Origin of the sequence: Pantoea sp. NPDC088449, assembly GCF_044753225.1 — a bacterium.
GTDB lineage: Bacteria > Pseudomonadota > Gammaproteobacteria > Enterobacterales > Enterobacteriaceae > Pantoea > Pantoea floridensis.
The window spans coordinates 172,688-230,358 of record NZ_JBIVMT010000005.1; the positions used below are offsets into that span (position 1 = coordinate 172,688).

A 57,671-nucleotide genomic window follows, 5' to 3' on the forward strand; every position below is an offset into this window, starting at 1 on the left:
GGTTACGCCATAAATTACCGCCATACATTGTTAAAGGCTCCCTTGGGAGCCTTTCTTATTTCACCCTTAATACATGAGGGAAATTAACGGGAGAAATCATTATCCTTAAATCGGCTCTAAAACCATTACGCTATTGCATCAGTCTTTAATTGGTCCTGACTAAGATATAAAGGGTTAAGACAAATTCCTAATTTTTCCAGCATTGTGTGAGTATCATCACATCAGATTAAAATCTGCAGGTTGCAGCGCAGTGGAGTATTTTCAGTAGCTTAGGTTAAAATTGCTCGCGTGATTATTTCTGTTAATCGATATTAATTAATCGCCGTCAATAAATAATTGCACGCTTTTTGCATATCCGATTTTTCAATCATAAAGATAAAACTCTTTTATTGAATGCGGCGCTTTAATAATCAGAATTCTCTCACCGTCTTTTAATGCTTGTGATATATTCGCGGAAAATTCCCTCCCGTTTTTACAGGCTCTGATCATGAAGAATTACGACGATCTGCAGCGTTTTAAAGAAAAAACGCAGACGCTAGACATTGCTTTTAAGGATATGTCCGGCCAGTCGCAGGAAGCCGATCAAAGTCAGTGGGCGTTGCTGCGCCAATTGGCTAGCGATGATGAGTCGGAATTAGGCAGCGGTCAGCGTATCGATCTGCCGCAGCCACAACCGATTAGCGTTGATGAATTTGCCGCACCACCTGCTCAGGCTGAGCCTGCCGCTGTTGCGGCTACGTCGCGCGGATCGATTCTCGAGAGCTTAGGCGCGCCTGTGGCAGCGCCATCGGCGATCGGTTCTTCACTGTTCCCGCCAGCACCTTCCGCGCAACCGGCGCAAACGGGTGCGCCGCTGGCGCCCAAGGCCACGCTGGTTGAACGTCAGGCGACAACATCACTGTTTCCGCCAGCGAAACCTGCTGTCGCGCCTGCTGTTAAGCCTGCAGTCGCTCCGCTGGCCGCAGCGCCTATCGCGCCAGCACCCACCTTTGCCGCACCGGTAGAACCGGCACGTCCGGCAGCGCCCGCACCTTCTCGTTTTGGTGCCCTGTTCCGATCGCGCTCGGCAGAGCCTGCTAATCTTGCAAAAGAAACACCATTAAAACCGCTACTGGAGAAGATTGCGCTATGCCGTTAGTTTGTGTGTGCTCGCCAAAAGGGGGAGTAGGGAAAACCACCATGGCGGCCAACCTTGCATGGAGTCTGGCCCGCGCCGGCAGCAAGGTATTGGCAATCGATTTTGATGTGCAAAACGCCCTGCGCCTGCATTTTGGTGTACCGCTGCATGATGGCCGCGGTTTTGTTGCACGCTCTGCCGATCAGGCCGACTGGAGCCAATCCATTCTGACCACCGGCGGCAATATATTTGTTATGCCCTATGGCGATGTCACCGAAGAACAGCGTGAACGTTTTGAACAAAACCTGGTAAAAGATCCGCACTTTCTGCAGCGCGGCTTGGATACCGTGCTGAATTACCCGGGATTGGTCATTATTGCCGATTTTCCTCCGGGTCCGGGTGCTGCGCTTAAAGCCATGACCGCTCTTGCCGATATGCATGTAGTGGTGATGTTAGCGGATACCGCATCAGTCTCTTTGCTGCCGCAAATAGAAAATGACCGCATGATAGGTCAGCCGCTAAATAATAAACGTGGTCATTATTTTGTCCTTAACCAAAGTGATAACCGCCGCAATATAAGTCGTGAAGTCACAACCTTTATGCAGCAGCGTTTGGGCGATAATTTATTAGGCGTTGTGCATCGTGATGAAAGCGTGGCTGAAGCGAATGCTTCACAACAATCGGTTTATGATTTCAGTCCGGCTTCTGCCGCCGCGTTTGATATCGAATTAGTGGCGAAACGCGTGGCAAATATCCTGGATATCACCGTAGGAAATGGTGAAGTTCAGGCGCCTATCCGCAGCCATTATTAATAATGAGGCCGGTATCGGCCGCATAAAAACAATACAGCTCCTTCAGGGTGAATCATGAGTAAACTCGGGTTTTACCTGCTGCTGCTGGTGCTTGCACCCGTAGCCGCGGTAATCGTCATCACGCCTATGGACAGCCAGAAGCAATATATCTTCGGCTTGATCAGCATCGGGATGATGTTTCTACTGGGCTTCAGTAAAAGCCGCAAAATAACCGTTGTGATGGTTATCCTTTCTGCGCTGATGTCGACCCGATATATCTGGTGGCGCACCACGGAGACGCTGCAGTTTAATTCAGAGATTGAAGCAATCCTTGGGATTGGCTTATATCTGGCCGAACTCTATGTCTGGCTGATTTTAATTCTTGGCTTCCTGCAAACCACCTGGCCATTAAAACGCACCATTGAGCCGCTGCCCGATGATACCAGCCTGTGGCCGACGGTTGACGTTTATGTTCCCACCTATAATGAAAGCCTTGATGTGGTGCGAGATACCGTGCTGGCAGCGCAGTGCATTGATTATCCGCGCGACAAGCTGAAGGTCTATTTACTGGATGATGGCAAACGTAGCGAGTTTGCGGTATTTGCTGCCGACGTCGGCGTAGGCTATATCACCCGCGATGACAACAGCCACGCGAAAGCCGGTAACCTTAACCACGCCATGAAGATCACCAAAGGTGAGCTGATTTGCATCTTCGACTGTGACCACGTTGCCACGCGTACCTTCCTGCAGGCAACGGTAGGGCCGTTCCTCAACGATCCGAAACTGGCGCTACTGCAAACGCCGCACTACTTCTATTCGCCGGACCCGTTCGAACGTAATCTGCGTGCAGCGCGCAGCATTCCTAATGAAGGCTCGCTGTTCTACGGCCCGGTTCAACAGGGTAATGATAACTGGAACGCGACGTTTTTCTGTGGCTCCTGTGCGGTGATCCGCCGTAGCGCGCTGGAAGAGATTGGTGGCTTTGCAGTTGAAACCGTCACCGAAGATGCGCATACCGCATTGAAAATGCAGCGTCTTGGCTGGGGCTCCGCTTTCCTGGCGATCCCGCTGGCGGCTGGCCTGGCGACCGAACGTCTGGGGCTGCATGTGGTGCAGCGTAACCGCTGGGCGCGTGGCATGACGCAGATCTTCCGCGTCGATAACCCTTTGTTCGGCCGTGGTTTAACCTGGCAACAGCGTCTGTGCTACCTCAACGCCATGCTGCACTTCCAGTTTGGCTTGCCGCGCGTCGCGTTTTTGACCGCGCCGCTGGCGTACCTGCTGTTTAACCTGAATATCATTCACTCGTCGGCATCGCTGATCTTCGCCTACGTCTTGCCACATCTGGTGATGTCGCTGTACGTCAACTCGCGCATGAACGGCAAGTTCCGCTATACCTTCTGGGGTGAAATCTACGAAACCGTTATGTGCTTCCACCTCGTTATCCCCACGTTGCTGACCATGCTGGCACCGAAGCGCGGGAAATTTAACGTTACGGATAAAGGCGGCTTGCTCGATCAGGGTTTCTTCGATTTCCACATTGTGCGCCCGCATGTGATTGTTGCCGCGCTGCTTTCAATCGGCATTATTGCTGGCGTAGTGCGTGCCACCGCCCATGACTACTTTGGCGTCGATCCCTACGTTATTGCCCTTAACGTCGGCTGGGCGGTGTTCAGCCTGATCATTCTGATGGCGGCGATTGCCGTGGCACGTGAAACGAAACAGGTGCGTAAAACCATCCGTATTGACGTGCAGATTCCGGCGGTCATTCACTACGCCAGCGGCATCTCTTCACGCACGCAAACCAGCGATCTGTCGATGGGCGGTGCGCAACTCGATGCGCCGGACCATCGTCATGAGCAGGATGACATCGAAGAGATCGATCTGCTGTTGAAATCCGGCACCATCACCATTCCGGTAAGCAAAATTTCCGGCGATGAAGAGAGCATCCGGCTGCGCTTTGGCGATATGCCGCTGGCGCGCCGCCGTGAATTAGTGCGTGTGGTGCTGGCGCGTGCCGATGCGTGGATTCAGCCGGAGTACAAGCAGGACAACCCCCTGGTTTCCCTTGGCACCATTATTCGTACCGTCTTTGAGCTGTTCTGGCTGACGTGGAAAGATCGCCGTGAGAAGCGTAAGCGTGATAACCAGCCTGCGGTAAAAGAGGACAGCGCTGCATGAAGAATTTGACGCAAACGTTGCTGGCAAGCTCGCTGGCAACGGCGCTCGTGCTCGCGCCAGCATGGGCTGAAACTCCGGCGGTGACTCAGGATAGTGCTGCGCTTTCAGCGGTTCCACCGCCACAGGGCATGGAAGGTGCGGCCGACCAGCAGTTACAGCAAGCCGCCGGTGCGGCGCCGTATGCTCCTTCGGAGAGCGCCCCCGCGAATGAAAATGCGGCACCAGCCGCGCCTGCACCCGACATGGTGCTGCCTTCGGTCGAGCCAGGCGTCATAGCTGATAGCGGCACGGCTACGCTCAACCAGCCGATTAGCAGCACGGTTTCCGTAGCGCAGATGGGCCAGCCGCAGGGTATTACGCTCACCGGCGGTCAACTGCAATCCGGTATCGTGTTCACCTTGCCGACGGATGAAGTGATCACCAGCGCACGCCTCAACCTTTCGCTACGCGTCTCTGCGGCACTGGCGGCGCGTAACACTTCGCTGCAGCTGATGCTAAACGGTCAGCCGCTCGGCACCTTACCGCTGGGCTCCAGCGACAGCGATATCAGTGACTACCAGCTGGATATCCCGGCAGCGATGGTGGTATCGAGCAACAATCTGAGCTTCAAGATTAACGATGCCGATAAGCTGCTGTGCGAGAAAGAGAGCGCGCAGCAGTATCAGGTGTCTATTTTGCCTAAAACCACGCTGAGCCTGGAAGGTCAGCAGCTGAACATTGGCACCAGCCTGCGCAACTTCCCGCGTCCGTTTATTGATGCGCAACGCATGACGCCAGCTAGCGTTAGCTTTGGCTTTGCCACCAATGTTGCGCCGGATAGCATCAGCGCGGCTGCGCTGGTGGCATCCTGGATGGGTATTCAGTCGGACTATCGCGGCATTCGTTTCCCGGTGCTGCGCGGCGATTTGCCCGAGCACAACGGTATTCTGGTGGGGCATCCTGGCGACAAAATTGGCACGGTGACGCTACCCGCGAGCAATGGCCCGCTGCTGCAGGTGATCGATAATCCCAACAATCCTGTTTACAAGCTGCTGCTGGTGGTGGGCGCCAATGACGATCAGCTTCGCCAGGCGGCTAACCGTTTAACCACGCAGCCGCTCACTACTGATGGCAACAGCCTGAATGTGCAGCCGCAGCCGATTGGCGTGCGAAAACCTTATGATGCGCCACGCTGGATTAACACCACGCGTCCGGTACGCCTGAGCGAACTGCTGCGTAAGGATCAGAGCCTGACCACCACCGGCATCTGGCACGATGCGCTGAGCGTCAATTTCCGCGCCGCGCCTGACCTGTTCCTGTGGGATGGCGATACCATTCCGGTGGATCTGCACTATCGCTTCCCGTCCGAAAGCTGGATTGATGAGAACAACTCGTTCCTCAACGTGATGATCAACGGCACCTTCCTGCGTAACCTGACGGTGAACAAAGTGGGCTTGCTGGAGAGCGCCTGGCATCGCCTGGGCGGTGACGCGCGGCAGGAGCATTACACGCTGAAGCTCGAACCCTACCTGATTTATGGTGACAACCAGCTGGCGCTCTATTTCAACATCAAGCCGAAAGCAGATGCGCCGTGCGGCGTGCTGCTGAACAACAATATCAAGAGCCGCATTGAAGAGGATTCATGGATCGATCTGAGCCACACGCGGCACTTCACCATGCTGCCGAACCTCTCTTACTTTGTCGGCGCGTCGTTCCCGTTCTCGCGGCTGGCGGATTTCTCGCAGACGACGCTGTTGTTGCCAGAGCAACCCAGCGACGCGGAAATCGCCACGCTGCTGGATATGGCATCACGTGCCGGCAACGCCACCGGCGTTCCGCTGCTGCAGAACCAGGTGCTGTTTGGTCTGCCAAATGGCGGCACCAATCTGACTCGCCTGCAGCACAGCGATGTGTTGGCGGTGAGTACTACGCAGAACAACGACTTCAACCAACGGATGCTGGCCAATACGCCATTTGATACCAGCGGCAACACGCTGGGCGTGAAAGAGCCGACGAGCTGGGAAAAAGTGCGCGGCTGGCTGACCGGCGACTGGTATCGCCAGCAGCTGGATGCCGATCGTTACTTCTCATCGAACGAAGCGTGGCGCGGCTTTGTCAGCTATCGCTCGCCGTGGAACCGCGATCGCCTGGTGGTGATGACGGTGGCCACCAGCGATCAGCAGCTGCTACGCCTGCATGAAGATCTGCAGTCTGCGCGTATTAACGCCGGTATTCGCGGTGATACTGCCATCATCACCGATGAGAACGGCATCCGCAGCTTCCGCGTGGGGCCGCAATTCCCGAGCGGCGAAATGCCGTGGTACATGATGGTGGTGTGGTATGCCAACCAGCACTCGGTGCTGATGGCGCTGGCGGCACTGCTGCTTTCCGCGCTGGTCGGCAGCGGTGCATGGGTGATGCTGAAACGTCATGCGTGGCGTCGTCTCAACCCAAAAGTTGATAGCAAGTCCGGCAAGAAGTAAGGATAAAAATAATGAAAAAACATCTGTTAAGTGCCGGCGTGCGTCATGCTCTGATTCTGGGGGGAGCACTGGCGCTCTCGCAGCCGCTGCTGGCGGCGGAGAGCAGCAATCCCGCGCTGCAGGCGCTGTTCGATCAAGCGGCTTACTGGCATCAGAAAGCGCATGACGATCTGGCGAAAGCCTCGCTGCAGAAAGTGCTGATGGTTGAGCCAAACAATACGCAGGCGCTCTATCTGCTGGCGCTCTATTCCCAGCAAAGCGGCGGCACGGCCGAAGCGGCGCAGTGGCGTGCGCGATTGAGTGCGGCCTCGCCAAACGATGCGCATCTCACCGAGCTGGATAACGCGCGTCAGCTGCAAACCATTCCGCAGGCGCAGCTGCAGCTGGCACGTCAGCAGGCGCGCAGTGGCAACATTGCCGCTTCGTTGCAAACCTGGCGTAATACCTTCAGCGGCAATGAGCCGCCGCCGAGCGTGGCGGCAGAATATTATCTGACCATGGCGGGCGATCGCTCGCTGCTGCCGCAGGCGGTGGAAGCGCTGCGCCAGTTCTCCGCCGATCATCCGCAGGATACCGGTGCAAAACTGGCGCTGGGTAAAGCATTAACCTATCAGGAATCAACCCGCCGTCAGGGTATCGATGTGCTCGCGAGCATGGCGGATGGCAACAAAGAAGCCGATCGATCGCTGCGCCAGGCCCTGCTGTGGCTTGGCCCGCAGGCTTCAGATGCTTCGCTTTATCAAACCTGGCAGCAGCGTCATCCGCAAGACAACGCGGTGCTGGATTACTACCGTAAAAACGTCGGCGGCGCGGAGAAAGGCGCGGGCTTTACTGCGTTAAACAGCGGCGACGTCAGCAATGCGCAAAACAACTTTGAGAAAGTGCTGCAGGCCAACCCACAAGATGCCGATGCCCTGGCCGGCATGGGTTACGTGGCTCAGCGCGCCGGTCGCTATGCGGAAGCAGCGGATTACCTGACGCGCGCCGCGCAGCTGGGTGGCGATCAGAGCGATACGCGGCAGAAACAGGCCGCCGATGCGCGCTTCTATGCGCAATTGGCCACGGCGCAGCAGGCGCTGAAAAATGGCGACAGCGCGCAGGCGCTGGCATTGAGCGAACCCCTGACGCAGGCCGACGGCGAAAAAGGGATATCCGCCAAACTGTTCCGTGCCGATGTTCAGCGCCGCAGCAATCAACTCGATCAGGCGGAGCAAACCTATCGCGCCATCCTGCAAAGCGATGCCAACAACCGTAGCGCTAAAGAAGGCCTGTTCTACGTGCTGCGTCAGCAAAATCGCGGGGCGGAAGCCAATACGCTGCTGGCATCGCTGCCCGACAGCGTGCGCCAGAGCGTCGCGCCGCGCGGCAATAGCACCGATCCAATTCGTGCGCAGGCCAAGCGTGAATTAGCCGCGGGCAACAACAGCGCGGCGATTGCTACGCTAAATAGCGGCATTCAGCGCTATCCCAACGATGGCTGGCTGCGTCTCGATCTGGCGCGCATCTATCGCGCACAGGGCGATAGCATGATGGCAGCGAATATCATGCAGCCGACCCTGCGTACCGGTGCGAGCACCGCTGAACTGTACGCGGGCGCGTTAAACGCCAGTGAAAGCGGTGCCTGGCAGCAGGCGAGTATGCTGCTGTCACGTATTCCCAACGGCAGCAAAAACAGCGATATGCGCGAGCTGGCGCAGCGCGTGAATTTCAACCTGCAGATGACCACCGCCGATCAGTATCTGGCGCAGGGATCGAACGCTGCAGCGGCCAATACCCTGCGCGCGCTGGCGGCAACGCCACCGTCAAATCCGGTTGATGCCGGTAATCTGGCGCAGAAACTGGCAAAAGCAGGTGATATCACCACCGCGGTTTCCGTGGTGCGCAGCAACATGCAGCGCGGAGTGCAAGGCAACGCCGGGGATTACGCCGCACAGGTCGCGGTGCTGAATCAGGCCGGTTTGAATACTGAAGCGCAAAGCTTCCTCAGCAGTCCGGAACTGCAGGCGCGCAGCACGCCGACGCAGCTGGCGGGTATCCGCAATGGTTACGTGATCAACGAGGTCGATCGCCTGCGCGAGCAGAAACAGTACGCCGCTGCTTACGATAAGCTGGTGGGCGCGCTGCAGCACGATCCACAGAATCGCGATCTAATGTTCGCCATGGCGCGACTGTATCAATCCGGCAAGATGAACAAAGAAGCGGGCGTCGTGTATGACTACCTGATGACGCAGGACACCGCGACGCAAGACGCGCGTACTGGCGCCATCAACGTGGCGCTGGCGCAAAACGACCTCAACAAAGCCAACACCTTAACCCGCGGCCTGAATAACGCGCAGTCACCCGATCGCCTGCTGTTGCTTGCGCGCGTTGCCGAAGCTAACGGCGAACACAGCCAGGCAATGAGCTACCTGCGCACCGCGCGCGGTCAGCTGATTGGTCTGCAGGGTGCTGAAACCGGTAGCGTGCCGAGCGTGGGTGGTCTGGCCCTGGCCGATAATCCGTTTATCAATCGCGGCACCTCGCCGGTTGGCCGCTCGCCATCCAGCTATGGTGCGGTAATGCCGTGGCAGTCGGCGCCCGACGCCACCAGCAGCGCGGAAGGGGTGACGCTGGCGAGCAACACGCCAGCCATTCAGCAGAGTCAGACGCTGCGCCAAATCGACAACATGATGGACGATTTGCAGGAGAAAACCGGTACCTGGGTGCAGGGCGCGGTGCAGGTGCGCGGACGCGACGGTGAATCTGGGTTGAGTAAGTTGACCGAAGCCAAAGCGCCACTGACCTTCTCTACCGTGCCGTTTGGCGAGTCGCGTTTCGATTTCACGATGACGCCGGTTTCACTCTCAGCCGGCAGCGCCGGCGGTGATGCCTGGCGTCGCTTCGGCACCAACTCGCTGGTGCAGGGCAACGTGGTGGCGACGGGAGGAGCGAAAATTGATGACGTGCCTAACTCTTCTACTGATTCGCAATCAGCGACCGGCGTTGAGCTGAACATGGCGCTGAAGGGCGACAGCTACAAGATTGATCTCGGCAGCACGCCGCTCGGACAAGATTTGAGCACGTTGGTGGGTGGCGTGCAGTGGTCGCCGAAGCTGACGGATTTCCTGACGCTGATCCTCACCGGTGAACGCCGCGCGATGACCGACAGCCTGTTGTCGTATGTGGGTGTGGAAGACAAAACCAGCGGTAAACGTTGGGGCCGCGTAACGAAAAACGGCGGTAACGCCTTGCTGAGTTACGACAACGGTGATGCCGGCTTCTACGCTGGTGCTGGCGCGTACAGCTACCTGGGTGAAAACGTGGCGAGCAACAATAGCGTGCAGGCTACGGCCGGAGCTTATGTGCGTCCGTATCACTTCGACGATCGCGAGCTGAAAGTCGGCATGAGCCTATCGTGGATGGATTACTCGAAAAACCTTAGCTACTTCAGCTACGGTCAGGGCGGTTACTTCAGTCCGCAAAACTATGCATCCGTATCGTTCCCTGTTGAATTCAGCCGCAAGTTTGACGATCTGAAAGTGAACGTGGGCGGCTCGGTGGGTTATCAATCCTATAGCCAGGATAAAAGCGCCTACTTCCCGAACAACCCGTCTCTGCAATCACAGTTGCAGAGTTTGGCTGACCAGGGCTACGTGAAGGACGCGTTCTACAGCGGCGATAGCAAAAACGGTATTGGCTACAACCTGCATGCCGGTGCGGATTACAAGATCAACAAAGATGTCACCGTAGGCGGTCAGTTAGGCTACGACACCTTTGGTGATTACAACGAAAGTACCGCCAATCTGTACTTCCGTTACCTGTTCGGAGATTACTAATGAGTGAGCAAATCGCAGCACGCGCCAGCCATCCACACCAGCCGGGCTGGTTTGATTTGGTGAGCGTGATGATTGAAAGCATGCTGGATAATGCTGGCGAGGAAGCGGAAGGCTTCCTGCAGGGTGTCGGCGCATCGCTGGCAACACGCTATCCTTTAGCAGAAGCGCGCACCGTGCAGGATCTGGAGCGTGAGATGAATCTGCAGCTGGCCCGATTTAACTGGGGTTTTGTGCAGTTGCAGCCGCAGGAAAACGCCATTCTGCTGCAGCACCACGCGCTGCCGCAGGGTGACATTCACGTAGCAGCAGAACGCTGGCAGCTGGCGTTGAGTGCGGTACTGGCTGGCCTGTATGCGCAGTGGCTGCAAGCACAAGGCGGCAGCGCGGCAGTGCCGGTAACCCTCGAGAAGAACGACGGCGGCACGCTGCACTATCGATATCAATAGGATGCTGTGATGAAAGTGATGCGGTTCTGGCGTCAATGGATGCTGTGTTTCATGGTGATGTTTTTTAGCGCCCAGGCGGCCGCAGATGGCTGGAGTACCTACAAAAGCCGGTTTATGAGCAGCGACGGCCGCATCAGCGATACGGCAAACAATAATGTGAGCCATACCGAAGGCCAGGGCTACGGCATGCTGCTGGCGGTGGCGCACGACGATCGTGCCACGTTTGATCTGCTGTGGCAGTGGACGCGCAGCCATCTGAGCAATCCACAGAACGATCTGTTCTATTGGCGTTATACGCCAGGTGCTGCCGATCCGGTTGCGGACAAAAATAATGCGTCCGACGGTGATGTGCTGATTGCGTGGGCCCTGCAACGCGCCGCACAGAAGTGGGGCGGCGATTATCAGCAGGCGTCCGATCGCATCCAACGTGCGGTGATTAAGCTTAATGTCATCGATTATGGCGGACATAACGTGATGTTGCCGGGCGCGCAGGGGTTTAATAAAACCAGCTATGTGGTCCTCAACCCCTCTTATTTTCTGTTCGCGGCCTGGCGTGAGTTTGCCGATCATAGCCATCTGCGCATCTGGAATGAGCTGATTGATGACGGCATGGCGCTGTTAGGCGATATGCACTTTGGCAAAACCGGCCTGCCGCTCGATTGGGTAGCTTTGAACGCCGATGGTTCAGTGGCGCCGACGCTGGGTTATTCCAACCGCTTCAGCTATGACGCGATTCGTATTCCCCTAAATATCTGGTGGTACGATCCGCAAAGCCTGCGTCTGGTGCCGTTCCAGCGCGTCTGGCAAGGCTCGCCACGCCTGACCACGCCCGCCTGGTATGATGTGCTGGGAAACACACCTGCACCGTACAATATGGAAGGCGGCCTGGTTGCCGTGCGCGATCTGACGTTGAACCAAACGCGCTATCTCAATGACCGTTTGGCGCCCGATCAAAACTACTTCTCCGCCAGCCTGCAACTGCTTACCTGGATGGCGTACCAGGAGAAGCGCTAAGTCTTATTTTCCACCGGGTCGCCATCAATGGCGTAATGCTCGTCAGCTAAGCGTGAATCGGTCACCATGAATGGCGACCCTACGTGGATATAGCCGGGTTTTCGTAGGGTGCGCATTTATGCGCACCTGCATCATTCCGAATCACCGCGAAAATTCTTCTGCATGGCCATTTTTCAACTTTATCCCGGCGAAATGCGACCCTGACCTGGGATATACTCGCTGCGCATTTCATCTAATTACATGGCCAAACTGGCCCGGAGAGGTTTTGTTGCGCGTCAGTCGTTCTTTAACGATAAAGCAGATGGCGACGGTTTCCGCCGTAGCGATTGTGACCATCAGCATTTTTATTGTCGTCCAGCTGTTTCATTTTGTGCAGCAGCGCAGGATTGACTACGCCCAACAAATGGAAAATGTGGCGCATACCGTGCGTCAGCCGCTCTCCGAGGCAGTGCTAAAAGCCGACATCCCGCAAGCTGAACATATCCTTAATACTCTGAAACCGGCCGGTATTTTGTCGCGCGCTGATGTGGTGCTGCCGAATGCGTTTCAGGCGCTGCATGCCGATTTCGCGCCGGAAAAACCGGTGCCGCGCTGGGTGGCGCGCCTGTTTGAGCTGCCGGTACAAATCACGCTGCCGCTCTATTCGGTGGAGCGGTCTGGCTTGCCAAAGCCGATTGCCTATCTGGTGCTACAGGCTGACTCCTCGCGCGTTTATCAGTTCCTGCTCAGCACGTTATCGACCATGATCACCACCTATCTACTGCTGGCGCTGATTCTCTCTGTCGCCATCAGCTGGTGTATCAATCGTTTAATTGTGCATCCGCTGCGCGATATTTCGCGTGATTTGCAGGAGCTGCCGCCGCAGGCGATTTTGACGCACAAGCTGGCGCTGCCCAACAATCACCGTGATGATGAAATTGGCATGCTGATCCGCAGCTACAACCGTAATCAGCAGGTATTAGAGTCGATTCACGATGAAATGAGCCGCATGACCACCCATTTCGCCGTGACGGATCTGCCCAATCGCGCGCTGTTCCTCGCGCTGCTCGAACAGCATATGAACCAGCAACGTAACCGCCAGGCGTGGGGACTGATGGTGATTCGTATCGAGACGCTACAGGAAGCCAACGGCGTATTGAGCGATGAACAGCGTGATACGTTAATGCTGACGCTGGTGGAGAAGATTCGCAGCACCGTGGACGATCACGTCTTACTGGCGCAAACCGGCCCCAGCGACTTCGCGCTGTTAATGAAGCGCGCGCACAACCCGTTTCGCGCCATGCGTCTGGCGCGCAACCTGATGATTCGCCTCAATCAGCCGGTGAATCTGCAAAATCTTCAGCTGCGGCCAAATGCCAGCATTGGGTTAGCGCTTTATGAAGAGAGCACCATTTCGGCCAGCGAACAGCTCGATCGCGCGACATCGGCAATGATGTCGGCGCGTCACCAGGGTAAAAATCAGATCCTGTTCTTCGATCCCGCCCTCACCGAACGGGCGCAAAAGCGTTTAACTCAGGAACATGACATCCTGCAAGGTTTGCAGGAGGATCAGTTTTCCCTCTATTTGCAGCCGCAGATCAATATGGAAACCGGTGAACTGGCCGGCGCCGAAGCGCTGCTGCGTATGCGCATGCCGGATGGCAGCTACGGGTTATCGGAAGAGTTCATTGCCAGCGCCGAGGAGATTGGGGTGATTTCGGCGATTGGGCGTTGGGTATTTGAAGAGGCCTGCCGTATTCTCGCCGCCTGGCAGAAGCAGGGGATCAATATACCGCTCAGCGTCAATATCTCGGCGGTACAGCTGCGCGATGCCAGCATGGTGAGCCATTTGCAGGGATTGCTGGAGCGCCATCGTATTGCGCCCGGTAACTTCGTGTTGGAGATCACGGAAACCGCGCAGATTGGCGATGCTGAACAGGCGATTGCGCTACTGCGCTTGCTGCAAAAAACCGGCGTGGCGGTCGCGCTCGATGACTTCGGCATGGGCTACTCCAACCTGAATTATCTGCATCAGTTCAAAGCGCTGCCGGTGAACAAACTGAAAATGGATCGCAGTTTCGTCGCCGCGTTACCGGTTGATGACACCATGGTGCGCATTGTGGCGGCCATTGCCGACATCATTCACCTCGACGTGATTGCTGAAGGTGTGGAAACCGCCGAGCAGCGTGACTGGCTGCTGGCGCGCGGAATTACTATCGGGCAAGGCTACTTATATGCTGAAGCACTGCCTCTCGACGTCTTTAATCAACGCTGGCTCAATCCCTCCCAAACCCTTGAATAATCACCTTGGTTATTGATTTTCCTTACAAAATTAAAGCGAAGCGCCAAGCTGAAGCGTTTCAGTTCATAGTTAGAGTTTTGTAACTTTTGTAAGGAATGTTAGGGGATATTAATCTTGTTAACAGGGTGTTATTTTCCTCGCCATCGGTAAGGTTTTACGCTTCTGGCGGCTTGCCGCATGCGTTACTCCACAACAATGGCGGTGAAAACCGTCTTACTGGACACCTGTTATGAAAATCTTAAAAAGCCTCTATTTTCAGGTACTGGTTGCCATCGGCATCGGCGTCCTGTTGGGCCACTTCTATCCTGAGTTAGGCGCGCAAATGAAGCCGCTCGGCGATGGGTTCGTTAAGCTGATCAAGATGATCATCGCCCCCGTTATTTTCTGTACGGTGGTGACCGGTATTGCCGGCATGGAGAGCATGAAAGCCGTTGGACGTACCGGCGCGGTTGCGCTGCTGTACTTTGAAGTGGTCAGCACCATCGCGCTGATCATTGGTTTGGTGGTGGTCAATGTGGTGCAGCCTGGTGCGGGCATGAACGTTGATCCGGCCACGCTGGATGCCAAAGCGGTTGCGGTTTACGCCCAGCAGGCGGAGCAGCAAGGTGTGGTTGCCTTCCTGCTGGATGTGATCCCGAATAGCGTCATCGGTGCTTTCGCCAGCGGCAACATCCTGCAAGTACTGCTGTTCGCTATTCTGTTCGGCTTTGCGCTGCATCGCCTTGGCAGCGCAGGTACGGTGATGTTCAACGTCATTGAAAGCTTCTCGAAAGTGATCTTCGGCGTTATCAACATGATCATGCGTCTCGCGCCTATCGGTGCCTTCGGGGCCATGGCCTTTACCATCGGCAAATATGGCGTGGGATCGCTGGTGCAGCTCGGTCAGCTGATTATCTGCTTCTATATCACCTGCGTGCTGTTTGTGGTGGTGGTGCTGGGGCTGATTGCGCGCTTTGCTGGCTTCAACATCTTCAAGTTTGTTGCTTACATCAAAGAAGAACTGCTGATTGTGCTGGGGACCTCTTCATCTGAGTCTGCGCTGCCGCGCATGCTGGATAAGATGGAGAAGCTCGGCTGTAAGAAATCGGTGGTGGGATTAGTGATCCCAACGGGGTATTCGTTCAACCTTGATGGCACCTCGATTTATCTCACCATGGCGGCGGTGTTTATCGCGCAGGCAACCAACGCACACATGGATGTCTTCCACCAAATCACGCTGTTAGTGGTGCTGTTGCTCTCTTCTAAAGGTGCAGCAGGTGTTACCGGCAGCGGCTTTATCGTGCTGGCGGCCACGTTGTCCGCTGTGGGCCATCTGCCGGTGGCAGGTTTGGCGTTGATTCTCGGTATTGATCGCTTTATGTCCGAAGCCCGTGCGCTGACGAATCTGGTTGGTAACGGCGTGGCGACTATTGTGGTGGCGAAGTGGGTGGGTCAGCTGGACGAGAAACAGCTGAACGCGACGCTTTCTTCAGGGAAAAAGGTGAATAACGCACCAGAAACCGCCGCGTAAAAGCGCTATTTGCGTTAATTTGCCCAGAAATGCCCGCTGTCGCTTGCCCTGACAGCGGGCATTTGCATAATAAACCCCATTGATTTTTTTCCCGATTTTTTGCCTCGTTGCGCGACATCCTGACCTTCTCGTGGTCAAAGAGTCTGTTATTAAATAAACGTGGCGGCAAAATGCCGCACCGGTCACCCAGATGTGGCCGAATATGCCGCGCTAACGAGCGTTGATCTGTTTGAGTAGGGGTTCACATGCAGGGCACCAGAATTCGGCTTTTGGTTGGCGGATTGCTACTGGCAGCATCCGGTTTTGGCGTGCAAGCCGAAACGCTCCAACCCGATCCCGCCTGGCAGGAAGGCAAACTGGACAATGGTTTTAGTTGGCAGCTTCTGACCACACCACAGCGTCCAAGCGATCGTATTGAACTGCGCCTGATTGTTAACACCGGTTCACTGGTGGAGAGCGCACAACAAACTGGCTACAGCCATCTTTTACCGCGTTTAGCGATGGTGCATAACGCCGCGCTGGACACCAATCAGCAACGTGCACTGTGGCAGCAGGCCATGGATCCACAGCGTCCGCTGCCGCCCGCTATTTCGTCGTACGATTACACCCAATACAATCTAAGTTTGCCCAATAACCGTCCAGACTTGCTGAAAGAAGCGCTCAGCTGGCTGGCGGCAACCGCCGGTAAAATGACCATCAACGAGCAGGTGGTTTCCACCGCGCTGACGGCAACCGATCCCATCGCTACCTGGCCTGCCAATACGCAGGATGTGTGGTGGCGCTATCGCCTGAAAGGTTCGGCGATGCTGGCGCACGATCCGGGTGAGCAACCGCGCGCACCGGTGGATATTGCCCAGCTCAATAGTTTCTATCAGCAATGGTATACGCCCGATGGCATGACGCTGTATGTGGTCGGCAATGTTGATAGCCGCAGCATGGCGGAGCAGATCAATAAAGCCTTCTCGCCGCTGAAAGGCAAGCGCGTGGCACCTGCTGCGTTACCGACGCTCTCGCCGTTGCCGCATCAGCCGGTGAATCTGGTGAATGGCGGGATGAATCAGGATCGCCTGTCGCTGGTATGGGATACGGCATGGCAGCCGATTCGCGATTCGCAAAATCTCCAGCGTTATTGGCAGAGCGATCTGGCGCGTGAAGCGCTGTTCTGGCATGTGCAGCGCGCCCTGGCGGACAGCAAAGCGCAAAGCGTGCAGGTTGGCTTTGACTGCCGTGTGCTGTATCAGCGTGCGCAGTGTTCCATCAACATGGATAGCCCGAATGCCTCGTTGCCGCAGAACATGAATCAGGTAGCGAAGGAGCTGGCCGCAGTCCGCGATAAGGGTTTGCCGCAGGATGAGTTCGACGCGCTGATGGCGCAAAAGCTGCTGGAACTCAACAAACTGTTCGCCACTTACGCCCGCACCGACACCGATATTCTGATGGGCCAGCGTCTGCGTTCGCAGCAAAATGCGGTAGTGGACATTGCGCCAGAGCAGTATCAGAAGCTGCGCCAGACATTCCTCAGCGAAATGACGCGCGACCAGTTGAATCAGGAACTGCGCCAGCAGCTGTCGCAGGAGCTGACCATGGTGCTGATTCAGCCGCAGGGTGAGGCCGAGACTAACGTGAAGATGCTGCAGGAAAGCTGGGATAAGGTGATGAAGTTACCAGACGCACCTGCTGCGCCTGCCGCTTCGGATGAAGTCAAACCGGATAACAGCGCTGGCGCGGGGGAACAGACCGCGCCATCATCCTGATTATCAGGTCTTAGCTCTAAGCCATTCCGTTACGAGCATTGGCCAGCTGGCGAGGGGAAGATCCGCCACGCCACGGATACCAAATCCGTGGCCGCCTTTCTGGTAGAAGTGAATCTCCACCGGCACCTTGTGCTCCCGCAGCGCGCTGAAAAACACCATGCTGTTATTCACCGAAACCGACTCATCATCGGACGCGTGAATCAGCAGCGTGGGCGGCGTTTGCGCATGTACGCGCGTCTCCAGTGAATACGCCTCAATCATCTTTTGATCCGGCCAGGCGCCCAATAAGCGGGTGCGCGCGCCTTCATGCGCCAGACCTTCACGCATACTGATTACCGGATAGAGCAGTACCATCGCATCCGGGCGCGGCGAGAAGCTGTCTGCCTGATCCTGCACCGGATAAAGTTTTTCACCGAAGCGCGTACCGAGGCTGGCGGCAACGTGTCCACCCGCCGAAAAGCCCATCATCACAATGTATTTACCGTTGATGCCGCGTTGTGCTCGTTCACGCAGCACGCGCACCGCACGCTGCGCATCGGCCAGTGGCGCGTCCGGACCTTCGTGGTGACCATCATAGGGCAGGCGATAAGTCATTACCGCCAATGTGTAGCCCATCGAAGTGAAGAAAGTGGCAAGCGCGCTGCCTTCCCGATCGATCAATACCCGCTGATAACCGCCGCCCGGCGCCACCAACAGCGTAATACCGTTCGAGGTTTCCGGATGCCAGAGGGCAATTTCCGGGCAGCGCACGCCGGTGGCCGCACGGTCATAAGGTTCGTACTCTTTGGCGAGATCGACGATCTGCGGCTGAGCGCGCGAATCGCTCGCGCCTGGCGCATCACCGTTTGGCCAGATATTGATAATTTCTGTGTGCATAAGTCAGTCCTGAGCGAGTCATATTGTCATTATTCTGTTCGCGGCCGGAGTAACAGCATCCTGCTGTTATTGATTAAAACATGGTCTCTTTTGCGGCTGGCGTCCAGCCGAAAACCGCCGATTTCGCCAGTTTCGGACTATGCCTGGCGGGCGTGTTTTCGTGACATAACACATTGAATTTAAATCACTCTGATAAGCAGGGTTAAAGCGGTGCAGCGGGTAATGTTACAGAAGTGGACGAGCTAAGTGATTAGTGGAAATTGGCAGAGAAAAATACTGCGTTAAGGCAAACGTTGAGCGCGAGGTGGTTAGCAATATTGATGAATTTGGTCGTCATCAATGACGACCTTACAATATGCGTAGGGTGCGCATTCATGCGTACCCGGATTAACGCGGCATTGCGCTGAGCGGAATAATCGCACCGCGATGCTGAATTACCGTGCTGGCGGTGAGGTGACCACGCGCTGCCGCCTCTTCGGCGCTGCCCCCGGCTAAACGCAGTGCCAGATACCCGGCGCTAAAGGAGTCACCTGCGGCGGTGGTATCAATCACTTTCTCTTTCGCCAGCTTGATCGCGGCAACATCCCGCAGCGGTTCGTCGCCAACCGCCACCAGGCAGGAATCCGCACCGCGCTTAATCGCGATCTCCTGCACGCCTGCGGCACGCGTCCGGGCAATCACTGCATCCAGCGGCTGCTCGCCCCACAGCAGATCCTCATCATCAAGGGTGAGAAACGCCATATCGGTATGACGCAGCATCTCGGCGTACGCCTGCTGCGCGCTGGCTTTATCGGCCCACAGACGCGGACGATAGTTGTTGTCGAAAATTACCTTGCCGCCGTTCTGACGACAGGCGCTGAGCAGCGCCATGAGTTTGTTGCGGCTGGCGGCCGGCAAAATGGCCAGGCTGATGCCACTCAAATAGAGATAATCGTAGTGCGCCAGTTGCTGACAGATATCATCCGCCTGTGCGCTATCCAGCCAGAAGCGCGCGGCGGCGTCGTTGCGCCAGTACCAGAACGTGCGTTCACCGTGATCGTCGGTTTCGATGAAGTACAGGCCCGGCATTTTATTGTCGAGGCGCTGAATCAGATCGGTGTGAATCTGCTCCTGCTGCCAGGCGGCGATCATCTGATCGCTGAAGCTATCGGTGCCAAGTGCGGTGACGTAATCGACACGCAGTTGCTGAGGATCAGACTGGCGTGCCAGATAAACCGCCGTGTTCAGCGTATCCCCGCCAAAACCGCGTTTGATGTTCTCACCTTTCTCGGACAGCTCAATCATGCATTCGCCGATGATGGCGATGTTCTTCTGCGTCATGGTCTTCAGCCTATAGTGAATTTCGCATTAGTCTCGCGTCTGGTATGGCAGTCGTCAATGCTTTTTAAAACGATGTTTTGATTTAGCTTAAGGCGGTAAACTCATCCTGCTGCGGTGATTTAACGGTCAAAGCGCGTTTTGTTTTGCCGATTAAGCGCGAAGCACGCTGCTACACTCAACGATTCTTGGGACTAATGAGATTGATAAAGTTATCCCTGCGATCGCCGATACTTGCCGCTGAGATGCTATTTGCAGGCACTCGACACCAACCAGGAAAAAACCATGGTGATGAAGAATTTGAGTCATCGGCTGCCTGTTTCAAATGAACTGGAGCAACAACAGGAAACGCGTTTCTTCTGGCAGCAGTGCCAACGATTCTATACTTTCCAGCCGATTTATCAGGTCTCAGGCCGCTTGCTGGCCATTGAATTACTGACGGCGGTGACCCATCCCTCCGCGCCAGAAAAAAGGTTATCGCCCGAAGACTATTTCGAAGCCCTGACTATCTCGCAGCGGCTGGGTGTCGTCCAGGAGCAGCTGGAGCTCCTGGTAAAATGGTCACACTTTTTCAGTCAGCGTCAGCTGGTGGCGTCGGTGAATATCGACGGCCCAACGTTGATGGAAATTGAGCAGCATGAATTGATTCGTACCTTAATCGCGCAGTTACCATGGGTACGTTTTGAACTGACGGAGCACCACGCGCTGCCGCAGGAAGAGATGGTGGCGAAGATGCCGGAACTCGGTCCGCTATGGCTGGATGACTTTGGCTCTGGGATGGCGAACTTCTCTGCACTAACCGAACTGCGCTACGACTACATCAAATTATCGCGCGAACTGTTTATGCTGCTGCGCGCCAGTGACGAAGGCCGTTCAATGTTCTCCATGCTGCTGGCGTTAATTAACCGTTACTGCAACGGCGTTATTGTGGAAGGCGTGGAAACCGAAGAAGAGTGGCAGCAGGTGCGCAGCTCCCCCGCGATGGCGGCGCAGGGCTATTTTTTCTCGCGTCCGGTGCCGTTTAGCGAGCTGGAACACATGGCACTTGAGCTTCCCTGATCCCCTTCTCCAAGGTCTCGACTATCCTTAGTGAGACGTGGAAGGGCATGGAGGAAGCAATATGTCACGTACTCGAAAGATCCTGAGCTGGGTGGTCGGGATTTTTTTGTTATTGGTAGTGTTGATTGTGGTGATCATCGCCACCTTTGACTGGAATCGTCTCAAACCAACGATTAATCAAAAAGTTTCAGCCGAACTGAATCGTCCTTTCGCCATTCGCGGCGATCTTGGCGTGGCTTGGGTGCGCAACCGTGAAGAGCCTGGCTGGCGCAGCTGGGTGCCATGGCCGCAGGTGCATGCTGATGATGTGATGCTCGGTAATCCGCCGACCGTTCCGGATGTCACCATGGTGCACTTACAGCGGGTAGAAGCGACTATTGCGCCGCTGGCGCTGCTGCATAAGCAGATCTATCTGCCGTGGATTAAGATGCAGCAGCCGGACGCACGTCTGGTGCAGACCGCCGACAAAAAGAACAACTGGACCTTCGATCTTGCCAGCAGCGGAAACAGCGATGCAAATGCAGCGCCTTCTGCCTGGTCATTCCGCCTCGATAACATCTTGTTTGATCAGGGGCAGGTGCAGTATCGCGACGCCATCAATAAAGCCGATGTTACGGTGACGATCAATCCGCTGGGGAAACCGGTCCCCTACGCGCAGGTTGCGGGCGGTAACGACCAGCAAAAAGGGGCGGGTGATTTTGTCTTCGGCTGGAAGGCGAGCGGCACCTACAACAACCAAAAACTGGATGGCGACGGTAAAATTGGCGGCATGTTATCGCTGCGCAGTAAAACCACGCCGTTCCCGCTGCAGGTGGATGTCCGCAACGGCAGCACGCGGGTGCGCCTTGATGGCACCTTGCAGGATCCGCTCAATCTCGGGGGGCTGGATGTGCGCCTGCGCTTCTCCGGCGACACGCTGGCGAATCTGTATGGCCTCACGGGCGTGCTGTTGCCGGATACGCCGCCGTATGAAACCGATGGTCATTTGATTGCGCGCTTCAACGAGGATAAAGGGCCGCTGTTCCGCTATGAGAAGTTCAATGGTCATATTGGTGACAGTGATATTCACGGCTCGCTCATTTATCGTCAGGGCAAACCGCGTCCAACGCTTACCGGTGAACTCACCTCGAACCAGCTGCGCATGGCCGATTTGGGGCCGTTGATTGGCGTCGATTCGGGTAAAGGCAGCGACAAAACGCAGCAGGCGAAAGCGCAGCGCGGTGAGGCCTCGACGCAGCCCGCCGATCGCGTATTGCCGCATGATAAGTTCGATACCAAAAGCTGGGACGTGATGGACGCTGACGTGAAGTTCAGTGGTAAACGCATTGAACACAGCAGCAAGCTGCCACTCAGCGATCTTTATACCCATGTGCAGCTGAAGAACGGCGATCTGCTGCTCGATCCGCTGCGCTTCGGTATGGCGGGCGGCAGTATCAACTCCACCATTCATCTGGAAGGCGATCGCAGCCCAATGCGCGGACGCGCCGATCTGCATGCGCGCAAGCTGCGCCTGCGTCAGCTGTTCCCGAATGTCACTGCAATGCAAAACAGTTTGGGCCAACTTAACGGCGATGCGACCCTGAGCGGTACCGGTAATTCGGTGGCCGATTTGTTGGGCACCAGCGATGGTGAACTAAAGCTGCTGATGAATGATGGTCTGATTAGCCGAAGCCTGATGGAGATTGCTGGGCTGAACGTCGGTAACTATGTGGTGGGTAAACTGTTCGGTGATGATGAGGTGAAAATCAACTGTGCGGCTACCGATCTGAATATTCGTCAGGGCCTGGCGACGCCGAAGCTGTTCTTGCTGGATACCGAGAATGCGGTCATCAACGTCACCGGCAACGTCAACTTCGCTAACGAACGCATGGATTTGTCGATCAATCCGGAGAGTAAAGGGATTCGCATCATCACGCTGCGTTCACCGCTCTATGTGCGCGGTACCTTTAAAAATCCGGATGCCGGTGTGAAAGCCGGGCCGCTCATCGCTCGCGGTGCTGCAGCGGTCGCTCTTGGTGCGGTGGTTGCGCCAGCCGCAGCGCTTTTGGCGCTGGTTTCACCCAGCGATAATGAAGAGAACCAGTGTAGCAACGTGCTGCAGCAGATGAAGAATCAGAAGTAATCAGTTACGCCACAGTACTTTGATGATGTGGTAACCAAAGGCGGTTTTCACCGGTCCGTAGGGCTGCAACAGCGGACAGGAGAAGACCGCCTTATCAAAGGCCGGTACCATCTGCCCTTTACGAAACTCACCCAAATCGCCGCCGTTACGACCTGATGGACAGGTAGAGTGCTTTTTAGCCAGCTGCTGGAAGTTTGCGCCTTTTTCAAGCTGCGCCAGCAGAGATTTAGCCTGCGCTTCCTCTTTCACGAGGATATGTAAAGCCGCCGCGGTTTTCGCCATGATGTCATCCTAATGTGTATAATCCGGCCATTATACCCTCCTTTCTTTTGATCCAACTGAGCGAATTCCGTTATGCGTTTAAATCCCGGCCAACAACGAGCTGTCGAATTTGTCACCGGTCCTTGCCTGGTGCTGGCCGGTGCGGGCTCAGGTAAAACGCGCGTTATTACCAATAAAATTGCTCATCTGATCCGCGAATGCGGCTATCAGGCGCGCCATATTGCCGCGGTGACCTTTACCAATAAAGCCTCACGCGAGATGAAAGAGCGTGTGGCGCAAACGCTGGGGCGCAAAGAGGCGCGCGGCCTGATGATTTCAACCTTCCACACGCTGGGGCTTGAGATCATCAAGCGTGAATACAAAGCGCTGGGGATGAAAGCGAGCTTTTCGCTGTTTGACGATCAGGATCAGCTGGCGCTGTTGAAAGACCTGACCAAACAGTGGCTGGAAGAAGATAAAACGCTGTTACAGCAGCTGATTTCCACTATTTCCAACTGGAAGAACGATCTGGTTGATCCGCAGGGCGCAGCGGGTTTGGCCAAATCGCAGCGCGACCAGATTTTCGCCCACTGTTATCAGCTGTATGACCAACATCTGAAATCCTGCAACGTGCTGGATTTCGACGATTTAATCGCGCTGCCGACGCTGCTGTTGCAGCGCAATCAGGAAGTGCGTGAACGCTGGCAGCAGCGCATTCGCTATCTGCTGGTGGATGAATATCAGGACACCAACACCAGCCAATACGAGCTGGTGAAGCTGCTGGTGGGCGCACGAGCGCGCTTTACCGTGGTGGGCGATGACGATCAGTCAATTTACTCATGGCGCGGTGCGCGGCCGCAAAACCTGGTGCTGCTGCAACAGGATTTCCCGGCGCTGGAAGTGGTGAAGCTGGAGCAAAATTACCGCTCGACGCAGCGCATCCTGAAATCCGCCAACATCCTTATCGCTAACAATCCGCACGTGTTTGAGAAGCGCCTGTTCTCCGAATTGGGGCAGGGCAGCGAGCTGAAGGTGCTGAGCGCCAATAACGAAGACCACGAAGCGGAACGCGTGGCGGGCGAACTGATCGCGCATCACTTTATCAATAAAACCGCTTACAAAGATTACGCCATTCTCTACCGCGGCAACCATCAGTCGCGCGTGTTTGAAAAGCAGCTGATGCAGAACCGTATTCCCTATCGCATCTCTGGCGGCACGTCGTTCTTCTCGCGTCCAGAAATCAAAGATTTACTGGCTTACCTGCGCGTGCTGACCAATCAGGAAGATGACAGCGCGTTTCTGCGCATTGTGAATACACCGCGCCGGGAGATTGGCCCGGCAACGCTGCAGAAGCTGGGCGAATGGGCCAACCTGCGCAATAAGAGCCTGTATTACGCCAGCTTCGATATGGGGCTGGAGCAAACTTTGAGCGGACGTGGGCTGGAGCATTTGCAGCGCTTCACACACTGGCTGAACGACATCATTCAACTGACAGAACGTGAACCGGTCAACGCAGTGCGTGACCTGATACGCGGCATTGATTACGAAAGCTGGCTGTTTGAGACCTCGCCCAGCCCGAAAGCGGCCGAGATGCGCATGAAAAACGTTAATCTGCTGTTCCAGTGGATGACCGAAATGCTGGAAGGCGATGAGCTGAACGAGCCGATGACACTGGCGCAGGTGGTTACGCGCTTTACGCTGCGCGACATGATGGAGCGCGGTGAGAGCGACGAGGAGCTCGATCAGGTACAGCTGATGACGCTGCACGCGTCGAAAGGGCTGGAGTTCCCTTATGTCTATCTGGTTGGCATGGAAGAGGGATTATTACCGCACCAGAGCAGCATTGATGAGAACAATATCGAAGAAGAGCGGCGTCTGGCCTATGTGGGCATTACGCGCGCGCAGAAAGAGCTGACCTTTACGCTATGCCGCGAGCGCCGGCAGTATGGCGAGCTGATGCGCCCGGAACCCAGCCGTTTCCTGCTGGAGCTGCCGCAGGATGATGTGGTATGGGAGCGCGAGAAAAAAGTGGTGAGCGCAGAAGAGCGGGCGAAAACCGGACAGACGCGCGTTGCTGGGTTAAGAGCGATGCTGGAGAACGCGAAGAAGGGTTGAAGAAGGGGCGCCATGAATGGCGACCCTACGTCGATTGTAGGGGCGGCATTGATGCCGCCTGACCATCAGGAAATCGTCAGCAGCCAGTGCACGTAAGATTGATAGTGGCTTTCCTGCTCCAGCAGCTCAGAACGCAGCGGGTGCGCTTCACGCCAACCGGCTGGCAGCGTTAGATGCAACGCATCATCATCCGCCTGCAAACGCACGGCGGGCAGGGTGTCATCGCGTCGACGGCTCGAGAAGATTATCGCTAAACGCAGCAAACGGCTTAAACGCTCCGCCATGCGCGGCGGGACGGCGTTCTGCTGCGTCAGCAAGGCCAAATCAATGCTGCCGCTTTGATTCTGTAGCAGACAGGCCAGCATTTTTTTCTGTGCGGGAGTGAAGCCGGGAAGATCAAGATGACGAATCAGGTAAGCGGCGTGCTGCGGTGCCTGACGGAAATCGACGCTCAGGCCAATTTCATGAATTGAACAGGCGCTGAGAAGCAGATCGCGACATCGGTTATCCAGCTTCCAGCTGCTGCTCACCTGACGAAAGAAACTCTCTGCTAGCTGACGCACCCGACCAGCCTGCTCAATATCAATGGCAAAACGGCGTTGCACATTTTGCAGCGTGCGGCTGCGGATATCGCGATCCACTGGCAGATGCAGCATGCCGTACACCAAACCTTCCCGCAGTGCGCCGCCAGCCAACGTCATGCCTTCAATACCCAGCTCCTGGAAGATAGCGATGAGGATCGACAGGCCGCTGGGGAACACCAGCGCGCGTTCCAGCGTTAATCCTTCAATTTCCAACTCTTCCAGCTTGCCGCATTGAATGGCGCGTTGCTTCAGCTGTTGCAGCTTGCTCAGGGTGATGCGTTCATCCATGCCCTGTGCCACCATGATTTCCTGCAACGCCTGCACGGTGCCGGATGCACCCACGCAGATTTGCCAGCCTTTCTCACGCAGCGCCGCAGCCACTGGACGAATCATCTCGCGTGCGGCCAGTTCGGCCTGCTCGAAATTCTCTTTTGCCAGATGACGATCGCTGAAGTAGCGTTCAAGCCAGGTGACGCAGCCCATCGACAAGCTAAATAGCGTGGTGGCATGCGAGCCTTCGCCGGTCACCAGTTCGGTGCTGCCGCCGCCGATATCCACCACTAAACGCTGATCGGAACCGCCGGTGGTGTGCGCCACGCCTTGATAGATCAGGCGCGCTTCTTCTTCGCCGCTGATGACATTCACCGGACAGCCAAGAATTTGTTCGGCGGTAATGAGGAAATCCTGCGCATTTTCTGCAATGCGCAGCGTGGCAGTTGCTACCACGCGGATTTGCTCTGGGGGAATATCCTGAAGCTGTTCAGAGAACAACTTCAGACACTGCCAGCCACGTTGCATCGCCTCTGCAGAGAGATGATTGGCTTTGTCGAGGCCCGCGGCCAGACGCACTTTGCGTTTTATCCGCGCGACGGTCTGAATACTGCCAGACACTTCGCGCACCACCAACATATGAAAGCTGTTAGAACCTAAATCAATCGCTGCATAGAGTGACGATGCGCTTAGCATGGTGTGCTTAACCCGAACGTTTACGGTTGCTATTGCGCGGTGCGCCACTACGACGGTTGCTGTTGTTCCCGCCACGGCGTGGACCGTTACCTGAGCGACTGCGCTGCAGGCGCTTCGGCGGTGGCAGCTCGTTCAGCAACGCGTCGCTGTTGTACTTGCTCACCGGAATACCGTGACCAATGTACTCTTCAATCGCTGGCAGGTTCAGCGCGTACTCTTCACACGCGAGGCTGATTGAGTGACCGCTGGCACCGGCGCGGCCCGTACGGCCAATGCGGTGAACGTAGTCTTCGCGATCGTCAGGCAGATCGTAGTTGAACACATGCGTGACCGCAGGAATATGCAAACCACGTGCGGCCACATCGGTGGCAACCAGGATATCCACATCACCTTTGGTGAAATCGTCGAGGATACGCAGACGTTTTTTCTGTGCCACGTCGCCAGTCAGCAGACCAACGCGGTGACCGTCGGCAGCCAGATGGCCCCAAATGTCTTCACAACGATGCTTGGTGTTAGCGAAAATAATCGCGCGATCGGGCCACTCTTCCTCAACCAGCGTCTGTAGCAAGCGCATTTTCTCTTCATTAGAAGGATAGAAAAGCTCTTCTTTGATGCGATGGCCGGTTTTCTGCTCCGGTTCCACTTCCACGTATTCGGCGTTGTTCATGTGCTCAAACGCCAGTTCACGTACGCGGTAAGATAAGGTGGCAGAGAACAACATACTCAGGCGTTGGGTGGCCGGCGGCATGCGGCGGAACAGCCAACGGATATCTTTAATAAAGCCGAGATCGAACATGCGATCGGCTTCATCCAGCACAACAACCTGAATGGCGCCCAGGTTGACATGGTTCTGCTTGGCATAGTCGATCAAACGTCCGGTGGTGCCCACCAGAATGTCGACGCCATCTGCCAATACTTTCAACTGTTTATCGTAGCCGTCGCCACCATAAGCCAGGCCCAGCTTTAAGCCAGTGACCTTCGCTAACGGCTCTGCATCAGCATGAATTTGTACGGCGAGCTCACGCGTTGGGGCCATGATCAGCGCACGTGGCTGATTAATCTGGCGACCTTCTGCGGCAGGATGAGAAAGAAGATAATGAAACGTTGACGTCAGGAACGCCATCGTTTTGCCGGTACCGGTTTGCGCCTGACCCGCAACATCACGCCCTGTAAGCGTAAGAGGCAACGCGAGCGCCTGTATAGGCGTGCAGTGGCTAAAGCCTTTAGTATCAAGGGCTTCTATCACCTGAGGGTGCAGGGCGAAGTCGGAAAACTTCTGTTCAGTTAAGTGTGTTTTGCTCATAGTGTGGTAGAATATCAGCTTACTAGCGCTTTACGAAAGCGTATCCGATGAAATAAAGTCAACCTACGTTGGTATAATTTCCGCCGATTCGCCAGGCACAATCTTTTGGAGTTAAACATGAGCAGCGATAAGATCGTTCACTTGACCGATGACAGTTTCGACACAGACGTACTGAAAGCAGACGGTGTCACTCTGGTAGATTTCTGGGCTGAATGGTGTGGTCCTTGCAAAATGATCGCCCCAATCCTCGACGAAGTCGCCGAAGAGTACGAAGGTAAGCTTACCATCGCGAAATTGAACATTGATGACAACCCGGGTACAGCGCCTAAATATGGCATCCGCGGTATTCCAACTCTGCTGCTGTTCAAGAACGGCGAAGTGGCGGCAACCAAGGTTGGTGCACTGTCTAAAGGGCAGTTGAAAGAGTTTCTGAACGCTAACCTGGCCTAAGCCCGGCGCGGTGTTTGTTCCGCAGTGGTGAATTTTTTCGCCACTGCTGGACGTCTCACTTTAAGCGTGTTAAGTTGAGTTCACTGCATTACGCTCTTACCTTGTAGTTTGCATCTAAGTTTTCCCTTGTCAGACCCTACTCGCAATGAACGTTATCGTGGTTTGGCAATCTGATGACTAGCACATTCGGCATCATCTTTCGACCGTCTCCTCGTTTCCTATCGCCACATCTGACGATAATCGTCGAGCTGAGTTGAAAAAGAGCCATTAACAGGCATGGAATTTTTGCCATACCACTCACGACAATCATTTCGAGAATTACCCCGAGTTTAAGAACCCATCACTATGAATCTTACCGAATTAAAGAATACGCCGGTTTCTGAGCTGATTACCCTCGGCGAAAATATGGGGCTGGAAAACCAGGCGCGTATGCGCAAGCAGGATATTATTTTCTCTATCCTGAAACAGCACGCAAAAAGCGGCGAAGACATCTTTGGTGATGGTGTGCTGGAGATACTGCAGGACGGATTTGGTTTCCTCCGTTCTGGAGACAGCTCCTACCTCGCCGGTCCCGATGATATCTACGTTTCTCCCAGCCAAATCCGCCGCTTCAACCTCCGCACTGGTGACACCATTTCTGGCAAGATTCGCCCGCCAAAAGAAGGTGAACGCTATTTTGCGCTGTTGAAAGTTAACGAAGTTAACTACGACAAGCCGGAAAACGCGCGCAACAAGATTCTGTTCGAAAACCTCACGCCATTGCATGCCAGCAAGCGTATGCGTATGGAGCGCGGTAACGGCTCGACTGAAGACCTGACAGCACGCGTGCTGGACCTGGCTTCCCCAATTGGTCGTGGCCAGCGCGGTCTGATCGTGGCACCGCCGAAAGCCGGTAAAACCATGCTGCTGCAGAACATCGCGCAGAGCATTGCCTACAACTATCCAGATTGCCTGTTGATGGTGCTGCTGATTGACGAACGTCCGGAAGAAGTGACCGAGATGCAGCGTCTGGTTAAAGGTGAAGTCATCGCTTCTACCTTTGATGAGCCAGCTTCACGCCACGTACAGGTTGCTGAGATGGTGATCGAGAAGGCTAAGCGCCTGGTTGAGCACAAAAAAGATGTGATCATCCTGCTCGATTCCATCACCCGTCTGGCGCGTGCCTACAACACCGTGGTTCCCGCATCAGGTAAAGTCCTGACCGGTGGTGTGGATGCGAACGCCCTGCATCGTCCGAAGCGTTTCTTCGGTGCGGCACGTAACGTGGAAGAGGGCGGCAGCCTGACCATCATCGCTACCGCGCTGGTTGATACCGGTTCGAAGATGGACGAAGTGATTTACGAAGAGTTTAAAGGTACAGGTAACATGGAACTGCACCTCTCGCGTAAAATCGCCGAGAAACGCGTATTCCCAGCTATCGATTACAATCGTTCTGGTACGCGTAAAGAAGAGCTGCTCACCACGCAGGAAGAGCTGCAGAAGATGTGGATCCTGCGCAAAATCATTCATCCAATGGGTGAAATCGATGCGATGGAATTCCTCATCAATAAACTGGCAATGACCAAAACCAACGACGAATTCTTCGATATGATGAAGCGTTCCTAAGTCGCAGGTGGCGACCCGCTAAGCCAAGCGGTGATTCGCACAATTTGCCAGGAATTATTGCTAACGCCACGTCTTAACGTGGCGTTTTTTATTTATGGGCATTAGGATGAGCCCAGTCAGGAAGCATTTATTTTGACTGTGGCAGATATTTGCTTGTTTTTTCAGCAATCAGACTTTTCTGCAGCAGAATTCGGAATAGGGATATACGGCAATAGCGGGTGTTTTGCCTATTGTTGACCACGATTTTAGCTGAGAGCATGAACGTGAATTTACTCACTATGAGTACTGAGCTTGGTTTAGTTTTTCTTTTTACTTTAGTGTTCCTGTTTTTTGCTCGCAAAGCAGCTAAAAAAATTGGGCTAGTGGACACTCCAAACTCCAGAAAAAGACACCATGGTGCCATTCCGTTAGTGGGTGGTATTTCTGTGTACGCGGGTATCTGCTTCGCTTTTGCCATCTCAAATTATTATTTACCGCACGCGATGCTCTATCTGAGCTGTGCGGGCGTGTTGGTATTGGTAGGAGCTCTTGACGATCGTTTTGATATCAGCGTCAAAATTCGTGCGCTGGTGCAGGCGGTGGTCGCCATTGTGATGATGGTGGGTGCCAAACTCTATTTGCTCAGCCTCGGATTTATTATCGGCCCGGTAGAGTTAATCGTTGGCCCCTTTGGCTATGTATTAACGCTGTTCGCCGTGTGGGCCGCGATCAATGCGTTTAATATGGTGGATGGAATTGATGGCCTGCTCGGCGGCCTCTCCAGCGTTACCTTCGCCGCGATAGGTATTATTCTCTACTTCGATGGCCAAACCAGCCTCGCCATGTGGTGTTTTGCGATGATCGCCGCCACCATTCCTTATATTCTGCTCAATCTCGGTTTGATTGGCCGCCGCTATAAAGTGTTTATGGGCGATGCCGGTAGCACCATGATCGGTTTCACTATCATCTGGATCTTGCTGGAAACCACCCAGGGTTTAAGCCATCCGATCACGCCGGTTACTGCGCTGTGGCTGATTGCCATTCCGCTGATGGATATGGTGGCGATTATGTATCGGCGTTTGCGGAAAGGCATGAGCCCGTTTTCTGCCGATCGCCAACACATTCATCATTTGATCATGCGCGCCGGCTTCACTTCACGTCAGGCATTTTTGCTGATTACCGTGGCCGCAGCGATCCTGGCCGGTATTGGCGTGCTCGGTGAATATCTGGCCTTTATCCCGGAATGGGTGATGCTGGTGCTGTTCCTGATGGCGTTTCTCCTTTACGGCTATTGCCTGAAGCACGCATGGCGTGTAGCGCGCAAAATCCGTCGCATAAAACGTCGCTGGCAAAGCAGCAGCGAAGATAAAAAATAAATTACCCAGAAAGTACCCTGATAAGGATTTTTGTTATGACCTCTGTGGTTGTAGAAAACGAACTGGATGTGCGAGGCCTCGGCTGTACGCTGTGGCGTGGCAAGCGCTGGATTGTTGGCCTGGCGCTGCTGTTTGCGCTGTTTGCGTGGCTGGCCTCGATGTTGATGAAGCAGGCGTGGAGCACCACGGCAGTCACCGATCGTCCTACGGTGAATATGTTGGGTGATTTCTTTGTGCAGCAGCAATTTCTCAATAATCTGGATGTCCGCACCAATACGCTCAATCTCAGTTCGCCAGCCCCAACCGTTATGGATGAGGTTTATCAAGAGTTCACAATGCAGCTGGCATCATGGGATACGCGTCGTGATTTCTGGCAGCAGACCGATTACTACAAAAGTCGTAAAAGCGGCAACGCGCACAATGATGCGGCGCTGCTCGATGACTTAATCACCAACATCCAGTTCACGGCGGCCGATCCGGCGCGCAATGTCTTAGATAACATCAAGCTGGTCGCCGAAACTGCCGGTGATGCCAATAATTTGCTACGCCAATATATTGCCTATGCCAGCGAACGTGCGGCACGCCATTTGAATGCGGAGCTAAAAGGCGCCTGGCAGGCGCGCAACATACAGCTGCAGGCGCAGGTCACGCGTCAGGAAGAAGTGGCGCAGGCGGTGTTTGAACGTCAACGTCAGCGTATTGTGCAGGCGCTGAAGGTGGCCGATGAACAGGGCATTAAAGAGAATCGGGCGCCAGCTACGGGTGAGGCGCTGCCAGACAGCGATCGCTTCTTGCTTGGCCAGCAAATGTTGCAGGCGCAGCTCGACACGTTACAGGCCAGCGGACCTGCTTATGATTTAAGCTATGATCAAAACAAGGCGATGCTGAGTACGCTGCAGGCGGGGCCGCGTCTGGACAAACAGTTCCAGACCTATCGTTATTTGCGCACGCCGGAAGAGCCGGTTTCGCGTGATAGTCCGCGTCGTCTGTTTATGATGATCATGTGGGGCGCCATTGGCGCGCTGGTCGGTGCGGGAGTGGCGCTGGTGCGACGTCCGCGTTCAACGTTACCATCGAGCCATTAAGAGAAGCCACGTGAAAGTTCTGACCGTATTTGGCACGCGTCCTGAAGCGATCAAAATGGCTCCGCTGGTGCAGGCGCTGGCGCAGGATGCTGTGTTCGAGTCACGCTTATGCGTTACTGCACAGCATCGAGAAATGCTCGATCAGGTACTGCGTCTGTTTCAGCTGCAACCTGATTATGACCTGAACATCATGCGTCCGGAGCAAGGGCTGACGGAGATTACCAGCCGCATTTTGCAGGGCATGAAAACCGTGCTGGCCGACTTTCAGCCGGATGTGGTGTTGGTGCATGGCGATACCACCACCACTTTTGCCGCCAGCCTGGCGGCGTTTTACCACCAGATTCCCGTGGGTCACGTGGAAGCCGGGCTGCGTACCGGCAACCTGATGTCGCCGTGGCCAGAAGAGGCCAACCGCACATTGACTGGCCACCTGGCGAGCTACCACTTCACCCCGACGGAAAACTCGCGGCAAAATCTGCTGCGTGAGAACCTGCCGGATGCGCGCATTTTCGTTACTGGCAATACGGTGATTGATGCGCTGCTGTGGGTACGCGATCGCGTATTGGATGATGCGGATCTCAATGCCCGCCTGGCCGCGCGCTATCCGTTCCTCGACGCCGATAAAAAGCTGATTCTGGTTACGGGCCATCGTCGCGAAAGTTTTGGCGACGGCTTCGAACGCATCTGCAGCGCGCTAGCGCAAATTGCACGCCAGCATCCGCAGGTGCAAATCGTCTATCCGGTGCACCTCAATCCCAATGTCAGCGAGCCGGTAAACCGCATTCTCAGCGGTATCGAAAATATCATTCTGATTGAGCCGCAGGAGTATTTGCCGTTTGTCTGGCTGATGAACCGTTCATGGCTGATTCTGACCGATTCCGGCGGCATTCAGGAAGAAGCGCCGTCGCTCGGCAAGCCGGTGCTGGTGATGCGCGATACCACCGAGCGGCCGGAAGCCGTGGACGCAGGCACGGTGAAACTGGTGGGCACCGATATCAGTAAGATTGTCGCGGAAGTCAGCCTGCTGTTGCAGGACGATGAAGCCTGGCAGGCAATGAGCCGTGCGCACAACCCTTATGGCGATGGCCATGCCTGCGCGCGCATCTTGCAGGCCCTAAAACAACACAGAGTATAACCATGCGTTTTGAAACCATTTCCGTTATCGGACTGGGCTATATTGGGCTGCCAACGGCGGCCGTTTTTGCCTCACGGGGAAAAAAAGTCGTTGGCGTGGATATTAATAGCCGCGCTGTCGAAACCATTAATCGCGGCGATATCCACATCGTTGAACCCGAACTGGGTGAGGTGGTGCGCGACGCGGTGCGAGACGGATACCTGCGCGCCACCACGCAGGCCGAAGCCGCCGATGCTTTTCTGATTGCCGTACCCACGCCGTTTATCGGCGATCATCAGCCCGATCTCAGCTACGTGCAGGCCGCCGCGTTGTCCATTGCGCCCGTATTAAAGGCGGGCGATCTGGTGATTCTCGAATCGACGTCGCCAGTCGGCGCAACCGAGCAGATGGCGCAATGGCTCGCGGATGCGCGTCCCGATCTGCGTTTCCCGCAGCACGGCGATGCGTGCGATGTGTTTATCGCGTACTGCCCGGAACGGGTATTGCCCGGCAAAGTGATGGTCGAACTGCTGGAAAACGATCGCGTGATTGGCGGCATGACGCCAGCCTGTTCTGCGCGCGCCAGCGAGCTGTATCGCATTTTCCTGCGTGGTGCATGCGTGGAAACCCATGCGCGTACCGCCGAGATGTGCAAACTGACGGAAAATAGCTTCCGCGATGTGAATATCGCTTTTGCTAATGAGCTGTCGCTGATCTGTGCAGAGCAAGGCATCAACGTGTGGGAACTGATTGCGCTGGCGAATCGCCATCCGCGCGTCAATATTCTGCAGCCTGGGCCGGGCGTTGGCGGGCACTGCATTGCCGTCGATCCCTGGTTTATCGTGGCGCAAAATCCAGAACAGGCGCGGCTGATTCGCACCGCGCGTGAAGTGAATGATGCCAAACCGGGCTGGGTGCTGGACCAGGTAAAACAGGCTTTGGCCGAATGCCTCACCGCCAGCGGTAAACGTGCCAGCGATATCACCATTGCCTGCTTTGGTCTGGCCTTCAAACCGAATATTGATGATTTACGCGAAAGTCCGGCGATGAGCGTTGCCCATCTGATTGCCGAATGGCACAGCGGACAAACCTGGGTGGTTGAGCCGCACGTAACGGCCATTCCGCAGCGTCTGGCGCACGAAGCCACGCTGGTCACCACCGAAGATGCGCTGCAACAGGCGGATATTCTGGTGATGCTGGTTGACCATGCACAGTTCCGCGCGGTTGAGGCTGCACAGATTACCCAGCCGTGGATTGTTGATACCAAAGGCGTCTGGCGATGAAACAGTTTTTGGTGACCGGCGGCGCAGGATTTATCGGCTCGGCGTTGGTGCGTTTTCTGCTTGAAAACACTGAGCATCGCGTGGTGGTGGTCGATAAGCTGAGTTACGCTGGCAATCTGGCCTCGCTGGCGCCGGTGCAGCAGAACACGCGTTTCGCCTTCGAGCAGGTGGATATTTGCGATCGCGCCGAGCTGGATCGCGTGATGACGCAGTACCAGCCAGATTGCATCATGCATCTGGCGGCGGAAAGTCACGTCGATCGTTCGATTGATGGTCCGATTGCCTTCATCGAAACCAATATCGTCGGCACCTATCAACTGCTGGAAGCGGCGCGGCATTACTGGAATAACATGGTGGATGAGCGCAAAAAGGGCTTCATTCTCCATCACATCTCTACCGATGAAGTGTTTGGCGACCTGCACGGCAGCGACGATTTCTTTACCGAAACCACGCCGTATGCGCCCAGCAGCCCGTATTCGGCGACCAAGGCCAGCAGCGATCATCTGGTGCGCGCCTGGCTGCGTACCTATGGTTTGCCGGTGATCGTTACCAACTGTTCCAACAATTACGGCCCATATCATTTTCCTGAGAAGCTGATCCCGCTCACCATCATTAATGCGCTGGCAGGTAAACCACTGCCGGTATACGGCAACGGCAGCCAGATTCGTGACTGGCTCTATGTGGAAGACCACGCGCGGGCGCTTTATTGCGTGGTCAGCAGCGGCAAAGTGGGTGAAACCTATAATATCGGCGGTCATAACGAGCGACGGAATCTTGAGGTGGTGGAAACCCTGTGTGATTTGCTGGATGAACTGGCCCCACAGCAGCGTGCACCACAGCTGTCGTGCTATCGGGACTTGATTACCTTTGTGAGCGATCGTCCCGGCCACGACCAGCGTTACGCCATTGACGCCAGCAAAATTGCGCGCGAGCTGGGCTGGACGCCGCAGGAAACCTTTGAGAGCGGTATCCGCAAAACCGTGCAGTGGTACCTGGCGAACCCACAATGGTGGCAGGCGATTCTTAATGGCAGCTATCGCGGCGAGCGTCTGGGCCTGGCCACGCCGCGCTAAAACCCAATTCAGAAGGAGCAGCGATGAAAGGCATCATTTTAGCCGGAGGTTCGGGCACGCGTTTGCATCCGATTACCCGTGCCATCTCAAAGCAGCTGTTGCCGGTGTATGACAAGCCGATGATTTACTATCCACTTTCGGTGCTGATGTTGGCCGGGATCCGTGAAATCCTGATCATTACCACGCCGGAAGATCGCGCCCACTTTGAACGATTGCTGGGCGATGGCAGCGAGTTTGGCATACAGCTAGCCTATGCCGAACAACCGACCCCCGATGGCTTGGCGCAGGCGTTTATCATTGGTGAATCCTTTATCGGTGATGATCACTGTTGTCTGGTGCTGGGCGACAATCTTTATTTCGGTCAGGGCTTCAGTCCAAAACTGAAGAAAGTGGCGGCGCGCAGCAGCGGCGCCACCGTTTTCGCCTATCAGGTAATGGATCCCGAGCGTTTTGGCGTGGTGGAATTTGATGACGACTTCAACGCGCTTTCAATTGAGGAAAAACCGCAGCAGCCGAAATCACGCTGGGCGGTAACCGGCCTCTATTTCTACGACAATCGCGTGGTGGAGTTTGCTAAACAGGTTAAGCCTTCCGCCCGGGGTGAGTTAGAAATTACCGCGATTAACCAAATGTATCTCGATCAGGGCGAACTCTCCGTAGAGCTGCTGGGTCGTGGTTTTGCCTGGCTGGATACCGGCACGCACGATAGCCTGATTGAGGCGAGTATGTTTGTGCAGACGGTGGAAAAGCGTCAGGGTTTTAAAATCGCCTGCCTGGAAGAGATCGCATGGCGCAATGGCTGGCTAAGCGATGCCCAGCTGCTGGCTGCAGCCCAGGCGCTGACTAAAACCGGCTACGGCCAGTATTTGCTGGATGTTCACCATGCCCGTCCGCGTCAATATTAATCCCCTTCACTGGGAAAACGATTTCTTCGGCCAGAACAGCGCCCGCCTGGAGCTGGAGGGCGATTTGCCGCTGTCTGAAGCGTTAACCCAGCCCTATACGCTTTGGCAAGTTAAAGTGCCCGCAGATCGTGTTGAGGCGATCGATGCCTTGAGCGAGCAGGGCTTTCAGCTGGTTGAAGGCGAAGCCGATCTGACGATCGCTCTCAAAAATACTGAGCGGCAACCCGGCGTGCGGATCGCGCGTGAAGCACAAATCCCGGCACTGCGTGATGCGGCTGCGCAGGCATTTAGCCAGAGTCGCTTCCGTGCGCCGTGGTTTGAGCCTGCAGACAGCGGGCGTTTCTATGCGCAGTGGATTGAAAATGCCGTGCGCGGTACCTTCGACCATCAATGCCTGGTCGCTTGCGATGAACAGGGCGCATTGCAAGGTTTCGTCTCCATGCGGGAAGTGGACGGTGATATGCGTATCGGTCTGCTGGCGGTACTGCCTGGTGCGCAAGGATGTGGCGTGGGCCAGCGTTTACTGCTCGCTGCCGCTGACTGGGGCCGCGTGCGCCAGCTGGCGCATTTGCGTGTTGCTACCCAACTCAGCAATCTTACGGCGATGCGCCTTTATTTACGCAGCGGTGCGCGGCTGGAAAGCACCGCTTACTGGTTCTACAGGAAGGTCCCATGATCCCCTTTAATGCGCCGCCGATTGTCGGCAGTGAAGTTGAATATATGCAGTCGGCCATGGCCAGCGGCAAACTGTGCGGCGACGGCGGTTTTACCCGACGCTGTCAGCAGTGGATGGAGCAGCATTTTGGCAGCAACAAAGTGCTGCTGACGCCATCCTGCACCGCGTCGCTGGAGATGGCGGCGCTGCTGATTGATATCCAGCCCGGCGACGAAGTGATCATGCCGAGCTACACCTTTGTCTCCACCGCTAACGCTTTTGTGCTGCGCGGCGCGGTCATTGTGTTTGTTGATGTACGTCCCGATACGCTCAATATCGATGAAACGTTAATTGAAGCAGCGATCACGCCGAAAACCCGCGCTATCGTGCCGGTGCATTACGCCGGTGTCGCCTGCGAGATGGATACCATCATGGCGCTGGCGGCGAAGCATAAACTGTACGTAATTGAAGATGCCGCGCAGGGCGTGATGTCGCAATACAAAGGGCGCGCGCTGGGCACTATTGGTCATATTGGTTGCTTCAGCTTCCACGAAACCAAAAATTACACCGCAGGCGGCGAAGGCGGCGCAACGCTGATCAATGAGGCGAGGCTGGTAGAGCGTGCCGAGATCATTCGTGAAAAAGGCACTAACCGCAGCCAGTTTTTCCGCGGGCAGGTGGATAAGTATACCTGGCGCGATATTGGCTCCAGCTATCTGATGGCAGATCTGCAAGCCGCTTATCTGTGGGCGCAGCTGGAAGCGGCGGAGCAGATCAATCAGCAGCGTCTGCACCTGTGGCAGTGCTACTACGATGCGTTACAACCGCTGGCAGCAGCGGGCCGCATCGAACTGCCGGTGGTGCCAAAAGATTGCCGCCACAACGCGCACATGTTCTATATCAAGCTGCGCGACAGCGACGATCGTCAGGCGCTAATCAACTGGATGAAAGAGGCGGAAATCCTCACGGTATTCCACTACATCCCGCTGCATTCAGCACCGGCGGGCGAGCGCTTTGGCCGTTTCAACGGTGCGGATGTGTTTACCACGCGTGAAAGTGAACGCCTGTTGCGCCTGCCGCTGTTCTACAACCTGTCGGATAACAACCAGCGCACAGTGATCAGTTCGCTGCTGAGTTTCTTTGCCTGATGTCGTTAGCCAAAGCCTCAGTCTGGACCGCTTCATCCACGCTGGTAAAAATCGTGGCTGGCTTGCTGGTGGTGAAATTGCTGGCGGTGAGCTTTGGGCCGGAAGGTATTGGGCAGGCCGGTAACTTCCGCCAGCTCATTACCGTACTTGGTGTGCTGGCAGGTGCAGGTATCTTCAACGGCATTACCACGCTGGTGGCGCAGCATCAGCAACAGCCGCAGATGTTGCGTGCCGTAACGGGTACGGCATCTTCGATTGTTCTCGGCTTTTCAACACTGCTGGCACTGGTGTTTTTACTGGCGGCGCAGCCGATCAGCACAGCACTGTTTGGCCATGCTGAATACGAGAACGTGGTGCGGATTGTCGCTTTTCTGCAGCTGGGTATTGCCTGGGCTAATTTGACGTTAGCGCTGTTGAAAGGTTTTCGTGATGCACGCGGTAATGCGCTGGCGCTGATCGCGGGAAGCCTGATAGGCGTGATCGGCTATGTCATGTGCTGGTGGCTGGGCGGTTATGCCGGTGCGCTGGTGGGGTTGGCGCTGGTGCCGGCGCTGGTTGTGTTTCCTGCCCTGATCATGCTGCGTCGCCATCGCGACGTATTGCCGTTGAGCTGGCTTAAGCCAACGTGGCAGCCGGATTTGGCACGCAATCTGGCAAAGTTTACGCTAATGGCGTTGATGACTTCGCTCACCTTGCCGGTGGCGTGGGTGATGATGCGAAATCTATTGGCAGAACAGCAAGGTTGGGCGCAGGTCGGTTTATGGCAGGGTGTCACCAGCATTTCCGATGCTTATCTGCAATTTATCACTGCCACCTTTAGCGTTTGGCTGCTGCCGACGCTGGCACGGCTGGAGCAGAAACCGCAAATCGCCCGGGAGATTGGCCGCGCGCTGCGCTTTGTCATGCCTGCCGTGGCCGTAGCAAGCTTCTGCGTATGGCTGCTGCGCGATGTCGCTATCTGGCTACTGTTCTCAGCGCAGTTCACCGCCATGCGTGACCTTTTTGTCTGGCAGTTGTGCGGGGACGTCTTTAAAGTAGGCGCCTATGTTTTCGGATACCTGGTGATCGCCAAAGCGTCGCTGCGCTTTTATATTCTGACCGAACTGAGTCAGTTCGCGCTGTTAACCGGTTTCTCCCGCTGGCTAATTCCGCTGCACGGTAGTGCCGGAGCCGCACAGGCCTATATGGCCACCTACATACTCTATTTCGCCCTTTGCTGTGGTGCCTTCATAATTTATTGCCGGAAAAAATGACGCTATTTCACGTATTGGGATCGGATATCCCGCACCACAATCATACGGTGCTGCGCTTCTTTAATGATGTGATAAGCACGGAGATGCCTGCAGATGCGCCGCGTCAATTTATGGTGGTGACCCGCGCGCCAGAAACACTGCAAGCCTATTCAGCATTGCACATCGAAACTTTTGCCAACAAGCGTGCGCTGGCGCAGGCCGTTATCGCGCGCGCCGCTAATCGCGCGCAGCGCTTCTTCTTCCACGGCCAGTTCAATCCCAGCATTTGGCTAGCATTACTGAGCGGCAGGCTGCGTCGCCGGCAGGCATTCTGGCACGTATGGGGCGCAGATCTTTACGAAGAGGGGCGAGGCCTTAAGTATCAGCTTTTTTATCTGCTACGCCGATGGGCGCAGAGCCGCGTGTCGCAGGTATTTGCTACGCGCGGTGATTTACACCATTTCCAGCAGCGCCATCCGCGCGTACCGACCTCACTGCTCTATTTTCCAACGCGCATGCCGGACGCTGCGGTACCCGCAGCGATGGAATCCGCTGCGTTCACCATTCTGCTCGGTAATTCAGGCGATCGCAGCAATCGTCATATCGCAGGCTTAGAGGCGATTCGCGCGCAGTTTGGTGAGCAGGTCAAGGTGGTGGTACCGCTCGGTTATCCCGAGAACAATCATCGTTATATTGATGAGATTGCCGCCGCCGCACAGCGCCTGTTCCCTGCGGGGCAGGTCACCTTGCTGCGTGACAAGATCGACTTTGACGTCTATCTGGGATTGCTTAGCCGCTGTCAGCTCGGCTATTTTATGTTCGAACGTCAGCAGGGGATCGGCACGCTTTGCCTGCTGATTAAGGCCAATATTCCCTTCGTGCTGAACCGTAAAAATCCGTTCTGGCGCGATTTGAGTGAACAAGGTTTGCCGGTGCTGTTTAGCGAAGATGCGCTGGATGCTGCCAGCGTAGCCGAAGCGCAACGACAACTGGCGCAATGTGATAAATCATCGATTGCCTTTTTTGCTCCGGGCTATCTGGCAGGCTGGCGCCATGCGCTGAGCTTGAGTGAAGGGGAGAGAACATGAGCCTGATGCAGTTTTGCGGTCTGCTGGTGGTTTATCTGTTTTCGCTGGGGTTCATCCTGACCCTGACCTGGCGAGAGTTTAAACGGGTGCGCTTCAACTTCCACCTGTTCTTCACCATTCTGTTTTTGCTGACATTTTATTTCGGTTTTCCGCTAACCAGCGTGCTGGTGTTCCGCTTTAACGTTGCGGTGGTGCCGCCAGAATATCTGTTGCAGGCGCTGCTGGCTGCGACCAGTTTTTATGCCATCTATTACGTCAGCTACAAAGTGCGGCTGCGGCCAGCCAATGCACCGGTGCGGAAACCCTGGCTACAGATGAATCGGGTTGAAACCAATCTGACGTGTCTGCTGCTGGCGCTGGTAGCGATAGGTACCGTGACGGTTTTCTTTTTGCACAACGGTCTGCTGCTGTTCCGGCTCTCCGCGTACAACCAGATTTTCTCCAGTGAAGTCTCTGGCGTGGCGCTCAAACGCTTCTTCTACTTCTTTATTCCGGCGATGTTGATTCGCTACTTCCTAAAACCTACCCAGCGCCAGTGGCTGTGGTTTTTGCTGGTGTCGGTGGCATTTGGTCTGCTGACTTACGCGCTGGTGGGTGGCACGCGCGCCAATATCATTATCGCCTTCGCGTTATTCCTGTTCATCGGCATTACGCGTGGCTGGATCACCTTGTGGATGCTGGTGGGTGCGGGCGTGATGGCGATTGGCGGCATGTTCTGGCTGGCATTGCGTCGCTACAACCTTGACGTGGTCGGCGATGAGGCGTTTTACACCTTCCTCTATCTGACGCGCGATACTTTCTCTCCGTGGGAAAACCTGGCGCTATTACTGCAAAACTACGACAAAATCGATTTTCAGGGATTGGCACCCATTTGGCGTGATTTCTATGTGTTCATCCCCAGTTGGATGTGGCCTGGACGCCCATCAATGATTCTGAACAGCGCCAACTACTTTACCTGGGAAGTGCTGAATAACCATTCAGGTTTAGCGATTTCACCCACGCTGCTTGGATCGCTGCTGGTGATGGGTGGCGTGTGGTTTATCCCGTTTGGCGCCGTTGCGGTTGGTTTGCTAATGAAAGGGTTTGATAACCTGTATCGCTATGGGCGCGATGCCAGCAACCGTTACAGTGGCGCGATTTTGCAGAGTTTTTGCTTTGGCGCGGTATTTAATATGATCGTGTTGGCGCGCGAAGGGCTGGATGCCTTCGGCTCACGCGTGGTGTTCTTTTGTCTGATTTTTGCTGCCTGTATGTGGGTGGCTAAATTGCTTTACTGGCTGTTGGCGCGCGCGGGGCTGATTCGTCCGCGCAGCGAGCCGGTTTTACACAGTCCCTCTTAACGTCTGGGCACAACGGGAAAATTCATACCATGGAAACCGATAAACCGCGCTATCGCTTGCGCGGCGTCGATCTTCACGCCTTCAATGATATGGCGAGCTTTCTGCAATTTTTGCTGCCAGATGGCACACCGCGCAGCGGCACGCTGATTGCGATGAATGCCGAAAAGATGCTCACTCTGGAAGAGGATGCGCAATTGCGCACGCTGATTGCGGAGGCTGAATTCAAATATCCTGATGGCATCAGCGTTGTCCGCTCGCTGCGTAAGAAATATCCTCAACTACAGGTCAATCGCATCGCAGGTGCGGATCTCTGGGAAGCATTGATGGAGCAAGCGGGCCGCAACGACATTCCGGTGTTTCTGATTGGTGGCCGTCAGACGGTGCTAGAGGAAACCTGCGAGAAGCTGCGTCGGCAGTGGAATGTGAACATCGTCGGCAGCCAGAATGGTTATTTTGCGCCAGAAGATCGTGAGTCGCTGTTTGCGCGTATTGCCGCTAGCGGCGCGCAGATTGTCACGGTGGCGCAGGGTTCGCCGCGTCAGGAGCTGCTCATGCGCGATTGCCGTGCACATTGGCCACACGCGCTCTATATGGGCGTGGGCGGCACGTATGATGTATTCACCGGGCACGTCAAACGCGCTCCCGTTTGGTGGCAAAAATCAGGCCTGGAATGGCTTTATCGTTTAATCCGTCAGCCTTCACGTTTACGCCGCCAGTTAAAGTTGCTGAAATATCTACGCTACCATTGGCGTGGCGATCTCTGATATTGCTGGTTTTTCCAGCAAAAAGGAGAGGGTAAGCAACTAAAAGTGCAGTAATTATCGATGGAATGCACAAAGCGTAATCAAACGCGTTTTTTTTATAAAAAAGGGCTGGACAGTGTGAGGTCAAGCCCGTAGTATGCCCATCCGCAACGGCGCTACGCGCCCGTAGCTCAGCTGGATAGAGCGCTGCCCTCCGGAGGCAGAGGTCTCAGGTTCGAATCCTGTCGGGCGCGCCATTTAATTTGTGCGCAAGAGCTTCGGTGGTTGGTTAACCGCGTTATGCAGTGAATTTACGTAAGCGTAACACGCTTACGCACCAGAATTATGGTGGCTATAGCTCAGTTGGTAGAGCCCTGGATTGTGATTCCAGTTGTCGTGGGTTCGAGTCCCATTAGCCACCCCAGATTTTGCTCGGACACGCGATGGTGGCGGAATTGGTAGACGCGCTAGCTTCAGGTGTTAGTGTTCTTACGGACGTGAGGGTTCAAGTCCCTCCCTTCGCACCAGGCAAAATTACGCAGTAGCGTTAAGAAGTAAAAAATCGGCGAGTAGCGCAGCTTGGTAGCGCAACTGGTTTGGGACCAGTGGGTCGGAGGTTCGAATCCTCTCTCGCCGACCATATTCGAAAAGCCTGCTTGAAAAAGCAGGCTTTTTTCGTTTTATACATTTGCCCTTTCACTCTTCTTCCTCAACCTTGTCCGTGCGCCTATTTCTGCACATTGTCGCTATTAGGCTACATTTAACCCTCTGTTTTTATTGGATATGACATTTGCTTGCATAGCTTGTCGCTTTGCAGAGACATCTTTCGGGTTGGATGTAGTGAATTCCCGACAGTGATATCAGACAGCGTCAAACCCTTATTTTTATCTTATTGAAATAAAATAACTTATTCTGGAACCTGCAACTTTGGCACGCCATGTGCAATAATATTGCTGTAGATGCTCATTCCACCTCTTATGTTTGCTAATGCTACATAAACCTGGGAATGATGCAGAGCCCCTTACGGCATCCGTTGTCCAGCCTGGCAGTCATTGCGCACGCTTTACTGCAGTAAGAAGGACATTACGTTGAGTCGGATGCCATCAGTTGTCTGAACGACCTGATCTTACACCTGCTTATGGCAGGTGTTTTTTTATCTGCAATTTGCAGCAGGCAAAAAAAAGCCGGGACAAGCCCGGCGTGCACAAAAGTAACAAACGTAAAAATCAGGCGCTGGGATTAGTCTTCAGCGTAAGTAACAGACCTTCGCGACGCATTTTGGCAGCGTCTTCCGGGCGGTGCAGACGATCGTAAACATCGGCCAGCCAGGCATAATCAAAGGCATCTGGACGCTGTGCCAGCGCCTGCTGGAAGGCTTCTGCCGCCTGCTGCCATTCACCATGACGCATCAGCATCTGGCCAAGCGTGCTGTGCAGCAGCGGTGTAGCGCCGTGCTGTTTAATCTGCTGACGCAGCGCTTTTTCCAGAGCTTGCGGATCGCCGCTTTTAATACGCGGCATTAGCAGCACCAGACGATCGTCATATTGACGCTTCAGACCTTCCAGCACGATGTTTTGCGCAGTATCGGGGTCGTCACATTCAATCAGATGTTCTGCCATTGCCACCTGCAAAGCGGTTTCCTGACGCGTTTTGCGGCTCTGGTTTTGCCACCATTTCTTCAAGCCGTCGCTGCCCTGATCGGCCATCGCCTGATTCATCAGGCCCAGCCAGGCTTGCTGCTGAAGGGCCTCGCGCTGTGCTTCATCATTGATCTGCACTTTTTGCATCGAAGGCAGAATATCGAGCAGCGCGCTCCACGCGCCGGTGCGAATATAAGCTTGCTCTGCCAGGCGTAATACTTCCGGATGGCGCGGTGCCACTTCCAGCAGACGATCTACACCATGACGCGCAGCGTGATCTTCGTTGCGCGCCAGTTGCAGGCGTACGCGGGTAATTTCGACGGGAATCGTATCGTTCTCCGATAACTCTGCGGCACGTTCCAGATGCTGATTGGCGCGTACCTCATCACCACGTTGCTGTGCGGCTTCGGCAGCGAGTAAATAGTTAGCCACCGGCTGAACGGCGTGATCGGCGTTCTTCGATAACAACTTTTCGGCCTGCTTATAATCGCCTTCAGCCAGTTTCATCAGTGCACTTTGCGTGTGGCGCTGCGCGCTGCGACGTTTACGACCGGTGAACCAACCGCGTGTGCGTGCGCCGGTGCGTAGCAGGCGACGCAAAATCCATTCGACCAGCAAAATCACCAGTAGGCTGAGGATTAAAATAATCGCCAGCCCGGTTACGCTGGTTTCGATATTCCAGTTGTCGGTTTGAATCAGCACGTAGCCCTGATGGCCTGCCACCATCGGTCCAACCACGATGCCCGCCATTAGCAGCAGGAAAAGCACCAATACTTTCAGCATGCTTAGCCTCCCTGTTGATCAGCGGCAGCCGATGGTTGGGCCAGCAAATTACGCACGCGAGTTTGCATCAGTTTTTCCAACAGCGGCTGACTTTCCAGCGTATCCGGTACATCCATCGAAATGCTCTGCTGGCTCAGTTCATCCAGTTGCGTAAGGAAAGCTTTGGTCGCGGCATCATTGGTGTCATACCAGGCTCGAACCCAGGTCGATACCGCATCGATAGACTGCTTGTAAATTTCATCCTGATGACGCGGCACGGCTTGCGCTGCAATGAGCAGGCGCGAACGGATGTTTTCACGCAGATAAACGTCCTGATTCGGCGCCAGCAGCGGCTGTGCAGTGTTATCACGGCGACGGATGGTGATGAAATCATCCATAAAATTATGCCAGCTTTTCACCAGGTTCTGGCGCCACTCGAGCAGTGAACTGGAGAGCTCACCGCCGTCGGCATCCATGGGTGAATCATCGCTGTCATTGTCGGCCAATCGCAGATTATCCACGCCGTTCGACAGCTGATTAAGCTTGAGGATGGTGCCGTCATAGTCAATCTGACTCACGGCAGAGAGTGAGCTGATATCCTGCGTCAGCGCGCGGCGCACGTTCATGACGCTGGGATCGTTCATGTCTGCCAGGCTGGTATCTGCACTTTTCAGCAATGCCGCCGCGGTGGTGACATCCTGATCGCTCCACAACTTACGGCCGGCCAGCTTGACGAGGTAATCTGCCTGAGCCAGTAGCCAGGTGCGCGTGTCATTGCCGGAAATAGTGGCGACTTTATCACGCAGGGTTTCCAGCTCTTTGGCGCTGTTGTCCTGCTGGGTACGTGTTTCCTGCAGGGCACTGTTGGCGCTATCCAGCTGTTGCGTTAGCTGCTGTTTATCGCTGCCCAGTTGCTGCTGCAAGGCGCTCAGCTGCTCACTCAGATTCTGGTTAGTTTGAGCCTGTAAATCGGCCTGGTGTTTCCCATTGAGGTAAAGTCCCGCCCCAATCGCCAGCGCAATGACAATCGCCACCGCACTCAGCACTTTGCCATCGCTTTTTTTATCGCGAGGTGGCTGAGTAGCTGGAGAGGGAGAATTGTCCGCTGGGGTGGTTTCTTCAACCATGGCGGAGGAGGCTTTTTGTTCCGTCATTATGGCTCATCCCATTGTTAAGTTCAGCGTAACGCGCGCAGCAGCGCATCGTTATCGGCACCATCGGCTACATCTATGTCCTGCCAGCCTAATTCAGCGGCTTGCGTAGCCAAACGTTCACTGACGACAACAAGCCGACAGTGCAGTAACCATTCCCGCCGGTCAATCGGCGAAAACAGCGAAAACAGTTGTTGTAACATTTCGCCGCTGGTTACCACCAGCGTTGTAATGCCTCGATCGCGCCAGCGTCGGCCTTCAGTCGCGCCGTTATAGTGCTTTTCACAGCGCTGATAACACTCGCAATATTGTACTTCCGCGCCGCGTTCAATCAGCGTTTCTGCCAGTAATTCGCGGCCCGGGCTGCCGCGCAGTATTAGCGCGCGTTTGCCTGTTACCTGCTGCAGACGATTCAGGCGCACCAGCTCCTCACTGGTCTCCCGCGCATGAGGATAGTCTACTTTCAGATTACTGACGGTATGCAAAGCCAAAGCCGTGCTGCGTCCGATAGCATAATAGCTGAGCGCAGAAGGCCATGTTGTCGCGCTATGTTGTAAAGCTGGCTGGGCGAAGGTCACCACCTGCTGCGACAGCAGAAACACCAGATCGCCCGCTTGCAGTGCGGCAAGTTGTTGCGGTAAATGAACAAGATCGCGACCCGGCGTGAATTCAATCAGCGGTAGGCTCCACGCCAGTTTCCCCAGGTTTCGCAAACGCGAGACCAGTTCACTGGCAGCCGGTTCCGGACGGGTCACAAGGATGGTCATGCGGGAGGATGTCCCTGATAGACTTCGCGCAGAATGTCGCGGGCGCCGCCATCCAATAACTCCTCGGCCAGGGAAATGCCCATTTTTTCCGCTTGATCACGCGGTCCACGACGCTCGCCCACCACCATTTGCTTGCCATCGGGCGATCCAACTAAACCGCGCAGCCAGAGCGCGTCGTCTTCCAGCACCGCGAAGCTGCCGATAGGCACCTGACAACCACCTTCCAGCCTCGTGTTCATGGCACGTTCAGCACGCACACACACTGAGGTCTCGTCATGATTCAACGCCTGCAGTAGCGTAATCAATTGCTCATCATCAATACGGCATTCGATGCCGACCGCGCCCTGGCCAACGGCTGGCAGAGAAATCTCTGCCGGCATGGCCTGGCGAATGCGATCTTCCAGACCCAAACGTTTCAATCCTGCGGCGGCCAGGATGATGGCATCATATTCACCGGCATCAAGTTTTCCGAGACGCGTACCCACATTGCCACGCAGCGAGCGAATGACTAAATCGGGACGACGCGCGCTGAGTTGGCACTGGCGACGCAGGCTGGATGTGCCCACCACCGCGCCCTGAGGCAGTTCATCAACGCTGTTATAACGATTGGAGACGAAAGCATCACGCGGATCTTCGCGCTCGCAAATGGTCACCAGACCCAAGCCTTGCGGAAAATCGACCGGCACATCCTTCATTGAATGCACGGCAAGATCGGCACGTCCGTCCAGCATTGCCAACTCCAGCTCTTTGACAAACAGGCCTTTGCCACCCACTTTTGCCAGCGGCGTATCAAGAATGACATCACCTTTCGTGACCATCGGCAGTAGCTCAACTTGCAACCCCGGATGGGCGGCCATCAGGCGCTGTTGGACATATTGTGCCTGCCATAAAGCAAGAGGACTTTGTCTGGTAGCAATTCTGAAAATTTTGTTTAACATGCTGTTAACCATTTTGATCGTTCATCGAATATCCTATCATTGATAGGGGAATGCTGTCAGTTTCAACGGTCTTGTAAAGGACGCGATGTCAATTGTGGCCGTATTTACGCGGTTTGAAATTGAGGTTGGAGTCTGAAAAAAGCCGGGCTAGAGTCGGAACATGCTAAACTGTTAAGTAGCGCAACTTTCTTTACGGTCAATCCTCCAGGTGTTAGATTGATCACGTTTCCAGCAATAATTTGCCCAATATCTTTATTATTAAGCGGCAGGCGTTGGAAACAGGGTGCTTAACACTGGGACAATCAGGCGAAACGTCTTGTACCTCTACATTGAGACACTGAAACAGAGACTGGATGCTATTAACCAGCTGCGCGTTGATCGTGCACTGGCTGCCATGGGACCTGCTTTCCAGCAAGTCTACAGTCTGCTGCCAACATTATTGCACTACCATCATCCGCTGATGCCGGGCTACCTCGAAGGTAGCGTTCCGCATGGCGTTTGCTTCTACACGCCCGATGAAAATCAGCAGCAGCTGCTGCAAAATTTAGCGAGCGGCCAGCCGCTTGACCTCAGCAGCAGCGTGAAAGGCGAACGTCCGATCACCGGCATTTACTCCATGGGCAGTACCTCGTCCGTGGGGCAAAACAGCATCTCCGATCTCGACATCTGGGTATGCCATCAATCCTGGCTGGATAATGAAGAGCGCCTCAATCTGCAGCGCAAGTGTACGCTGTTGCAGAAATGGTGTGTGTCAATGGGTGTGGAAGTGAGCTTCTTCCTGATTGATGAGAACCGTTTCCGCCATAATGAAAGCGGCAGCCTTGGCGGTGAAGACTGCGGTTCCACCCAACATATTTTGCTGCTGGATGAGTTCTATCGCACCGCGGTGCGGATGGCCGGTAAACGCATCCTGTGGAACATGGTGCCGGGCGAAGAAGAACACCATTACGACGATTACGTCATGTCACTCTATTCTCAGGGCGTGCTCACGCCGAATGAGTGGCTGGATCTCGGCGGCCTTGGCACGCTGTCGGCGGAAGAGTACTTCGGTGCCAGTTTGTGGCAGCTGTATAAAAGTATCGATTCGCCGTATAAAGCGGTGCTGAAAACCCTACTGCTGGAAGCCTACAGTTGGGAATATCCCAACACGCAATTGCTTTCGATGGATATCAAACAGCGCCTGCACGATGGCGAAATTGTCTGCTTCGGTCTTGATCCCTATTGCATGATGCTGGAGCGCGTAACGCGCTACCTCACCAGCGTTGATGACATGGCGCGCCTCGATTTAGTGCGTCGATGTTTCTACTTAAAAGTGTGTGAAAAGCTCTCCAGCGAAGATCATCATCATCAGCGCACGGGCTGGCGTCGCGAGATCCTTTCGCAGCTGGTGAAAGAGTGGGGCTGGGATGAAGAGAAGTTAGCGGTACTGGATAACCGCGCAGAGTGGAAAATCGAACGGGTACGCGAAGCGCACAATGAGTTGCTGGATGCGATGATGCAAAGTTATCGCAACCTGATCCGCTTTGCGCGCCGTAACAATTTAAGCGTCAGTGCCAGCCCGCAGGATATCGGCGTGCTGACGCGTAAACTGTATGCCGCATTTGAGGCGTTGCCGGGTAAGGTGACGCTGGTGAACCCCCAGATCTCGCCGGATCTCTCGGAAGAAAATCTCACCTTTATTCATGTCCCGGCGGGCCGCGCGAATCGTGCTGGATGGTATCTGTATAACCAGGCCCCCGACATGAGTTCCATCATCAGCCATCAGCCGCTGGAATATAACCGCTACCTGAACAAGCTGGTGGCGTGGGCGTGGTTCAACGGTTTACTCACCAGCAAAACGCGCCTGCATATGAAAGGCAACGATCTGTGCGATTTGCCACGTCTGCAGGAGCTGGTCAATGACGTGTCGAGCCACTTCCCGCTGCGCGTGCCGGCACCCACGCCGAAAGCACTCTATAGCCCGTGTGAAATCCGTCACCTGGCGATTATCGTCAATCTGGAACACGATCCCACCTCGGCATTCCGCAATCAGGTGGTGCATTTTGATTTCCGTAAGCTGGACGTATTCAGCTTTGGTCAGCAGCAGCAATGCCTGATTGGCAGTATCGATCTGCTGTATCGCAACTCGTGGAATGAAGTGCGCACGCTGCACTTCAGCGGCGAGCAGGCGATGATTGAAGCGCTGAAAACCATCCTCGGTAAAATGCATCAGGATGCGGCACCGCCGGATACGGTAGAAGTGTTCTGCTACAGCCAGCATCTGCGCGGCTTAATCCGCACTCGCGTGCAGCAGCTGGTTTCAGAATGTATTGAGCTGCGTTTATCCAGCACGCGTCAGGAACCTGGCCGCTTCAAAGCGTTACGCATGGCGGGGCAAACCTGGGGCTTATTCTTTGAACGGATGAGCGTCTCCGTGCAGAAGCTGGAAAACGCCGTTGAATTCTATGGTGCGATTTCCAATAACAAGCTGCACGGTTTGTCGATCAAAGTGGAATCGAATCAGACGCCGCTGCCGCCGGTGGTAAACGGCTATGCCAGCGAGGGCATCATTCAGTTCTTCTTTGAAGACACCACAGACGATCGCGGCTTCAATATCTATATCCTCGACGAAACCAATCGCGTTGAGGTTTATCATCACTGCGAAGGCAGTAAAGAAGAGCTGGTGCGTGACGTGAGCCGTTTCTACTCCTCATCTCACGATCGCTTTACCTACGGCTCAAGCTTTATCAACTTTAACTTGCCGCAGTTCTACCAAATTGTGAACACGGGTGAGCGATTCCAGGTGATTCCGTTCCGCAGCCAAACGCTAACGCAGCTCTGCGCTACGCAGCCTGATAACGATAACGGCGATTTCCAGCCGCGTTACCAAATGCATTGATCCCGCCCGCGTTCGCGCGGTGGGATACGCTCTAACTCTGACCTGCTGCTGGAATTGCGGCTATTTCCTGTTGCTTTTACAACGTCAACTGCGATGATAAGCAACCATGGCGTAAGGACAGAAGAGCAGACAGAATGATACGAGCGATAAGTCAGCTGGGTATGGCGCTGGCACTGGTTAGCCTGGTAGGCTGTGGCCTGAAAGGACCGTTGTATTTCCCGCCAAAAGATCAACCCAACAAGCCTCATCAGCAGGTCACCGAGCAGCAGCAGAAAGCTTCTCAGGATGCTGATGTGGGTGGCCTGGTCACCAGCAAGCCTGGTTCGCAGGCAAACTAAACTCTATGAGTAATCCGGCGGAGCAGAAAATGCAGTTCTCAAAAATGCACGGTCTCGGCAACGACTTTATGGTTGTGGATGCCGTGACGCAAAACGTCTTTTTTTCGCCGGAACTGATTCGCCGCCTGGCGGACAGACATCTGGGGATCGGTTTCGATCAGCTGCTGATCGTCGAGCCACCTTACGATCCGGATCTCGATTTCCACTACCGCATTTTCAACGCCGATGGCAGCGAAGTCGCGCAGTGTGGCAACGGCGCGCGCTGTTTTGCCCGCTTTGTGCGCCTGAAAGGATTGACCAACAAAAGCGACATCCGCGTCAGTACGCAAACCGGTCGCATGGTGCTTAGCGTTACCAACGATGAGCTGGTGCGTGTGAATATGGGGCAACCTAATTTCGAACCGCAAAGCGTGCCGTTACGTGCAAATAAAGCTGAGAACCTTTATTTACAACGCGTTGCCGAACAAACCGTGATGTTTGGTGCGGTGTCGATGGGCAATCCACACTGTGTGATTCAGGTGGAAAGCGTGAAAACCGCGCAGGTGGAAACGCTGGGCCCGGAGCTGGAAAGCCATGAGCGTTTTCCCGAACGCGTTAATGTCGGCTTTATGGAAGTGATTCATCGCGAGCACATCCGTCTGCGGGTGTATGAACGCGGCGCGGGTGAGACGCAGGCGTGCGGTAGCGGCGCCTGTGCGGCGGTTGCCTGCGGCATTCAGCAAGGTATTTTGGCCGAGAATGTGCGCGTCGATCTGCCTGGCGGAACGCTGCATATCGCCTGGAAAGGGGAAGGGCAGCCGCTGTTTATGACCGGTCCCGCCACACACGTCTACGATGGGTTTATTCATCTATGAAAAATGTCGAAGAGCAGACCGAAAGCGAGGTTTTGCTGGACGATCAATCGGTAAGCGCATTTCTGCGTCACAACCCCGATTTCTTTATTCGCAATGCACGCCAGGTCGAACAGATGATGGTGCCGCATCCGGTACGCGGCAGCGTTTCGCTGGTGGAGTGGCATATGGCGCGACAGCGCAACCACATCCAGCAGTTGGAAGAGGAGATCACGCTGCTGATGGAGCAGGCCACGGCCAACCATCAGCTGTTTGATCGTCTGCTGACGCTGCAAGGCCATCTTGCCGCGGCAGACAGCCTGCAAGAGATGCTGACGCGTTTGCATCGCTGGGCACGCGAGCTGGGCCTGGCGGGCGCACATGTACGCGTGTTCAACGACAAGTGGCACATTGGCGCCCCCTCAGATTTCACCCAACTCGGGTTGTCCCGTCAGGCGTTTGAGCCGCTGCGTATTCAGCGCTTTGGCGACGATCAGCACTATCTCGGCAGTCTGAATGGTCCGGAGCTATTACTGCTGTTGCCGCAGGCCAAAGCGATTGGTTCGGTGGCGATGTCGCTGATGGGTGAGCACGGCGAGCTCGGCGTGCTGATGTTTACCAGCCGTGATAACCAGCATTATCAGGCGGGCATGGGCACGCTGCTGCTACAGCATCTGGCGCAAATGCTGCCGGATCTGCTGTCGCGCTGGATTGAACGCGCATGAGTAGCGTCAGTCCGCTGCTGCCAGCCGTGGATGACTTTCTGCGTTATCTGAAAGTTGAACGCCAGCTCAGTCCGCTGACGCAAAAGAATTACCAACGGCAGTTGCAGGCCATTATCGACATGGCCGATGACATGAAGTTGACCAGTTGGGCGCAGCTCGAACCCGCGCAGGTGCGCACCCTGGCGGCGCGCAGCCGTCGCGGCGGTTTGGGGCCTAGCAGTCTGGCATTGCGCATGTCGGCGCTGCGCAGCTTTCTCGACTGGCAAGTTCATCAGGGCATGTTGACCGCCAATCCCGCCAAAGGGATTTCCACGCCGCGTAATGCGCGCCATCTTCCGAAGAACATGGACGTTGATGAAGTAAACCAGCTGCTGGAGATCGACCTTAACGATCCGCTGGCGGTGCGCGACCGCGCGATGCTGGAAACCATGTACGGCGGCGGGTTGCGTTTGTCAGAGCTGGTGAATATTGACTGTCGCCATATGGATTTGGAAGCCGGCGAAGTGCGGGTGCTGGGTAAAGGCAGCAAAGAGCGCCGGGTGCCGATTGGTGGCACGGCGGTGACGTGGATTCAGCACTGGCTGCCGCTGCGCGCGAGTTTTGCGCCGCAGGATGATGCGCTGTTTGTCTCCAGTCGCGGCAGCCGGATCTCGACGCGCAACGTGCAAAAGCGCTTTGCCGAATGGGGCATTAAGCAGGGCGTTGCCAGCCATATTCATCCGCATAAACTGCGCCACTCTTTTGCCACGCACCTGCTGGAATCGAGCGGCGATCTGCGCGCGGTGCAGGAGCTGCTTGGCCACGCCAATCTGGCGACCACGCAAATCTATACCCATCTGGATTTCCAGCATCTGGCGACGGTTTACGATGCGGCCCATCCGCGTGCCAAACGAGGAAAGTCTTAATGAAGTTTTATCGTCCGCTCGGCCCGATCAAAGCGATCACCTTTGATCTCGACGACACGCTGTACGACAACCATCCCGTGATCCGCAAAACCACGGCCGAATCGCACGCCGCCTTGCAGGCCTACCATCCGGCGCTGCGCGAGTTTACCCAAGCGGATTATCAGGCGCTGCGTAATGAGTTGCTGGCGCGCGAGCCGGAGATTTATCACGACGTGTCTGAATGGCGTCGCCGCTCGGTGGAGCTGGCGCTGCTCAATGTGGGTTTATCTGCAACGGAAGCAACCACCGGTGCCAGCGAAGTGATGAGCGTATTCCATCACTGGCGCAGCGAAGTCGCTATGCCTGACGAGACGCATCAAACGTTGACGTGGCTGGGCGAGCGCGTACCGCTGGTGGCGATCACTAACGGCAATGCCTGTCCGGAAAAGCTCGGCATCGATCACTACTTCCAGTTCGCGCTGCGAGCCGGTCCGCACGGCCGCGCTAAGCCGTGGCAGGACATGTATCACCTCGCGGCGCAGCGTTTGAACATCGCGCCTGAGCACATTCTGCATGTGGGAGACGATCTCACCACCGATGTCGCCGGTTCGCTGCGTGCCGGCATGCAAGCCTGCTGGATTAACCTGCGCGCAGGCAATCTGATGAAAATTGATGATGCGCGTTTGCTGCCGCACGTTGAAATTGATCGGTTGGCATCTTTAACCTCGCTGCTATAATAGCTGTAAATTTATCCAGTCATATCCATCATCATTCGACTTGCCGCCTTGCGGCAAGCCGAATGATTTTGGATATGTATCTCAATTCTTAAAACGGTGCTTATGGACGTTTCTGAACTGCTTGACGGCTTGAATGACAAACAGCGCGAGGCGGTCGCCGCACCGCGTAGCAACCTGCTGGTGCTGGCCGGAGCAGGCAGTGGCAAAACCCGTGTGCTGGTACATCGCATCGCCTGGCTGCTGTCGGTAGAGAATTGCTCACCGTATTCGATTATGGCGGTGACCTTCACCAACAAAGCGGCAGCGGAGATGCGGCATCGTATCGATCAGCTGATCGGCACCAGCCAGGGCGGCATGTGGATTGGTACCTTCCACGGCCTGGCGCACCGTTTACTGCGCGCGCATCATCTTGATGCCGGTCTGCCGCAGGATTTCCAGATTCTCGACAGCGACGATCAGCTGCGCCTGCTCAAACGCTTGATCAAAGCCATGAACCTTGATGAGAAACAGTGGCCTGCGCGTCAGGGCATGTGGTACATCAACGGCAAAAAAGATGAAGGTCTGCGGCCAAAACATATCGAAAGCTACGGCAATCCGGTGGAGCAAACCTGGCTGCGTATCTATCAGGCGTATCAGGAAGCCTGCGATCGCGCCGGATTAGTGGATTTCGCCGAGCTGCTGCTGCGCGCCCACGAATTGTGGCTTAACAAGCCGCATATCCTGAACCATTACCGCGAGCGTTTCAGTAACGTGCTGGTGGATGAATTCCAGGATACCAACAACATTCAGTACGCGTGGATTCGCATGCTGGCAGGCGACACCGGCCGCGTGATCATCGTCGGCGATGACGATCAGTCGATTTACGGCTGGCGCGGTGCGCAGGTGGAGAACATCCAGCGCTTCCTGCAGGACTTCCCTGGCGCAGAAACCATCCGTCTGGAGCAGAACTATCGCTCGACCAACAACATTCTGAAAGCCGCGAACACGCTGATTGCCAATAACAATGGCCGCCTCGGCAAAGAACTGTGGACCGACGGTAGCGACGGCGAAAAGATTTCGCTCTACTGCGCGTTCAATGAGCTGGACGAAGCGCGCTTTGTGGTGAATCGCATCAAAAGCTGGCATGAGAACGGCAACGCGCTGCAGGATTGCGCCATTCTCTACCGCAGTAACGCCCAATCACGCGTGCTGGAAGAGGCGCTGCTGCAAGGCAGCATGCCGTACCGTATTTATGGCGGCATGCGCTTCTTCGAACGTCAGGAGATCAAAGACGCGCTGGCCTATCTGCGTTTGATGGCCAATCGCAATGACGATGCGGCGTTTGAACGTGTGGTGAATACGCCGGTGCGCGGCGTGGGCGATCGCACGCTGGACGTGGTGCGCCAGACCGCGCGCGAACAACAACTGACAATGTGGCAGGCAACGCGCGAGCTGTTACAGAACAAAGCGTTAGCCGGCCGCGCCGCATCGGCGCTGCAACGCTTCTGCGAACTGGTGGATTCACTGGCCACCGAAACCGCCGAAATGCCGCTGCATGTGCAAACCGATCGGGTAATTAAAGACTCCGGTTTGTGGGTAATGTACGAGCAGGAGAAGGGCGAGAAAGGCCAGGCGCGTATCGAAAACCTTGAGGAACTGGTAACGGCCACGCGCCAGTTCAGCTATCAGGATGAAGACGAAGATTTGATGCCGCTGCAGGCGTTCTTGTCACATGCGGCGCTGGAAGCGGGCGAAGGTCAGGCCGACAAGTGGCAGGACGCGGTGCAGCTGATGACCATGCACTCGGCGAAAGGTCTGGAGTTCAGCCAAGTGTTTATCGTCGGCATGGAAGAGGGCATGTTCCCGAGCCAGATGTCGCTGGATGAAGGCGGGCGTTTGGAAGAGGAGCGTCGTCTGGCTTACGTTGGCGTGACGCGCGCGATGGTGAAGCTCACGCTAACCTACGCGGAAAGCCGTCGCCTTTATGGTAAGGAAGTGTATCACCGCCCTTCACGTTTTATCGGCGAGCTGCCGGAGGAGTGCGTGGAAGAGGTACGCTTGCGCGCCAGCGTCAGTCGTCCAGTTAGCCATCAGCGCATGGGCACGCCGATTGCGCAAAACGATAGCGGCTTCACGCTCGGCCAGCGCGTGCGTCACGCCAAGTTTGGCGAAGGCACCATTATCAACCTCGAAGGCAGCGGTGAACACAGCCGCCTGCAGGTGGCGTTTCAGGGCCAGGGCATTAAGTGGCTGGTGGCGGCTTACGCCCGTCTGGAAACGGTGTAGCGCGGTTGCGCTACCTTGACGACTTTTTCGTCTCAGCGTAACATGCGCGCACTATTATCATGAGAGGACAATGCCTTGGACGCGCCCAGTCGATGCTGGCTCAATCACCTGTTTAACAGGAACTCCTAAGGTTGCCTCTTTTAGCTGGTAGCCTTAGCGGTTATCAGCGACCTCCCTTTTTTACTCTCGTCGCATGAGTTAGCACTGATTTACCCTTGAAGCGAAAGTTTCCGTGTTCAGGCTTCGCCGTGCCCGCTATAAACAGTGGTTCACCGCCTTGTCCCATTCCAAAAAAATGGGGAGTTATTGCTATGCTGAGCGCATTTAAACTCGATCGTAATCGCCTGACGCGCATCGAGCTGGAAGAAGATAACGACAAACTCAACACGTCGGTGTGGGTCGATTTGATCGAGCCCGACGACAGCGAACGCGATCGCGTGCAGTGTGAACTCGGCCAGAGCCTGGCGACGCGTCCGGAGCTGGAAGACATCGAAGCCTCGGCGCGTTTCTTTGAAGACGAAGACGGCCTGCACATTCACTCCTTCTTCTTCTTTGAAGATGCGGAAGACCACGCGGGCAACTCCACAGTGGCATTTACCATCCGTGAAGATCGCCTCTACACGCTGCGCGAGCGCGAATTGCCAGCCTTCCGCCTTTACCGCATGCGTGCGCGTAACCAGACGCTGACCGATGGCAACGCCTATGA

At 55.4% G+C, this 57,671-nt stretch carries 45 protein-coding genes and 4 tRNA genes (2 of these 49 running past the window's edge); 40 read left to right on the forward strand and 9 right to left on the reverse strand.

Annotation, left to right across the window (positions count from 1 at the left end):
- From dppF to ACIP6T_RS20845, 11 genes are all read left to right on the forward strand, one after another.
- Window positions 1-13: the end of a dipeptide ABC transporter ATP-binding subunit DppF gene (dppF, locus tag ACIP6T_RS20795; RefSeq protein WP_097095382.1), read on the forward strand. Its footprint begins 998 nt before the window's first position; only the last 13 of its 1,011 coding nucleotides appear in the window; its start codon lies off the left edge, out of view; the stop codon is at window positions 11-13.
- 474 nt (window positions 14-487) lie between these two features.
- Complete coding sequence (gene bcsO, locus ACIP6T_RS20800; RefSeq protein WP_097095381.1) at window positions 488-1,138, forward strand: cellulose biosynthesis protein BcsO; 651 nt, start codon at window positions 488-490, stop codon at window positions 1,136-1,138.
- The gene (bcsQ, locus tag ACIP6T_RS20805) at window positions 1,129-1,929 is read left to right on the forward strand and encodes a cellulose biosynthesis protein BcsQ (RefSeq protein ID WP_400458700.1); all 801 of its coding nucleotides are present in this window, start codon (window positions 1,129-1,131) and stop codon (window positions 1,927-1,929) included. Before bcsO ends, bcsQ begins: the two co-directional genes overlap by 10 nt.
- A gap of 54 nt (window positions 1,930-1,983) precedes the next feature.
- On the forward strand, window positions 1,984-4,089 hold the full coding sequence (bcsA, locus tag ACIP6T_RS20810) for a UDP-forming cellulose synthase catalytic subunit (protein WP_097095379.1): 2,106 nt from the start codon (window positions 1,984-1,986) through the stop codon (window positions 4,087-4,089).
- Complete coding sequence (gene bcsB, locus ACIP6T_RS20815; RefSeq protein WP_400458702.1) at window positions 4,086-6,551, forward strand: cellulose biosynthesis cyclic di-GMP-binding regulatory protein BcsB; 2,466 nt, start codon at window positions 4,086-4,088, stop codon at window positions 6,549-6,551. Before bcsA ends, bcsB begins: the two co-directional genes overlap by 4 nt.
- Window positions 6,552-6,562: 11 nt before the next feature.
- Entirely contained in the window at window positions 6,563-10,366 is a 3,804-nt protein-coding gene (locus ACIP6T_RS20820) for a cellulose synthase subunit BcsC-related outer membrane protein (RefSeq protein WP_400458704.1), read from the forward strand.
- Window positions 10,366-10,812 carry a cellulose biosynthesis protein BcsD gene (gene bcsD / locus ACIP6T_RS20825; RefSeq protein ID WP_345827524.1) on the forward strand — a complete coding sequence of 149 codons (447 nt, stop codon included), beginning with the start codon at window positions 10,366-10,368 and terminating at the stop codon, window positions 10,810-10,812. Before ACIP6T_RS20820 ends, bcsD begins: the two co-directional genes overlap by 1 nt.
- Window positions 10,813-10,821: 9 nt before the next feature.
- The gene (locus ACIP6T_RS20830) at window positions 10,822-11,826 is read left to right on the forward strand and encodes a glycosyl hydrolase family 8 (protein ID WP_400458706.1); all 1,005 of its coding nucleotides are present in this window, start codon (window positions 10,822-10,824) and stop codon (window positions 11,824-11,826) included.
- Window positions 11,827-12,094: 268 nt separating this feature from the next.
- The gene (gene hmsP, locus ACIP6T_RS20835) at window positions 12,095-14,107 is read left to right on the forward strand and encodes a biofilm formation regulator HmsP (RefSeq protein WP_320204465.1); all 2,013 of its coding nucleotides are present in this window, start codon (window positions 12,095-12,097) and stop codon (window positions 14,105-14,107) included.
- A 229-nt stretch (window positions 14,108-14,336) separates the two neighbouring features.
- Entirely contained in the window at window positions 14,337-15,617 is a 1,281-nt protein-coding gene (locus ACIP6T_RS20840) for a dicarboxylate/amino acid:cation symporter (protein WP_008105722.1), read from the forward strand.
- A gap of 245 nt (window positions 15,618-15,862) precedes the next feature.
- The gene (locus tag ACIP6T_RS20845) at window positions 15,863-17,371 is read left to right on the forward strand and encodes a pitrilysin family protein (protein WP_097095373.1); all 1,509 of its coding nucleotides are present in this window, start codon (window positions 15,863-15,865) and stop codon (window positions 17,369-17,371) included.
- 3 nt (window positions 17,372-17,374) lie between these two features.
- On the opposite strand, the gene ACIP6T_RS20850 is transcribed toward ACIP6T_RS20845, so the two are convergent.
- Window positions 17,375-18,247: an alpha/beta hydrolase gene (locus tag ACIP6T_RS20850; protein ID WP_097095372.1), complete on the reverse strand. Its 873-nt coding sequence runs from the start codon at window positions 18,245-18,247 to the stop codon at window positions 17,375-17,377.
- 387 nt (window positions 18,248-18,634) lie between these two features.
- Entirely contained in the window at window positions 18,635-19,567 is a 933-nt protein-coding gene (locus ACIP6T_RS20855) for a sugar kinase (protein ID WP_097095371.1), read from the reverse strand.
- A 282-nt stretch (window positions 19,568-19,849) separates the two neighbouring features.
- Between ACIP6T_RS20855 and pdeH the strand changes: the two genes are divergently transcribed.
- Window positions 19,850-20,623: a cyclic-guanylate-specific phosphodiesterase gene (gene pdeH, locus ACIP6T_RS20860; protein ID WP_345827516.1), complete on the forward strand. Its 774-nt coding sequence runs from the start codon at window positions 19,850-19,852 to the stop codon at window positions 20,621-20,623.
- A 61-nt stretch (window positions 20,624-20,684) separates the two neighbouring features.
- The gene (locus tag ACIP6T_RS20865; RefSeq protein ID WP_097095369.1) at window positions 20,685-22,745 is read left to right on the forward strand and encodes an AsmA family protein; all 2,061 of its coding nucleotides are present in this window, start codon (window positions 20,685-20,687) and stop codon (window positions 22,743-22,745) included.
- Here ACIP6T_RS20865 and ppiC read toward each other — a convergent pair whose 3' ends face one another.
- Window positions 22,746-23,027, reverse strand: coding sequence for a peptidylprolyl isomerase PpiC (gene ppiC, locus ACIP6T_RS20870; protein WP_008105734.1), 282 nt, complete (start codon window positions 23,025-23,027; stop codon window positions 22,746-22,748).
- Window positions 23,028-23,099: 72 nt separating this feature from the next.
- Between ppiC and rep the strand changes: the two genes are divergently transcribed.
- Window positions 23,100-25,121: a DNA helicase Rep gene (gene rep, locus ACIP6T_RS20875; RefSeq protein WP_400458709.1), complete on the forward strand. Its 2,022-nt coding sequence runs from the start codon at window positions 23,100-23,102 to the stop codon at window positions 25,119-25,121.
- Between the two features lie 65 nt (window positions 25,122-25,186).
- Here the strand turns inward: rep and gppA are convergent, their stop codons facing one another.
- A complete protein-coding gene (gppA, locus tag ACIP6T_RS20880) occupies window positions 25,187-26,671 on the reverse strand; it encodes a guanosine-5'-triphosphate,3'-diphosphate diphosphatase (protein WP_097095366.1) in 1,485 nt (494 codons plus the stop codon).
- Between the two features lie 7 nt (window positions 26,672-26,678).
- Window positions 26,679-27,974 carry an ATP-dependent RNA helicase RhlB gene (gene rhlB / locus ACIP6T_RS20885; protein WP_097095365.1) on the reverse strand — a complete coding sequence of 432 codons (1,296 nt, stop codon included), beginning with the start codon at window positions 27,972-27,974 and terminating at the stop codon, window positions 26,679-26,681.
- Window positions 27,975-28,091: 117 nt separating this feature from the next.
- Here rhlB and trxA point away from each other — a divergent pair, with 117 nt between their 5' ends.
- The 18 genes from trxA (at window position 28,092) to ACIP6T_RS20975 (ending at window position 43,690) form a co-directional block, all read left to right on the forward strand.
- The gene (trxA, locus tag ACIP6T_RS20890; protein ID WP_008105741.1) at window positions 28,092-28,424 is read left to right on the forward strand and encodes a thioredoxin TrxA; all 333 of its coding nucleotides are present in this window, start codon (window positions 28,092-28,094) and stop codon (window positions 28,422-28,424) included.
- A gap of 345 nt (window positions 28,425-28,769) precedes the next feature.
- Complete coding sequence (gene rho / locus ACIP6T_RS20895; protein WP_008105744.1) at window positions 28,770-30,029, forward strand: transcription termination factor Rho; 1,260 nt, start codon at window positions 28,770-28,772, stop codon at window positions 30,027-30,029.
- 278 nt (window positions 30,030-30,307) lie between these two features.
- Window positions 30,308-31,384: a UDP-N-acetylglucosamine--undecaprenyl-phosphate N-acetylglucosaminephosphotransferase gene (gene wecA, locus ACIP6T_RS20900; RefSeq protein WP_097095364.1), complete on the forward strand. Its 1,077-nt coding sequence runs from the start codon at window positions 30,308-30,310 to the stop codon at window positions 31,382-31,384.
- Window positions 31,385-31,419: 35 nt separating this feature from the next.
- On the forward strand, window positions 31,420-32,469 hold the full coding sequence (wzzE, locus tag ACIP6T_RS20905) for an ECA polysaccharide chain length modulation protein (protein WP_097095363.1): 1,050 nt from the start codon (window positions 31,420-31,422) through the stop codon (window positions 32,467-32,469).
- A gap of 10 nt (window positions 32,470-32,479) precedes the next feature.
- Window positions 32,480-33,604: a non-hydrolyzing UDP-N-acetylglucosamine 2-epimerase gene (wecB, locus tag ACIP6T_RS20910; protein WP_097095362.1), complete on the forward strand. Its 1,125-nt coding sequence runs from the start codon at window positions 32,480-32,482 to the stop codon at window positions 33,602-33,604.
- A 2-nt stretch (window positions 33,605-33,606) separates the two neighbouring features.
- Window positions 33,607-34,866 (forward strand): UDP-N-acetyl-D-mannosamine dehydrogenase, encoded by a 1,260-nt coding sequence (gene wecC, locus ACIP6T_RS20915; RefSeq protein ID WP_097095361.1) that lies wholly within the window; start codon window positions 33,607-33,609, stop codon window positions 34,864-34,866.
- The gene (rffG, locus tag ACIP6T_RS20920; protein WP_097095360.1) at window positions 34,863-35,939 is read left to right on the forward strand and encodes a dTDP-glucose 4,6-dehydratase; all 1,077 of its coding nucleotides are present in this window, start codon (window positions 34,863-34,865) and stop codon (window positions 35,937-35,939) included. The genes wecC and rffG overlap by 4 nt, the downstream gene beginning before the upstream one ends.
- A 23-nt stretch (window positions 35,940-35,962) precedes the next feature.
- Entirely contained in the window at window positions 35,963-36,844 is an 882-nt protein-coding gene (gene rfbA, locus ACIP6T_RS20925; RefSeq protein ID WP_097095359.1) for a glucose-1-phosphate thymidylyltransferase RfbA, read from the forward strand.
- On the forward strand, window positions 36,822-37,520 hold the full coding sequence (gene rffC, locus ACIP6T_RS20930) for a dTDP-4-amino-4,6-dideoxy-D-galactose acyltransferase (RefSeq protein WP_097095358.1): 699 nt from the start codon (window positions 36,822-36,824) through the stop codon (window positions 37,518-37,520). The genes rfbA and rffC overlap by 23 nt, the downstream gene beginning before the upstream one ends.
- Window positions 37,517-38,647: a dTDP-4-amino-4,6-dideoxygalactose transaminase gene (gene rffA / locus ACIP6T_RS20935; RefSeq protein ID WP_400458714.1), complete on the forward strand. Its 1,131-nt coding sequence runs from the start codon at window positions 37,517-37,519 to the stop codon at window positions 38,645-38,647. Before rffC ends, rffA begins: the two co-directional genes overlap by 4 nt.
- Window positions 38,647-39,900: a lipid III flippase WzxE gene (wzxE, locus tag ACIP6T_RS20940; RefSeq protein ID WP_345827500.1), complete on the forward strand. Its 1,254-nt coding sequence runs from the start codon at window positions 38,647-38,649 to the stop codon at window positions 39,898-39,900. The genes rffA and wzxE overlap by 1 nt, the downstream gene beginning before the upstream one ends.
- Window positions 39,897-40,967, forward strand: coding sequence for a TDP-N-acetylfucosamine:lipid II N-acetylfucosaminyltransferase (locus ACIP6T_RS20945; RefSeq protein WP_400458716.1), 1,071 nt, complete (start codon window positions 39,897-39,899; stop codon window positions 40,965-40,967). Before wzxE ends, ACIP6T_RS20945 begins: the two co-directional genes overlap by 4 nt.
- Window positions 40,964-42,307 (forward strand): ECA oligosaccharide polymerase, encoded by a 1,344-nt coding sequence (gene wzyE, locus ACIP6T_RS20950; RefSeq protein ID WP_097095354.1) that lies wholly within the window; start codon window positions 40,964-40,966, stop codon window positions 42,305-42,307. Before ACIP6T_RS20945 ends, wzyE begins: the two co-directional genes overlap by 4 nt.
- Window positions 42,308-42,336: 29 nt before the next feature.
- Window positions 42,337-43,071 carry a lipopolysaccharide N-acetylmannosaminouronosyltransferase gene (wecG, locus tag ACIP6T_RS20955; protein WP_400458718.1) on the forward strand — a complete coding sequence of 245 codons (735 nt, stop codon included), beginning with the start codon at window positions 42,337-42,339 and terminating at the stop codon, window positions 43,069-43,071.
- Window positions 43,072-43,230: 159 nt separating this feature from the next.
- A tRNA-Arg gene (locus tag ACIP6T_RS20960) sits at window positions 43,231-43,307 on the forward strand.
- 91 nt (window positions 43,308-43,398) lie between these two features.
- Window positions 43,399-43,474 (forward strand) — tRNA-His (locus tag ACIP6T_RS20965).
- Window positions 43,475-43,490: 16 nt separating this feature from the next.
- Window positions 43,491-43,577, forward strand: a tRNA-Leu gene (locus tag ACIP6T_RS20970).
- A 36-nt stretch (window positions 43,578-43,613) separates the two neighbouring features.
- Window positions 43,614-43,690 (forward strand) — tRNA-Pro (locus ACIP6T_RS20975).
- A 586-nt stretch (window positions 43,691-44,276) separates the two neighbouring features.
- On the opposite strand, the gene hemY is transcribed toward ACIP6T_RS20975, so the two are convergent.
- From hemY to hemC, 4 genes are read right to left on the reverse strand one after another with little or no spacing between them, the layout of a single operon-like run.
- Window positions 44,277-45,473: a protoheme IX biogenesis protein HemY gene (gene hemY, locus ACIP6T_RS20980; RefSeq protein WP_400458720.1), complete on the reverse strand. Its 1,197-nt coding sequence runs from the start codon at window positions 45,471-45,473 to the stop codon at window positions 44,277-44,279.
- A gap of 2 nt (window positions 45,474-45,475) precedes the next feature.
- Window positions 45,476-46,606 (reverse strand): uroporphyrinogen-III C-methyltransferase, encoded by a 1,131-nt coding sequence (hemX, locus tag ACIP6T_RS20985; protein ID WP_345827497.1) that lies wholly within the window; start codon window positions 46,604-46,606, stop codon window positions 45,476-45,478.
- A gap of 23 nt (window positions 46,607-46,629) precedes the next feature.
- Window positions 46,630-47,370, reverse strand: a complete 741-nt coding sequence (gene hemD, locus ACIP6T_RS20990; RefSeq protein ID WP_400458722.1) for a uroporphyrinogen-III synthase — start codon at window positions 47,368-47,370, stop codon at window positions 46,630-46,632.
- Complete coding sequence (gene hemC / locus ACIP6T_RS20995; RefSeq protein ID WP_097097611.1) at window positions 47,367-48,308, reverse strand: hydroxymethylbilane synthase; 942 nt, start codon at window positions 48,306-48,308, stop codon at window positions 47,367-47,369. Before hemC ends, hemD begins: the two co-directional genes overlap by 4 nt.
- A gap of 316 nt (window positions 48,309-48,624) precedes the next feature.
- Here hemC and ACIP6T_RS21000 point away from each other — a divergent pair, with 316 nt between their 5' ends.
- The 8 genes from ACIP6T_RS21000 to corA all read left to right on the forward strand — a co-directional run.
- Complete coding sequence (locus ACIP6T_RS21000) at window positions 48,625-51,186, forward strand: class I adenylate cyclase (protein ID WP_345827491.1); 2,562 nt, start codon at window positions 48,625-48,627, stop codon at window positions 51,184-51,186.
- A 134-nt stretch (window positions 51,187-51,320) separates the two neighbouring features.
- A complete protein-coding gene (locus ACIP6T_RS21005) occupies window positions 51,321-51,524 on the forward strand; it encodes a lipoprotein (protein WP_097095348.1) in 204 nt (67 codons plus the stop codon).
- A gap of 29 nt (window positions 51,525-51,553) precedes the next feature.
- Window positions 51,554-52,378: a diaminopimelate epimerase gene (dapF, locus tag ACIP6T_RS21010; protein ID WP_097097610.1), complete on the forward strand. Its 825-nt coding sequence runs from the start codon at window positions 51,554-51,556 to the stop codon at window positions 52,376-52,378.
- The gene (locus ACIP6T_RS21015) at window positions 52,375-53,079 is read left to right on the forward strand and encodes a DUF484 domain-containing protein (protein WP_400458725.1); all 705 of its coding nucleotides are present in this window, start codon (window positions 52,375-52,377) and stop codon (window positions 53,077-53,079) included. The genes dapF and ACIP6T_RS21015 overlap by 4 nt, the downstream gene beginning before the upstream one ends.
- The gene (xerC, locus tag ACIP6T_RS21020; protein WP_097095346.1) at window positions 53,076-53,984 is read left to right on the forward strand and encodes a tyrosine recombinase XerC; all 909 of its coding nucleotides are present in this window, start codon (window positions 53,076-53,078) and stop codon (window positions 53,982-53,984) included. Before ACIP6T_RS21015 ends, xerC begins: the two co-directional genes overlap by 4 nt.
- Complete coding sequence (gene yigB / locus ACIP6T_RS21025; protein WP_097095345.1) at window positions 53,984-54,700, forward strand: 5-amino-6-(5-phospho-D-ribitylamino)uracil phosphatase YigB; 717 nt, start codon at window positions 53,984-53,986, stop codon at window positions 54,698-54,700. The genes xerC and yigB overlap by 1 nt, the downstream gene beginning before the upstream one ends.
- Window positions 54,701-54,802: 102 nt before the next feature.
- Window positions 54,803-56,965 carry a DNA helicase II gene (gene uvrD / locus ACIP6T_RS21030; protein ID WP_097095344.1) on the forward strand — a complete coding sequence of 721 codons (2,163 nt, stop codon included), beginning with the start codon at window positions 54,803-54,805 and terminating at the stop codon, window positions 56,963-56,965.
- A 311-nt stretch (window positions 56,966-57,276) separates the two neighbouring features.
- A protein-coding gene (gene corA, locus ACIP6T_RS21035; protein WP_097095343.1) for a magnesium/cobalt transporter CorA crosses the window boundary here: on the forward strand, window positions 57,277-57,671 show its beginning. Its footprint extends 559 nt past the window's final position; 395 of the gene's 954 nt are visible here — the first part of the coding sequence; the start codon lies at window positions 57,277-57,279; the stop codon falls past the right edge of the window.

What these genes read in the sequence shown, in the direction of transcription:
- rffG (WP_097095360.1), top strand. Translation starts at nt 34,863, where the DNA reads ATGAAACAGTTTTTGGTGACCGGCGGCGCAGGATTTATCGGCTCGGCG.
- ACIP6T_RS20840 (WP_008105722.1), top strand. Translation starts at nt 14,337, where the DNA reads ATGAAAATCTTAAAAAGCCTCTATTTTCAGGTACTGGTTGCCATCGGC.
- ACIP6T_RS20820 (WP_400458704.1), top strand. Translation starts at nt 6,563, where the DNA reads ATGAAAAAACATCTGTTAAGTGCCGGCGTGCGTCATGCTCTGATTCTG.
- yigB (WP_097095345.1), top strand. Translation starts at nt 53,984, where the DNA reads ATGAAGTTTTATCGTCCGCTCGGCCCGATCAAAGCGATCACCTTTGAT.
- bcsO (WP_097095381.1), top strand. Translation starts at nt 488, where the DNA reads ATGAAGAATTACGACGATCTGCAGCGTTTTAAAGAAAAAACGCAGACG.
- gppA (WP_097095366.1), bottom strand. Translation starts at nt 26,671, where the DNA reads ATGCTAAGCGCATCGTCACTCTATGCAGCGATTGATTTAGGTTCTAAC.
- ACIP6T_RS20865 (WP_097095369.1), top strand. Translation starts at nt 20,685, where the DNA reads ATGTCACGTACTCGAAAGATCCTGAGCTGGGTGGTCGGGATTTTTTTG.
- trxA (WP_008105741.1), top strand. Translation starts at nt 28,092, where the DNA reads ATGAGCAGCGATAAGATCGTTCACTTGACCGATGACAGTTTCGACACA.
- ACIP6T_RS20945 (WP_400458716.1), top strand. Translation starts at nt 39,897, where the DNA reads ATGACGCTATTTCACGTATTGGGATCGGATATCCCGCACCACAATCAT.
- bcsD (WP_345827524.1), top strand. Translation starts at nt 10,366, where the DNA reads ATGAGTGAGCAAATCGCAGCACGCGCCAGCCATCCACACCAGCCGGGC.
- dapF (WP_097097610.1), top strand. Translation starts at nt 51,554, where the DNA reads ATGCAGTTCTCAAAAATGCACGGTCTCGGCAACGACTTTATGGTTGTG.
- ACIP6T_RS20855 (WP_097095371.1), bottom strand. Translation starts at nt 19,567, where the DNA reads ATGACGCAGAAGAACATCGCCATCATCGGCGAATGCATGATTGAGCTG.
- ppiC (WP_008105734.1), bottom strand. Translation starts at nt 23,027, where the DNA reads ATGGCGAAAACCGCGGCGGCTTTACATATCCTCGTGAAAGAGGAAGCG.
- rffC (WP_097095358.1), top strand. Translation starts at nt 36,822, where the DNA reads ATGCCCGTCCGCGTCAATATTAATCCCCTTCACTGGGAAAACGATTTC.
- pdeH (WP_345827516.1), top strand. Translation starts at nt 19,850, where the DNA reads ATGGTGATGAAGAATTTGAGTCATCGGCTGCCTGTTTCAAATGAACTG.
- ACIP6T_RS20830 (WP_400458706.1), top strand. Translation starts at nt 10,822, where the DNA reads ATGAAAGTGATGCGGTTCTGGCGTCAATGGATGCTGTGTTTCATGGTG.
- wzxE (WP_345827500.1), top strand. Translation starts at nt 38,647, where the DNA reads ATGTCGTTAGCCAAAGCCTCAGTCTGGACCGCTTCATCCACGCTGGTA.
- ACIP6T_RS21005 (WP_097095348.1), top strand. Translation starts at nt 51,321, where the DNA reads ATGATACGAGCGATAAGTCAGCTGGGTATGGCGCTGGCACTGGTTAGC.
- hemD (WP_400458722.1), bottom strand. Translation starts at nt 47,370, where the DNA reads ATGACCATCCTTGTGACCCGTCCGGAACCGGCTGCCAGTGAACTGGTC.
- hemC (WP_097097611.1), bottom strand. Translation starts at nt 48,308, where the DNA reads ATGTTAAACAAAATTTTCAGAATTGCTACCAGACAAAGTCCTCTTGCT.
- rffA (WP_400458714.1), top strand. Translation starts at nt 37,517, where the DNA reads ATGATCCCCTTTAATGCGCCGCCGATTGTCGGCAGTGAAGTTGAATAT.
- rep (WP_400458709.1), top strand. Translation starts at nt 23,100, where the DNA reads ATGCGTTTAAATCCCGGCCAACAACGAGCTGTCGAATTTGTCACCGGT.
- uvrD (WP_097095344.1), top strand. Translation starts at nt 54,803, where the DNA reads ATGGACGTTTCTGAACTGCTTGACGGCTTGAATGACAAACAGCGCGAG.
- bcsA (WP_097095379.1), top strand. Translation starts at nt 1,984, where the DNA reads ATGAGTAAACTCGGGTTTTACCTGCTGCTGCTGGTGCTTGCACCCGTA.
- wzzE (WP_097095363.1), top strand. Translation starts at nt 31,420, where the DNA reads ATGACCTCTGTGGTTGTAGAAAACGAACTGGATGTGCGAGGCCTCGGC.
- ACIP6T_RS21015 (WP_400458725.1), top strand. Translation starts at nt 52,375, where the DNA reads ATGAAAAATGTCGAAGAGCAGACCGAAAGCGAGGTTTTGCTGGACGAT.
- bcsB (WP_400458702.1), top strand. Translation starts at nt 4,086, where the DNA reads ATGAAGAATTTGACGCAAACGTTGCTGGCAAGCTCGCTGGCAACGGCG.
- wecG (WP_400458718.1), top strand. Translation starts at nt 42,337, where the DNA reads ATGGAAACCGATAAACCGCGCTATCGCTTGCGCGGCGTCGATCTTCAC.
- wzyE (WP_097095354.1), top strand. Translation starts at nt 40,964, where the DNA reads ATGAGCCTGATGCAGTTTTGCGGTCTGCTGGTGGTTTATCTGTTTTCG.
- rho (WP_008105744.1), top strand. Translation starts at nt 28,770, where the DNA reads ATGAATCTTACCGAATTAAAGAATACGCCGGTTTCTGAGCTGATTACC.
- bcsQ (WP_400458700.1), top strand. Translation starts at nt 1,129, where the DNA reads ATGCCGTTAGTTTGTGTGTGCTCGCCAAAAGGGGGAGTAGGGAAAACC.
- rfbA (WP_097095359.1), top strand. Translation starts at nt 35,963, where the DNA reads ATGAAAGGCATCATTTTAGCCGGAGGTTCGGGCACGCGTTTGCATCCG.
- hemY (WP_400458720.1), bottom strand. Translation starts at nt 45,473, where the DNA reads ATGCTGAAAGTATTGGTGCTTTTCCTGCTGCTAATGGCGGGCATCGTG.
- rhlB (WP_097095365.1), bottom strand. Translation starts at nt 27,974, where the DNA reads ATGAGCAAAACACACTTAACTGAACAGAAGTTTTCCGACTTCGCCCTG.
- wecC (WP_097095361.1), top strand. Translation starts at nt 33,607, where the DNA reads ATGCGTTTTGAAACCATTTCCGTTATCGGACTGGGCTATATTGGGCTG.
- ACIP6T_RS20850 (WP_097095372.1), bottom strand. Translation starts at nt 18,247, where the DNA reads ATGCACACAGAAATTATCAATATCTGGCCAAACGGTGATGCGCCAGGC.
- xerC (WP_097095346.1), top strand. Translation starts at nt 53,076, where the DNA reads ATGAGTAGCGTCAGTCCGCTGCTGCCAGCCGTGGATGACTTTCTGCGT.
- wecA (WP_097095364.1), top strand. Translation starts at nt 30,308, where the DNA reads ATGAGTACTGAGCTTGGTTTAGTTTTTCTTTTTACTTTAGTGTTCCTG.
- hemX (WP_345827497.1), bottom strand. Translation starts at nt 46,606, where the DNA reads ATGACGGAACAAAAAGCCTCCTCCGCCATGGTTGAAGAAACCACCCCA.
- ACIP6T_RS20845 (WP_097095373.1), top strand. Translation starts at nt 15,863, where the DNA reads ATGCAGGGCACCAGAATTCGGCTTTTGGTTGGCGGATTGCTACTGGCA.